The organism is Roseomonas sp. SRI_022 (assembly GCF_057586215.1).
Map to the genome: position 1 here is coordinate 219,780 of NZ_JBYCZL010000004.1, position 54,471 is coordinate 274,250.

Annotated in this window: 54 protein-coding genes and 1 pseudogene (1 of these 55 cut by a window edge); 27 read left to right on the top strand and 28 right to left on the bottom strand. The window is 69.4% G+C overall.

Going from position 1 to position 54,471, the window contains the following annotated elements; all coding sequences use genetic code 11:
- Window positions 1-92: 92 nt before the first annotated feature.
- Window positions 93-917, top strand: coding sequence for an aldo/keto reductase (locus AC2YHJ_RS05800; protein ID WP_487394581.1), 825 nt, complete (start codon window positions 93-95; stop codon window positions 915-917).
- Window positions 918-958: 41 nt separating this feature from the next.
- Here the strand turns inward: AC2YHJ_RS05800 and AC2YHJ_RS05805 are convergent, their stop codons facing one another.
- From AC2YHJ_RS05805 to AC2YHJ_RS05815, 3 genes are read right to left on the bottom strand one after another with little or no spacing between them, the layout of a single operon-like run.
- Window positions 959-2,371 (bottom strand): TRAP transporter large permease, encoded by a 1,413-nt coding sequence (locus AC2YHJ_RS05805; RefSeq protein ID WP_487394582.1) that lies wholly within the window; start codon window positions 2,369-2,371, stop codon window positions 959-961.
- A gap of 4 nt (window positions 2,372-2,375) precedes the next feature.
- A complete protein-coding gene (locus AC2YHJ_RS05810) occupies window positions 2,376-2,924 on the bottom strand; it encodes a TRAP transporter small permease subunit (protein WP_487394584.1) in 549 nt (182 codons plus the stop codon).
- A gap of 28 nt (window positions 2,925-2,952) precedes the next feature.
- On the bottom strand, window positions 2,953-3,969 hold the full coding sequence (locus tag AC2YHJ_RS05815) for a TRAP transporter substrate-binding protein (protein WP_487394586.1): 1,017 nt from the start codon (window positions 3,967-3,969) through the stop codon (window positions 2,953-2,955).
- 271 nt (window positions 3,970-4,240) lie between these two features.
- Here AC2YHJ_RS05815 and AC2YHJ_RS05820 point away from each other — a divergent pair, with 271 nt between their 5' ends.
- From AC2YHJ_RS05820 to AC2YHJ_RS05845, 6 genes are all read left to right on the top strand, one after another.
- A complete protein-coding gene (locus AC2YHJ_RS05820) occupies window positions 4,241-6,256 on the top strand; it encodes a proton-conducting transporter transmembrane domain-containing protein (protein WP_487394587.1) in 2,016 nt (671 codons plus the stop codon).
- Window position 6,257: 1 nt separating this feature from the next.
- Window positions 6,258-7,217 carry a respiratory chain complex I subunit 1 family protein gene (locus AC2YHJ_RS05825; RefSeq protein WP_487394588.1) on the top strand — a complete coding sequence of 320 codons (960 nt, stop codon included), beginning with the start codon at window positions 6,258-6,260 and terminating at the stop codon, window positions 7,215-7,217.
- Window positions 7,214-7,882 (top strand): NADH-quinone oxidoreductase subunit K, encoded by a 669-nt coding sequence (locus tag AC2YHJ_RS05830; RefSeq protein ID WP_487394590.1) that lies wholly within the window; start codon window positions 7,214-7,216, stop codon window positions 7,880-7,882. Before AC2YHJ_RS05825 ends, AC2YHJ_RS05830 begins: the two co-directional genes overlap by 4 nt.
- Window positions 7,882-9,318, top strand: coding sequence for a hydrogenase 4 subunit F (locus AC2YHJ_RS05835; protein ID WP_487394591.1), 1,437 nt, complete (start codon window positions 7,882-7,884; stop codon window positions 9,316-9,318). Before AC2YHJ_RS05830 ends, AC2YHJ_RS05835 begins: the two co-directional genes overlap by 1 nt.
- Window positions 9,315-10,826 (top strand): hydrogenase large subunit, encoded by a 1,512-nt coding sequence (locus AC2YHJ_RS05840; protein WP_487394592.1) that lies wholly within the window; start codon window positions 9,315-9,317, stop codon window positions 10,824-10,826. Before AC2YHJ_RS05835 ends, AC2YHJ_RS05840 begins: the two co-directional genes overlap by 4 nt.
- Window positions 10,827-11,019: 193 nt before the next feature.
- The gene (locus AC2YHJ_RS05845; RefSeq protein WP_487394593.1) at window positions 11,020-11,553 is read left to right on the top strand and encodes an NADH-quinone oxidoreductase subunit B family protein; all 534 of its coding nucleotides are present in this window, start codon (window positions 11,020-11,022) and stop codon (window positions 11,551-11,553) included.
- Window positions 11,554-11,969: 416 nt separating this feature from the next.
- Here the strand turns inward: AC2YHJ_RS05845 and AC2YHJ_RS05850 are convergent, their stop codons facing one another.
- Complete coding sequence (locus tag AC2YHJ_RS05850) at window positions 11,970-12,395, bottom strand: DUF1489 family protein (protein ID WP_487394594.1); 426 nt, start codon at window positions 12,393-12,395, stop codon at window positions 11,970-11,972.
- Between the two features lie 244 nt (window positions 12,396-12,639).
- Between AC2YHJ_RS05850 and opgC the strand changes: the two genes are divergently transcribed.
- Genes opgC through AC2YHJ_RS05870 form a run of 4 tightly spaced genes read left to right on the top strand, consistent with a single transcriptional unit; the run spans window position 12,640 to window position 17,433 of the window.
- On the top strand, window positions 12,640-13,758 hold the full coding sequence (gene opgC / locus AC2YHJ_RS05855; RefSeq protein WP_487394595.1) for an OpgC domain-containing protein: 1,119 nt from the start codon (window positions 12,640-12,642) through the stop codon (window positions 13,756-13,758).
- A complete protein-coding gene (locus AC2YHJ_RS05860; protein ID WP_487394596.1) occupies window positions 13,755-14,408 on the top strand; it encodes a sigma-70 family RNA polymerase sigma factor in 654 nt (217 codons plus the stop codon). Before opgC ends, AC2YHJ_RS05860 begins: the two co-directional genes overlap by 4 nt.
- A complete protein-coding gene (locus AC2YHJ_RS05865) occupies window positions 14,405-15,067 on the top strand; it encodes an NrsF family protein (RefSeq protein WP_487394598.1) in 663 nt (220 codons plus the stop codon). Before AC2YHJ_RS05860 ends, AC2YHJ_RS05865 begins: the two co-directional genes overlap by 4 nt.
- A gap of 44 nt (window positions 15,068-15,111) precedes the next feature.
- On the top strand, window positions 15,112-17,433 hold the full coding sequence (locus tag AC2YHJ_RS05870; RefSeq protein WP_487394599.1) for a methyl-accepting chemotaxis protein: 2,322 nt from the start codon (window positions 15,112-15,114) through the stop codon (window positions 17,431-17,433).
- 629 nt (window positions 17,434-18,062) lie between these two features.
- On the opposite strand, the pseudogene AC2YHJ_RS05875 reads toward AC2YHJ_RS05870, so the two are convergent.
- Window positions 18,063-19,229: pseudogene (locus tag AC2YHJ_RS05875) on the bottom strand (recombinase family protein); the annotation flags it as partial.
- On the opposite strand from AC2YHJ_RS05875, the gene AC2YHJ_RS05880 reads away from it, so the two are divergent.
- Window positions 19,172-19,411: a hypothetical protein gene (locus tag AC2YHJ_RS05880; protein WP_487394601.1), complete on the top strand. Its 240-nt coding sequence runs from the start codon at window positions 19,172-19,174 to the stop codon at window positions 19,409-19,411. The pseudogene AC2YHJ_RS05875 and the gene AC2YHJ_RS05880 sit on opposite strands and share 58 nt — an antisense overlap.
- A gap of 181 nt (window positions 19,412-19,592) precedes the next feature.
- Here the strand turns inward: AC2YHJ_RS05880 and AC2YHJ_RS05885 are convergent, their stop codons facing one another.
- The 5 genes from AC2YHJ_RS05885 to AC2YHJ_RS05905 form a co-directional block, all read right to left on the bottom strand.
- Window positions 19,593-20,744 carry a hypothetical protein gene (locus AC2YHJ_RS05885; protein ID WP_487394603.1) on the bottom strand — a complete coding sequence of 384 codons (1,152 nt, stop codon included), beginning with the start codon at window positions 20,742-20,744 and terminating at the stop codon, window positions 19,593-19,595.
- On the bottom strand, window positions 20,744-22,666 hold the full coding sequence (locus tag AC2YHJ_RS05890; RefSeq protein ID WP_487394604.1) for a tyrosine-type recombinase/integrase: 1,923 nt from the start codon (window positions 22,664-22,666) through the stop codon (window positions 20,744-20,746). Before AC2YHJ_RS05890 ends, AC2YHJ_RS05885 begins: the two co-directional genes overlap by 1 nt.
- 127 nt (window positions 22,667-22,793) lie before the next feature.
- Window positions 22,794-22,991, bottom strand: coding sequence for a MerR family transcriptional regulator (locus AC2YHJ_RS05895; protein ID WP_487394606.1), 198 nt, complete (start codon window positions 22,989-22,991; stop codon window positions 22,794-22,796).
- Between the two features lie 376 nt (window positions 22,992-23,367).
- On the bottom strand, window positions 23,368-24,717 hold the full coding sequence (locus tag AC2YHJ_RS05900; protein ID WP_487394607.1) for a Rossmann-fold NAD(P)-binding domain-containing protein: 1,350 nt from the start codon (window positions 24,715-24,717) through the stop codon (window positions 23,368-23,370).
- Between the two features lie 700 nt (window positions 24,718-25,417).
- On the bottom strand, window positions 25,418-25,753 hold the full coding sequence (locus AC2YHJ_RS05905; RefSeq protein WP_487394608.1) for a hypothetical protein: 336 nt from the start codon (window positions 25,751-25,753) through the stop codon (window positions 25,418-25,420).
- A gap of 526 nt (window positions 25,754-26,279) precedes the next feature.
- On the opposite strand from AC2YHJ_RS05905, the gene AC2YHJ_RS05910 reads away from it, so the two are divergent.
- A complete protein-coding gene (locus AC2YHJ_RS05910) occupies window positions 26,280-26,564 on the top strand; it encodes a hypothetical protein (protein ID WP_487394609.1) in 285 nt (94 codons plus the stop codon).
- Window positions 26,565-27,083: 519 nt separating this feature from the next.
- On the opposite strand, the gene AC2YHJ_RS05915 is transcribed toward AC2YHJ_RS05910, so the two are convergent.
- The 6 genes from AC2YHJ_RS05915 to AC2YHJ_RS05940 are packed head-to-tail and all read right to left on the bottom strand — an operon-like array spanning window position 27,084 to window position 31,467.
- Window positions 27,084-27,644 (bottom strand): hypothetical protein, encoded by a 561-nt coding sequence (locus tag AC2YHJ_RS05915; RefSeq protein WP_487394611.1) that lies wholly within the window; start codon window positions 27,642-27,644, stop codon window positions 27,084-27,086.
- Window positions 27,641-28,666: an SAM-dependent methyltransferase gene (locus AC2YHJ_RS05920; RefSeq protein WP_487394612.1), complete on the bottom strand. Its 1,026-nt coding sequence runs from the start codon at window positions 28,664-28,666 to the stop codon at window positions 27,641-27,643. The genes AC2YHJ_RS05915 and AC2YHJ_RS05920 overlap by 4 nt, the downstream gene beginning before the upstream one ends.
- Window positions 28,663-29,430: a DUF1295 domain-containing protein gene (locus AC2YHJ_RS05925; RefSeq protein WP_487394613.1), complete on the bottom strand. Its 768-nt coding sequence runs from the start codon at window positions 29,428-29,430 to the stop codon at window positions 28,663-28,665. The genes AC2YHJ_RS05920 and AC2YHJ_RS05925 overlap by 4 nt, the downstream gene beginning before the upstream one ends.
- Window positions 29,427-30,263: an alpha/beta hydrolase gene (locus AC2YHJ_RS05930; RefSeq protein ID WP_487394614.1), complete on the bottom strand. Its 837-nt coding sequence runs from the start codon at window positions 30,261-30,263 to the stop codon at window positions 29,427-29,429. Before AC2YHJ_RS05930 ends, AC2YHJ_RS05925 begins: the two co-directional genes overlap by 4 nt.
- A gap of 17 nt (window positions 30,264-30,280) precedes the next feature.
- A complete protein-coding gene (locus AC2YHJ_RS05935; protein ID WP_487394615.1) occupies window positions 30,281-30,898 on the bottom strand; it encodes a ChrR family anti-sigma-E factor in 618 nt (205 codons plus the stop codon).
- Window positions 30,895-31,467: a sigma-70 family RNA polymerase sigma factor gene (locus AC2YHJ_RS05940; protein WP_487394616.1), complete on the bottom strand. Its 573-nt coding sequence runs from the start codon at window positions 31,465-31,467 to the stop codon at window positions 30,895-30,897. The genes AC2YHJ_RS05935 and AC2YHJ_RS05940 overlap by 4 nt, the downstream gene beginning before the upstream one ends.
- A gap of 174 nt (window positions 31,468-31,641) precedes the next feature.
- On the opposite strand from AC2YHJ_RS05940, the gene AC2YHJ_RS05945 reads away from it, so the two are divergent.
- The 6 genes from AC2YHJ_RS05945 (at window position 31,642) to leuC (ending at window position 38,040) form a co-directional block, all read left to right on the top strand.
- On the top strand, window positions 31,642-32,955 hold the full coding sequence (locus tag AC2YHJ_RS05945; RefSeq protein ID WP_487394617.1) for an NAD(P)/FAD-dependent oxidoreductase: 1,314 nt from the start codon (window positions 31,642-31,644) through the stop codon (window positions 32,953-32,955).
- Window positions 32,952-33,734, top strand: coding sequence for a DUF1365 domain-containing protein (locus tag AC2YHJ_RS05950; RefSeq protein ID WP_487394618.1), 783 nt, complete (start codon window positions 32,952-32,954; stop codon window positions 33,732-33,734). The genes AC2YHJ_RS05945 and AC2YHJ_RS05950 overlap by 4 nt, the downstream gene beginning before the upstream one ends.
- The gene (locus AC2YHJ_RS05955) at window positions 33,731-34,966 is read left to right on the top strand and encodes a class I SAM-dependent methyltransferase (protein WP_487394619.1); all 1,236 of its coding nucleotides are present in this window, start codon (window positions 33,731-33,733) and stop codon (window positions 34,964-34,966) included. Before AC2YHJ_RS05950 ends, AC2YHJ_RS05955 begins: the two co-directional genes overlap by 4 nt.
- Window positions 34,963-35,604 carry a DUF6134 family protein gene (locus AC2YHJ_RS05960; protein ID WP_487394620.1) on the top strand — a complete coding sequence of 214 codons (642 nt, stop codon included), beginning with the start codon at window positions 34,963-34,965 and terminating at the stop codon, window positions 35,602-35,604. Before AC2YHJ_RS05955 ends, AC2YHJ_RS05960 begins: the two co-directional genes overlap by 4 nt.
- Window positions 35,605-35,608: 4 nt before the next feature.
- Window positions 35,609-36,016: a DUF2177 family protein gene (locus AC2YHJ_RS05965; protein WP_487394622.1), complete on the top strand. Its 408-nt coding sequence runs from the start codon at window positions 35,609-35,611 to the stop codon at window positions 36,014-36,016.
- Window positions 36,017-36,636: 620 nt separating this feature from the next.
- Entirely contained in the window at window positions 36,637-38,040 is a 1,404-nt protein-coding gene (gene leuC / locus AC2YHJ_RS05970; protein WP_487394623.1) for a 3-isopropylmalate dehydratase large subunit, read from the top strand.
- A gap of 21 nt (window positions 38,041-38,061) precedes the next feature.
- On the opposite strand, the gene AC2YHJ_RS05975 is transcribed toward leuC, so the two are convergent.
- Window positions 38,062-38,493: a hypothetical protein gene (locus AC2YHJ_RS05975; protein ID WP_487394624.1), complete on the bottom strand. Its 432-nt coding sequence runs from the start codon at window positions 38,491-38,493 to the stop codon at window positions 38,062-38,064.
- A gap of 153 nt (window positions 38,494-38,646) precedes the next feature.
- Between AC2YHJ_RS05975 and AC2YHJ_RS05980 the strand changes: the two genes are divergently transcribed.
- Window positions 38,647-38,850 (top strand): dodecin family protein, encoded by a 204-nt coding sequence (locus AC2YHJ_RS05980; protein ID WP_487394625.1) that lies wholly within the window; start codon window positions 38,647-38,649, stop codon window positions 38,848-38,850.
- 85 nt (window positions 38,851-38,935) lie between these two features.
- Here AC2YHJ_RS05980 and AC2YHJ_RS05985 read toward each other — a convergent pair whose 3' ends face one another.
- The 4 genes from AC2YHJ_RS05985 to AC2YHJ_RS06000 form a co-directional block, all read right to left on the bottom strand.
- Window positions 38,936-39,061, bottom strand: coding sequence for a hypothetical protein (locus AC2YHJ_RS05985; protein ID WP_487394627.1), 126 nt, complete (start codon window positions 39,059-39,061; stop codon window positions 38,936-38,938).
- Window positions 39,062-39,147: 86 nt separating this feature from the next.
- On the bottom strand, window positions 39,148-39,696 hold the full coding sequence (locus AC2YHJ_RS05990; protein WP_487394628.1) for a tripartite tricarboxylate transporter substrate-binding protein: 549 nt from the start codon (window positions 39,694-39,696) through the stop codon (window positions 39,148-39,150).
- Window positions 39,659-39,991 carry an Hsp20 family protein gene (locus AC2YHJ_RS05995; RefSeq protein WP_487394659.1) on the bottom strand — a complete coding sequence of 111 codons (333 nt, stop codon included), beginning with the start codon at window positions 39,989-39,991 and terminating at the stop codon, window positions 39,659-39,661. Before AC2YHJ_RS05995 ends, AC2YHJ_RS05990 begins: the two co-directional genes overlap by 38 nt.
- Window positions 39,916-40,110, bottom strand: coding sequence for a hypothetical protein (locus tag AC2YHJ_RS06000; RefSeq protein WP_487394629.1), 195 nt, complete (start codon window positions 40,108-40,110; stop codon window positions 39,916-39,918). Before AC2YHJ_RS06000 ends, AC2YHJ_RS05995 begins: the two co-directional genes overlap by 76 nt.
- Before the next feature lie 314 nt (window positions 40,111-40,424).
- Here AC2YHJ_RS06000 and AC2YHJ_RS06005 point away from each other — a divergent pair, with 314 nt between their 5' ends.
- The 6 genes from AC2YHJ_RS06005 to AC2YHJ_RS06030 all read left to right on the top strand — a co-directional run bounded on the left by AC2YHJ_RS06005 (window position 40,425) and on the right by AC2YHJ_RS06030 (window position 43,817).
- Window positions 40,425-40,844 (top strand): hypothetical protein, encoded by a 420-nt coding sequence (locus tag AC2YHJ_RS06005; RefSeq protein ID WP_487394630.1) that lies wholly within the window; start codon window positions 40,425-40,427, stop codon window positions 40,842-40,844.
- Window positions 40,841-41,233, top strand: coding sequence for a hypothetical protein (locus tag AC2YHJ_RS06010; protein WP_487394631.1), 393 nt, complete (start codon window positions 40,841-40,843; stop codon window positions 41,231-41,233). Before AC2YHJ_RS06005 ends, AC2YHJ_RS06010 begins: the two co-directional genes overlap by 4 nt.
- 385 nt (window positions 41,234-41,618) lie before the next feature.
- Window positions 41,619-42,311, top strand: coding sequence for a hypothetical protein (locus AC2YHJ_RS06015; protein WP_487394632.1), 693 nt, complete (start codon window positions 41,619-41,621; stop codon window positions 42,309-42,311).
- A gap of 104 nt (window positions 42,312-42,415) precedes the next feature.
- Window positions 42,416-42,814, top strand: coding sequence for a DoxX family protein (locus AC2YHJ_RS06020; RefSeq protein ID WP_487394634.1), 399 nt, complete (start codon window positions 42,416-42,418; stop codon window positions 42,812-42,814).
- A 158-nt stretch (window positions 42,815-42,972) separates the two neighbouring features.
- Entirely contained in the window at window positions 42,973-43,200 is a 228-nt protein-coding gene (locus tag AC2YHJ_RS06025) for a hypothetical protein (protein WP_487394635.1), read from the top strand.
- 341 nt (window positions 43,201-43,541) lie between these two features.
- Window positions 43,542-43,817: a CoA transferase gene (locus tag AC2YHJ_RS06030; RefSeq protein WP_487394636.1), complete on the top strand. Its 276-nt coding sequence runs from the start codon at window positions 43,542-43,544 to the stop codon at window positions 43,815-43,817.
- Between the two features lie 134 nt (window positions 43,818-43,951).
- Here the strand turns inward: AC2YHJ_RS06030 and AC2YHJ_RS06035 are convergent, their stop codons facing one another.
- From AC2YHJ_RS06035 to AC2YHJ_RS06050, 4 genes are all read right to left on the bottom strand, one after another.
- Window positions 43,952-46,024, bottom strand: a complete 2,073-nt coding sequence (locus AC2YHJ_RS06035; protein ID WP_487394638.1) for a calcium-binding protein — start codon at window positions 46,022-46,024, stop codon at window positions 43,952-43,954.
- A 148-nt stretch (window positions 46,025-46,172) separates the two neighbouring features.
- Entirely contained in the window at window positions 46,173-46,502 is a 330-nt protein-coding gene (locus AC2YHJ_RS06040) for a tripartite tricarboxylate transporter substrate-binding protein (RefSeq protein WP_487394639.1), read from the bottom strand.
- Between the two features lie 292 nt (window positions 46,503-46,794).
- On the bottom strand, window positions 46,795-46,998 hold the full coding sequence (locus tag AC2YHJ_RS06045; RefSeq protein ID WP_487394641.1) for a hypothetical protein: 204 nt from the start codon (window positions 46,996-46,998) through the stop codon (window positions 46,795-46,797).
- Entirely contained in the window at window positions 46,995-47,750 is a 756-nt protein-coding gene (locus AC2YHJ_RS06050) for a hypothetical protein (RefSeq protein ID WP_487394642.1), read from the bottom strand. The genes AC2YHJ_RS06045 and AC2YHJ_RS06050 overlap by 4 nt, the downstream gene beginning before the upstream one ends.
- A gap of 301 nt (window positions 47,751-48,051) precedes the next feature.
- Here AC2YHJ_RS06050 and AC2YHJ_RS06055 point away from each other — a divergent pair, with 301 nt between their 5' ends.
- Complete coding sequence (locus tag AC2YHJ_RS06055) at window positions 48,052-49,341, top strand: winged helix-turn-helix domain-containing protein (RefSeq protein WP_487394644.1); 1,290 nt, start codon at window positions 48,052-48,054, stop codon at window positions 49,339-49,341.
- Window positions 49,342-50,194: 853 nt separating this feature from the next.
- Here the strand turns inward: AC2YHJ_RS06055 and AC2YHJ_RS06060 are convergent.
- From AC2YHJ_RS06060 to AC2YHJ_RS06070, 3 genes are all read right to left on the bottom strand, one after another.
- Entirely contained in the window at window positions 50,195-51,169 is a 975-nt protein-coding gene (locus AC2YHJ_RS06060) for a Bug family tripartite tricarboxylate transporter substrate binding protein (protein ID WP_487394645.1), read from the bottom strand.
- A gap of 204 nt (window positions 51,170-51,373) precedes the next feature.
- Complete coding sequence (locus AC2YHJ_RS06065) at window positions 51,374-52,630, bottom strand: M20 family metallopeptidase (protein ID WP_487394646.1); 1,257 nt, start codon at window positions 52,628-52,630, stop codon at window positions 51,374-51,376.
- Between the two features lie 102 nt (window positions 52,631-52,732).
- On the bottom strand, window positions 52,733-54,471 hold the 3' portion of the coding sequence (locus tag AC2YHJ_RS06070) for an FAD-dependent oxidoreductase (RefSeq protein WP_487394647.1). 1,141 nt of this gene lie beyond the right edge of the window; the window shows 1,739 of its 2,880 coding nt (coding positions 1,142-2,880); the start codon falls outside the window, past its right edge; the stop codon is at window positions 52,733-52,735.

Consider the following 54,471-nt stretch of genomic DNA (forward strand, 5'->3'; position numbering starts at 1 on the left):
GAATGCTTCGCAATCGCGTCATGACGCGCCGCGCCTCAACAACCCGGCCTCCCCGGGGTAGCCTTCCGCGACACCCCAGGGAGACATCCGCCATGCCGAAGCTGCCCGACGGCACGCCCATCCCGGCCCTCGGCCAGGGCACCTGGCACATAGGGGAGAATGCGCGCGCCCGCGCGCAGGAAGCCGATGCACTGCGTCTTGGTCTCGATCTCGGCATGACGCTGATCGACACCGCCGAGATGTATGCCGAGGGCGGGTCGGAGGAGGTCGTCGGCGACGCCATCGCCGGGCGGCGCGACGGCGTCTTCCTCGTCTCCAAGGTCTATCCGCACAATGCGTCGCGCCGCGGCGCGGTCGCCGCCTGCGAGCGCAGCCTGAAGCGCATGCGGGTCGAGACGATCGATCTGTACCTGCTGCACTGGCGCGGATCGGTGCCGCTGTCCGAGACGGTCGAAGCCTTCGAGGCGCTGAAGCGCGCCGGCAAGATCCGCCATTGGGGCGTGTCCAACTGCGACGTGGACGATCTTGAGGAACTGGGCGCGGCACTGGCGGATTGCGCGACGGACCAGGTGCTCTACAGCCTGGAGCACCGCGGCGTGGAATTCGACCTGCTGCCCTTCTGCGCGCGGCACCGCATGCCGGTGATGGCCTATTCGCCGGTCGGCCAGGGCGGGCGGATGCTGCGGCACAGGGCGCTGGCCGAGGTCGCCGCGCGGCATGGCGCCACGCCCGCGCAGGTCGCGATCGCCTGGACGCTGCGGGATGGGAATGTGATCAGCATCCCCAAGGCGGCCGACCCGGCCCATGTACGGCTGAACGCCGCGGCGCGGGACATCGCGCTGACGGCCGAAGACCTCGCGACGCTGGATGCCGGCTTCGCGCCGCCTGCCCGGAAGCGGTCGCTGGCGATGCTCTGATCCACCGGGGCGAGCGAAACCCACCCCGGGTCAGGCCGGCCCTATCGGAAGACCGGCACCTCCGGCTCCTCGGTGCTGTCGGGCATCGGCACATCGATGCGCACGGTGGACGGGTCCACCCCCGAGCCGCGGTCGATCCAGTAGGTCACGCTCTCGGGCCAGGCGATGACGATGATGACCAGCAGCAATTGCAGCCCGACCCAGGGGATCGCACCCCAGTAGATGTCGCGGCTCAGCACTTCCTTCGGCGCGATGCCGCGCAGGTAGAACAGCGCGAAGCCGAAGGGCGGGTGCATGAAGGACGTCTGCATGTTGATGCACAGCAGCACGCCGAACCAGACGAGGTCGATGTCCAGCTTCGCCGCCGCGGGTGCCAGCAGCGGGATGACGATGAAGGCGATCTCGAAGAAGTCGAGGAAGAACGCCAGGAAGAAGACGAAGACGTTGACGAAGATCAGGAAGCCCGTCTGGCCGCCGGGCAGGTGCGACAGCAGGTATTCGATCCAGTGGCTGCCATCCACGCCCTGGAACACCAGGGAGAACACCGTCGCGCCGATCAGGATGAAGATGACCATGGCGGTGATGCGCATGGTGTTCGACATCGCCTCGCGCAGCAGCTTCCAGCTGTAGCGGCCGTTCATCACCGCCAGCACCACGGCGCCGACCGCGCCCATCGCGCCGGCTTCCGTCGGCGTGGCGAGCCCCATGAAGATGGTGCCGAGCACGAGGAAGATCAGCACGATCGAGGGCACCATGCCCTTCAGCACACGCCACCACAGCGACCAGCCGCGCGGCGCCAGCGCCTCGGGCGGCAGCGGCGGCATCTTGTGCGGGGCAAAGAACGACACGCCCGCGATGAAGGCGAGGAACAGGAAGACCTGCAGGAAGGACGGCCCGATCGCGCCGGCATACATGTCGCCGACCGACTTGCCGAGCTGGTCGCCCAGCACGATCAGCACCAGCGAAGGCGGGATGACCTGCGTGATGGTGCCCGATGCCGCGATCACGCCGGTCGCGATGCGCATGTCGTAGCCGTAGCGCATCATGATGGGCAGGGAGATCATGCCCATCGCGATGACCGATGCCGCCACCGTGCCGGTGATGGCACCCAACACCGCGCCGACCAGGATCACGGCATAGGCGAGCCCGCCGGGCACCTTGCCGAACAGCTGCCCGGTGCCTTCCAGCAGGTCCTCGGCCAGGCCGCATCGTTCCAGGATCGCGCCCATCAGCGTGAAGAACGGGATCGACAGCAGCAGGTCGTTCGACAGGATGCCGAAGACGCGCAGCGGCAGGTTGCCGAGATAGGCGGTGGTGAAGAAGCCCATCTCGATCGACACGAAGCCGAAGAACAGCCCGACCGCGGACAGCGAGAACGCCACCGGGAAGCCCATCAGCAGGAAGACGACCAGGCCGCCGAACATCAGCGGCGGCATGATTTCAAGTGTCAGCACGGTCTTACTGCTCCGGCCGGTGGTATTCGGCGAGGTGCGCCGCGTCGGGCGCGATGCCCGCGAGTGCCGCGATGCGCTTCACCAGTTCGGAAAGCCCCTGCAGCGTCACCAGCAGGAAGCCGAGCGGCAGCACGAGCTTCACCGGCCAGCGGATCAGCCCGCCGGCATTGGGCGACCCTTCCCCGCGCACCCAGGAATCCCAGAAGAACGGCCAGGTCATCCAGGCCAGCAGCGCCATGGCGGGCAGCAGGAAGAAGATGAGGCCGAAGATGTCGATCCACAGCCGCACGCGCGGCCCGACGCTGCCATAGACGAGATCGACGCGGACATGCTCGTTGCGCTCCAGCGTGTAGGAAGCGCCGAGCATGACCACGCCGGCGAAGAGGTACCACTGCACCTCGAGCCAGGCGTTGGAGGACATCGAGAACCCGTAGCGGACCGCCGCATTGCCCGCGCTGATCGCGCAGGATGCGAGGACCATCCAGTCCGCGATGCGGCCGAAGGCGGCGCTGATCGCGTCCACCCCGCGGCTGAAGGCAAGCAGCGGCCTCATGCAAATCCCCCCTGCGGCCCGCGGCGGCTCAGCGCCGCCCCTCGGTCGCATGCATGGCGTAGACGAAGCTGTCGTAGGTGTTCTCCGCCACGCGGAACCACTGCAGCTGCAGGTCGCGGAAGGCGCGCATGTGGTCCCACACCTTCTTGAAGTTCGCGTTGGTCGCGGAGGTCTCGGCGTAGAGTTCGAAGGCCGCGCGGTAGCAGGCCTCCATCACGGGGCGCGGGAACGGCCTGAGCTGGGTGCCCGCCGCGACCAGGCGCCGCAGCGCGAGGGGATTCTGCGTGTCGTACTTCGCGATGGTCTCGATGGTCGCGTCGCGGCAGGCGCTTTCGAGAGCGTCCTTGTAGATCTGCGGCAGCTCGTCGTGCTTCGCCTTGTTGACCATGAAGGACAGGTTGAGCCCGCCCTCCCACCAGCCGGGGAAGTAGTAGAAGGGCGCGACGCGGTTGAAGCCGAGCTTCTCGTCGTCATAGGGCCCGACCCATTCGGCGGCGTCGATCGTGCCGCGTTCCAGCGCGGGATAGATGTCGCCGCCGGCGATCTGTTGCGGCACCACGCCGAGCTTGGTCAGCACATTGCCGGCGAAGCCGCCGATGCGGAACTTCAGGCCGCGCAGGTCCTCGACCGTGCGGACCTCGCGACGGAACCAGCCACCCATCTGCGCGCCGGTATTGCCCGCGGGGATGCTGACGATGTTGTAGCCGGCGAAGAAGTCCTTCAGCACGTCGCGCCCGCCGCCGGCCTGCAGCCAGGCATTGATCTGGCGGAAATTGAAGCCGAAGGGGATCGTGCCATCGAGCGCGAAGGTCGGGTCCTTGCCGACGAAGTAGTACGACGCCGTATGGGTGCACTCGATGTTGCCGCTCTGCACCGCATCCACGGTGGCGAGGCCCGGGACCAGTTCGCCCGCCTGGTGGATCTGGATGCGGAACTTGTTGTCCGTCAGCGCCGCGACGCGGCGGCAGACATGCTCGCCGGCGCCGTAGATTGTGTCGAGCAGGCGCGGGAAGGAGGAAGCGCATCGCCAGCGCACTTCGGGCATCGTCTGCGCAATCGCGGGGGCAGCAAGAGTCGAGCCGGCGCCAACGATTGTGCCGGCCACGATATGACGACGTTCCACTGGCGTACCCTGTTCTTGGTCGTTGCCCAGACGCAATTGCGCGCATGCCCCGGCCGAGGCCGGCGGCCGGTAACACGATCAGGATCAAAGCACAAAGTGACCCTTTCTTCACGCAATGGTTGTCGGCGCGTCACCCTTCCCTCAGGGGCCTCGGGGGGTATCCTCGCCGCGTGACACGCGACTCGGCCGACCCATGCTGAGCCTGCTGCTGCTGGTGATTGCCGGCCTGCTGGCGCTTGCCGCCATCGCGCCCGTCGTGGCGCGGCACGAGGCTGGCGGCCGCGCCGTGCTCGGCGCCTGCACCGCGGCTTCGGTGCTGCTCGCCGTCGGCGGCATCGGCGGCCTGCTCGGCGGAGCCGAGGCGCTGGACCTGCCCTTCGGTCCGCCCTGGGGTTCGGCGCGGGTGGCGCTGGACGGGCTGTCCGCATGGTTCGTGGTGATACTGGGCGTGTCCGGCGGCGCGGCATCGCTCTTCGCCTTCGGCGGCCAGAATGGGCCGCAGGCGCCGCGGCGCCTGGTGCCCTATCCGCTGTTCCTCGCGGGCATGGTGCTGACGCTGATCGCCGCGGATGGCTTCACCCTGCTGCTGGGCTTCGAGGCGATGTCCCTCGCCTCCTGGGTGCTCGTCGCCCACGACCATGAGGATCCGGACAATCGCCGCGCGGCGCGCCTCTATCTCGGCTTCGCTGGGTTCGGCGGGTTGTCGCTTGTCCTCGCCTGCGGCGTGCTGGCGGGCGGCGCGGGGGATGTCGCCTTCGCCGCCTTCCGCGAAGCACCGCCCGAGGGCTGGCGCGCCGCCGCCGTGCTGGCGCTGGTGCTGGCCGGCGCAGGATCGAAGGCGGGGCTCGCGCCGCTGCATGTCTGGCTGCCGCTCGCGCATCCGGCCGCGCCAAGCCATGTCTCGGCGGTGATGTCGGGCGCGATGACCAAGGTCGCGCTCTATGTGATCGCGCGTTTCACCTTCGACCTGATGGGCCCGGCGCAGCCCTTCTGGCTCGGCGCGCCGCTGATCGCGCTCGGTGCGGCATCGGCGGTGATCGGTGCGCTGCGCGCCAATCTCGAGGAGGACACCAAGGTCCTGCTCGCCTGCTCGACCATCGAGAATGTCGGGCTGATCGCGATCGGGCTCGGCCTCGCGCTGGCCTTCCGCGGGGCGGACCTGCCGGCGCTGGCGGCACTCGCCGCGGGGGCGGCGCTGCTGCACGCGATGAACCACGCGGTGTTCAAGACGCTGCTGTTCCTGGTGGCCGGGGCGGTGATGCATGGCGCGCTGTCGCGCCGGATCGACCGGCTGGGCGGGCTGATCCATCGCATGCCAGTCACTGCCTGGGCAGCGCTGGCCGGGGTGGCGGCCGCGGCGTCGCTGCCGCCGCTGTCGGGCTTCGCCTCCGAATGGCTGCTGCTGCAGGCGTTATTGGCCGCCTGGCGGGTGGGCGACATCGCCTTCCAGATGGGGGTGGCCGCCGCCACGGCGCTCGCCGCGCTGGCGGCCGCGCTGGCCGCGGCGGCGATGGTGCGCTTCTGGGGGCTGGTCTTCCTCGGCCGCCCGCGCACGCCGCGCGCCGCGGGGGCGGAGGACGAGCGTGGTGCCGCAAGCATCGCCCTGCTGATCCCGGCCGGACTGACGCTGCTGCTGGGGCTGCTGCCGGGACCGATGCTGGACCTGGCCGAACCGGCGCTGCGCCTGATGGCTGGAACGGGTGCGCCGCGGGCCGGTTGGTTCGCCATCGGCGCGGCGGAAGGTGGGGCGCGCTACTGGCCGGTGCCGGTCGCGCTGCTGCTGGCCGGGGCGGTCGGGCTCGCGGTCTGGGTGGTGCGGCGGCGCGCGCCGCCCGGCGTGGTGCATGGCCCGGCCTGGGATTGCGGCTTCATCGCCGCTCCGCCGCACCTGCCCTTCGGCGACCCGGCCAGCCAGCCGAGTGCCGCCGGCTTCAGCCAGCCGCTGCGGCGCATGCTCGGCGGCGGCCTGCTCGGCGCGCATGAGCATGTCACCATGCCGGCACCCGGCGAGACCGGCGCGGCGGTACTGCGGGCGGGTTTCGCCGACCCGGCGCTGACCGCGCTGGAAGGCCCGCTGCCGCGCTGGCGCGATGCCGCCTCGGCCCAGGCGGAACGGCTGCGCGGGCTGTCGATCCGCCAATGCCTCGGCCTGACCTTCGGCGCCGTGGTGCTGATGCTCGCCATGCTCGTCTGGCTGGAAGCGCGCTGAGATGGCGGTGGTCTGGTCCTTCCTGTCGCAGTTGCTGCACATCGCGCTGCTGCTGGCGGCGGCACCGTTGCTGACCGGCGTGGTGCGCTGGCTGAAGGCGCGGATGATGGGACGGCGCGGCGCGCATCCGCTGCAGCCGCTGCGCGACCTCCTGAAGCTGCTGCGCAAGCGGCCGGTGCTGGCGGAGAACGCTTCGGCCGTGTCGGTCGCCGCACCCTATCTCGCCGCCGGCGCGGCGGTGGCGGCGGCGGCGCTGGTGCCTTCCTTCGCGCGGGGCATGGCGCTCGCGCCACTGTCGGACCTGATCCTTGTGGCAGGGTTGCTCGCGGTTGGGCGCGTCGCGATGGCGCTCGCCGGGATGGATGTCGGCACGCCCTTCGGCGGGCTCGGCGCAGCGCGGGAGATGTCCTTCGCGGCACTCGCCGAACCCGCTTTGGTGGTCGCGGCGCTGACGCTCGCGATCCTGGCCGGCACGACGAACCTCGACGCCATCGCGGGCGCGTTCCGGGAGGGTGGGCTTGGCCTGCGGGTCTCGCTCGGCCTCGCCCTCGTCGCGCTGCTCGCCGTCGCCATCGCCGAGAATGCGCGTATCCCGGTGGACAATCCCGCGACGCATCTCGAACTGACCATGGTGCATGAGGCGATGATCCTCGAAGCCTCCGGCCGGCACCTCGCGCTGTGGGACTATGCGGCGCAGTTGCGGCTGCTGCTGTGGTTCGCGCTGCTGGCGGCGGTGTTCCTGCCGCTCGGCCAGGCGCCGGCCGGCTCGGCGCCGCATCTGTGGGTGGTCGGGCTGCTGGCCTGGGCGGTGAAGATGGGCGGGCTCGCGCTCGGCCTTGCCGCCTTCGAGAGCGCGATCGCCAAGATGCGCGTCTTCCGCGTGCCGGAATTCCTCGGCGCGGCACTGCTGCTCGGGCTGCTCGGCGCGGTGCTGCTGTTTGTCTCGACGGGGCTGACATGAGGTTCGGTCAGCTCACCTACGACCTGTCGCACCTGCTCGGCGGCGCGGTGCTGCTGCTGTCCTTCGTGCTGCTTTATCAGCGGCGCATCGGCGCGGTGATCAACGCCTTCGCGATGCAGGGCACGCTGCTGGCCCTTGCCGCGGCTTGGGCGGCGCATGCGCAGGGCGCGCCGGGGCTTTACCTGACCGCGCTGCTCGCCTTCGGGGTGAAGGGTGTGCTGATCCCGCTCGCCCTGCACCGGCTGGTGCGGGAGATGCGGCTGCATCGCACGGTGGAAACCGCCCTTGGCATCGGCCCGTCGATGATCGCCGGGGTCGCGCTGGTCGGCCTGTCGATCCTGGTGGCGCTGCCGGCGACCGAGGGCGCGCGCGCGCTGGCGCGGGAGAACCTCGCGCTTGCCATGTCCGTCGTGCTGCTCGGCATGCTGATGATGATCACGCGGCGCAACGCCATCAGCCAGGTGATCGGGCTGCTGTCGCTGGAGAACGGGCTGATCCTCGCCGCCGTTGGCGTCGCGGGCATGCCGCTGGTGGTGGAGCTGTCCACCGCCGCGCTGGTGCTGATGGTCGCCGTCGTCGCCGCCGTCTTCGCCTTCCAGATCCGCGAGCGTTTCGACACGCTCGACACCGGCAGCCTGGAAGAACATCGCGGGGAGCGTCGCTGATGCCCCTGCAATGGGCGATCGTCTTCTTCCCCTGGGCGGGTGCCGTGGCGCTGGCGGCGATCCCGAACCTGCGCCACGCGACGATGGCGAACGCCGCCGTCAGCGCCGGGACCTTCCTGCTGGCCGCAGCGCTCGCGGCCCTGCCCTTCGAGCAGCATGGCTGGACCCACACCGACGCCGTGAACCTGCCCTTCCTGCTGGTCACCGGCTTCGTCGGGCTGACCACCGCGGTCTTCTCGGCGGCCACGCTCGACCAGGAAGGCTTCGACCATTGGCGCATCCGCGCCTACCACGCCGCCTACCAGGTCTTCATGGGGGCGCAGCTGCTCGCCCTGCTCGCCGACAATCTCGGCGTGATGTGGGTGGCGATCGAGATCGCGACACTCGCCACCGTCTCCATGGTCGCGGTCCACCGCACGCCGGCGGCCTTCGAGGCAGCATGGAAGTTCTTCATCCTCTGCGGCGTCGGCATCGCGCTCGCGCTGTTCGGCACCATCGTGCTGTACCTGGCCGCACAGCCCCTGCTGACCGAGGAGACGGGCCTGTCCTGGGCCGCGCTGATGCGTGTCGCTTCGCGTTGCGACCCGAACACGCTGAACCTCGCCTTCGCCTTCCTGCTACTGGGCTACGGCACCAAGGCGGGCCTCGTGCCGCTCCATTCCTGGCTGCCGGATGCGCATGCGGAAGGGCCGGTGCCGATCTCCGCCGTGCTGTCGGGGCTGCTGCTGAACGCGGCGATGCTCGCAGTGCTGCGGGCCAAGGCGATCGTCGGCGCGCATCCGGACGCGATCGCGCCGGGGCCGTTCCTGCTGGCGCTCGGCCTTGCCTCCGTGCTGCTCGCCTCGCTGGCGCTGTGGCGGCGGCGCGACGCGCGGCGCTTCTTCGCGTGGTCGAGCATCGAACACATGGGCATCGCCGCCTTCGCCTTCGGCCTGGGCGGGGCGGCGGCGAACCTCGCGGGGCTGCTGCACCTGATCGGCCATTCGCTGGTAAAGAGCGCGGTGTTCTTCGGCGTGGGCCGCGCCGCGCAGGTGAAGGGCAGCCAGAAGATCGCCGATATCGGCGGGCTGGTGGCGACGCATCCGGCACTCGGCTGGGGGCTCGCCATCGCCATCGCGGCGATCGCGGGGATGCCGCCCTTCCTGTTGTTCGCCTCGGAATTCCGGCTGTTCTCGGTGGCGGCGGCGGAGATCCCCTTCCTCGCCATTCCGCTCGCGATCGGCATGATCATCGCGCTCGCCGCGCTGATCACCGTGCTGCAATCGCTGTGCTTCGGCGCGCCGACGCCTGATGCCGCGGACGCACTGGATGGCTGGCGGGAGGCCGCGGCAGCGGCACCGCTCTGGCTGCATCTCGCGATGGCAGCGGCCCTCGGCATCGCCATGCCGGCAGGGCTCGCGGCGATGCTGATGGCTGCGGCAAGGGTGATCGGATGAGCGCCATCGCCATCATCCGCGCTGGCGCTCCGCAAGGCGCGGTGCCGCATGAACGCTTCCTGCTGACCGCCGAAGCCTGGTCGCTGCTACCCGTGGCGCTCGCGGCGGAACCTGGCCTCGCCCTGCTCGCGCTCTGGGCCGAACCGGGCATGGTCCATGCCGCCGTCCTCGACGAAGCCGCGGGCGCCGTGCTGCTCGCCTCCGCCCCCGCCGAGGCCGGCCGCTACGCCGCACTGTCCCCCGCGCGTCCCGGCGCGATCCGCTTCGAACGCATGATCCGCGATCTCTGGGGCCTGGTCGCGGAGGATGCGGTGGACCTCCGCCCCTGGCTCGATCACGGCCGCTGGCAAGTGGCCGGGCCGATGTCCGCCGCGCCGCTCGCCATGCCCGGCGCCGAGCCAGCCCAGCCGGAATTCCTGCCTGTCGAGGGCGAGGGCATCCACCAGATCCCGGTCGGCCCGATCCATGCCGGCGTCATCGAGCCCGGCCATTTCCGCTTCCACATCCAGGGCGAGGTGGTGGTCCGGCTGGAGGCGCGGCTCGGCTACAAGCACAAGGGCACGCTGTCGCTGATGCTGGGCAAGTCGCCGCGCGCGGCGGCCGCCTTCCCCGCGCGGCTGTCGGGCGATTCCACCGTCGCCTTCGGCTGGGCCTTCGCGGCCGCCGCCGAAGCCGCGCTCGGCGTCGCGGTGCCGCCGCGCGCCGTCGCGTTGCGCGCGGTGATGGCCGAGCTGGAACGCATCCACAACCACCTCAACGACTGGGGCTTCGTCTGCAACGACGCCGCCTTCGCCTTCCCTCACGCCCGCTGCGGCTTCCTGCGCGAGGGTGTGCTGCGCGCCTGCGCGGCGGCCTTCGGCCACCGGCTGATGATGGACCGCATCCTGCCCGGTGGCGTCGCACCCGACCTCCTGCCCGGCGGGGCGGAGGCGATCCTCGCTGCGCTGGCGGCGGTGGAAGCGGAGGTGCCCTCGCTGCTGCGCGTCTATGACAGCCATGCCAGCCTGCAGGATCGCGTCGTCGGCACCGGTTTCCTCGATCCCGAATTTGCGCGGTGCTTTGCCGCCGGCGGCTTCGTCGGGCGCGGGTCGGGCCGCGCCTTCGATGCGCGGCTGCGGCCTGGCTACGCGCCCTATGACTGGCTGCTGCCGCCGGTCGCGGCGGAGAGCGGCGGCGATGTCGATGCCCGGGTGCGCGTGCGCGTCGCGGAGTTGCTCACCTCCATCACGCTGGTCCGCCGCCTGCTCGCCGAGCTGCCTTCGGGCGAGACGTTGGTGACGCTTCCAGCCGGCGCAGGCGAAGGCAGCGCGCTGATCGAGGGCTTCCGCGGCGAATGCCTCGCCTGGGTGCGGCTGGATGAGGGCGGGCAGATCCGCGGCGCCTTCCTGCGCGACCCGTCCTGGCTGCAATGGCCGCTGCTGGAAGCGGCGATCGAGGGGAACATCGTCGCCGACTTCCCGCTGTGCAACAAATCGTTCAATTGCTCCTATTCGGGGGTGGATCTGTGATGCGGGCGAGCGCGGAACCGGAAGGGGCCCTGCCCCTCCCGGACCCTCCCCGCCAAAGGCCTAAGGGCCTTTGGAAACCTCAACTTGGTGCCCGGCGCCAGGTCCCGGCATTCCAAATGCCACTCGCATTTGGCGGGGAGGTTTGGAGGGGCAGCGCCCCTCCAATGGAACGCACCGCGCAGGAGTGCGACTGATGCTGTGGCCCCGTCTCGCCCGCGCCCTGGTCGGCCGGCCACTGACCGACCCCGCCCCGGCCATCCCGCAACCGACCGTCGCCGCGCTGGCGGAACGGCTGGCCGCAACCGCGCGCGCGCGGCTCGGCCGCAGCCTCGCGATCCGGGAGGTGGACAGCGGGTCCTGCAATGGCTGCGAGTTGGAGGTGAACGCGCTGCAGAACGTCGCCTACGACCTCGAGCGATTCGGGCTGCGCTTCGTCGCCTCGCCCAAGCATGCCGATGTGCTGCTGGTGACCGGCCCGGCCTGCCGCAACATGGCCGAGGCGATGGAACGCGCGCTCGCCTGCACGCCGGAACCGCGCTGGGTGGTCGCGGCCGGGGACTGCGCGGTGGATGGCGGCGTGTTCAAGGGGTCCTACGCCGTGCATGGCGGCGTCGGCGCGGTGCTGCCGGTCGACCTGCTGATCCCGGGCTGCCCGCCCTCACCCGAGCAGTTGCTCGAAGGGCTGCTGGCGCTGTTGGAAGCAGAGGCGGAGCATCGTCGGCCATAGAGCTGTAGAACAGCCCGCGACCGCGCCCAACCCGCCCGCGGTCACCAATGCAACAGTGCTCGGCGCGCAAGCCAAGCCGGCGGATGCCGGCGCCGGCGCTTGAGGCATGAAAGCGTCAAACGAACGCCGAAGGCGGTCGTTTGAAATAAAATCGGCCCGGCTGGATTGCTCCAGCCGGGCCAAAGACCCTGTCTTGCAACAAGGCCAGTCGAGCAGCGGCCTGCCGGGAATAAGCCGCCGCGACAAACGGAGGTTCGCAGGCCACGCCTCTCAGCCGCGTGGCAGGAACCTTAATAAACTGCAACGCTTCCTGGTTGTATTGGAATCTTGACTACAACCGCACGGGATGCCTTGCGACGCCGCCATTGTGCCAAATTCGCAACGGCCCAGGGCCGGCATCGGCGCAACCGACCGCCTCAGATCAGGCAGAGTTCCGCGAGGTCGCGCCGCAGCCCCGGCGGCAATTGGTCGAGGCCGCGCGCGACCGGCCGGCCGGTCGCGACATCGGCCGGGGCTTCTTCCGGCTTCAGGTAGCGCCAGCCCTGGAAGGGCTTCATCGGCCGTGCCTCGACCGGGACCAGGGTGGGGTCCAGCAACAGGGCGGCGCAGGGGGTGTTGTCGTCCCACTGCTCCTCCCGCAGGCCCAGGATGCGCTGCCGCACCCGGACGAATCCGGCCACCACCCAGTAGATCGACCCGCCATCGGCGATCTCGTCGATCCGCTTGGGGAACATGCGCGTCCAGGCACGCAGCGGCGGGTCGGTGCGCAGCCGCTCCTTCTGCAGCGCCGCCAACGCAGCGACGTCCTTCGGCCCGACCGAGAGCTTGATGAGGTGCAGCACGACCCATCCATGTCGCCTCGGGGGTCGAGTCGGCAAGGGGCGATACGCCCGTCACGTTCGACGGGCGTATCGGCACGCGGGGCTGGTGGGGCGGCCGCGTGCCAAACCAAGGGGATACGACGCGCGACCATGACTCAAGCATCGCTGCCGCCCGTATCGCTTTGCGCCGCGTAACCGGGGGGTCGCGGACGGCGAAGGCAGGGGTGGAAGGCGGCCGCACCGGCCCGCCGGAGAGACACGCCGCATGGCCCGCCCCGCCGCGCACCGACCGCTTGCCCGCCCGGCGCGGGACCTGCGCCTTGATATCCTTCGCGGCTGGCTGCAGGTCTCGATCTTCGGCGCCCATGCGGTGGGCTCGGCCTTCGGCGCCTTCGGCATCCATGCCGCCTGGGGCCTGTCGGACAGTTCCGAGCAGTTCCTGTTCCTCTCGGGCTTCGTCCTCGCCTCGGTCCATACGCTGAAGGCCGATCGCGACGGCGCGGCGGCCGCGGCGCGCGACATCTGGCGCCGGGCGGGGCGGCTGTGGCTGGTCCACCTGCTGCTGTTCCTGATGACCGGGGCGCTGATCCTCTGGGCCGAGATGGGCATCCCCCTGCCCGGCGAGGTGGACCGGCTGGCCTGGCGGATGCTGGCCGACCAGCCGCTGGTCGCGCTGCCGGGGGCGGCGCTGCTGCTCTACATGCCCGTCTACATGGACATCCTGCCGGTCTTCATCCTGTCCATGCTGGCGCTGCCGGGCTTCCTGTGGCTGGCGGGGCGGGTGGGCGCGGCGGCGCTGATCGCCCCTGCCCTGCTGTGGGCCGGGGTGCAGTTCGGGTTGTGGCGCTGGCCGGCCTGGTTGCCGACGGGGCTTGAGCCGCTCGCCTGGCAGTTCGTCTTCATGCTGGGCGCCTGGTTCGGCCGGCGGGCGCTGCTGACCGGCGCGGCGGTGCGACGGCACCCCAGGGCGGTCGCGGCGGCGGCCGCGCTGATCGGCGCGGGCGTCGCGCTCAGCATCGCGATCCGTGTCGATCCGGCGCTCGATATCGGGCTGATCTGGACGCTCGCGGGCAAGACGCATCTCGGGCCGGTCGCGCTGCTGCATGCGCTGGCGCTGGCCTATCTGTTCGCCGTGCTGGTGCCGAAGAATGCGGCCTGGATGCACCATCCCATGGCGCAGGCGCTGGCCGCGGCCGGGCGGCACAGCCTCGAGGTGTTCCGCACCGGGCTGTTCCTGGCCTGGGGCGTGACGGTTGCCTTCCGGCTGGCGCCTGCTGCCTGGTGGCTGGACCCGGCGCTGACGTCGGGAGGCATTGCCATCCTGCTCGGCCAGGCGCTGCTGATGGATCGCCGGCGGATGGTGCCGGTGCTGGTGCCGCGATGAGCGCGACCGCCCATTGCCCCCTGCCGACGCTGCGCTTCATCGCGCAGTCACTCCGTCCTACGCTGTGTCCGCAACGCGAGGGGCGCGCCGTGGCCGGCGACAGCGATGGCCGTTGGGAAGCATGGATGGTCGCCGCGCAGGCGGGCGATGCCCGTGCCTATGACCTGCTGCTGCGCGATTGCCTGCCGCTGCTGCGCGCCGTGGCCCGCCGGCGCATCCGCGACGCGCATGAGGCCGAGGACGCCGTGCAGGACACGCTGCTGACCATCCATCGCATGATCGCCACCTACGACCCCACCCGCCCGCTGCGCCCCTGGATCGTCGCCATCGCCGAGCGCCGCAGCATCGACCGGCTGCGCCGCCGCGGCCGCAGTGTGGGGCGCGAAAGCCCGATCGACGACCATGCCGAAAGCCTGGCCGCGCCGGATGGCGAGACCGGCGAGGACCGCATCGCCGGCCGCCAGCTGCGCGAGGCCGTCGCCCAACTGCCCGAAAGCCAGCGCACCGCCCTGCGGCTCGCGAAGCTCGAGGACCTGCCGCTTGCCGAGGCCGCCCGCCGTTCGGGCCTGTCGGTCGGCGCGCTGAAGGTCGCCACCCATCGCGCGCTGAAGACGCTGCGCCGCCGCCTGGGCGGGGAGGATACGCCGTGAGGACCGATGACCTGATCGGCCAGCTCGCCGCCGAGTTGCGCCCGGTCCGCCGCCTGCCGCCGCCCGCGCTTCGCGCCGCGCTGTGGATCGGGCTTGCCCTGCTGCTGGTGGCGGGCTTCGTGATCTATTTCGGGCCGCGCCATGACCTGATGGAACGGATGTCCCGCCCGCATGAGGTCGCGCAATTCGCCTTCGCGGTGGCGACCGGCGTGCTGGCGGCGATCGCGGCCTTCGAATTGTCCTTGCCCGACCGGTCGGAGCGCTGGGCGCTGCTGCCGCTGCCGACCGCGATCGCCTGGGGCGGCAGCCTCGGCATGGGTTGCCTGGCCGACATGACGCGGATGGGGCCGGAGGCGCTGGCGCTCGGTACCTCCTGGGGCTGCTTCCGCTTCATCGTGTTGATGGGCGTGCCGCTGGCGGCCTCGATGGTGTGGATGCTGCGCTATGCGGGGCCGATCCGGCCGGTGCCGGTGGCGGCACTCGGCGGGCTGGCGGGGGCTGCGCTGTCAGCGGCGGGGCTGTCGCTGTTCCATCATCTTGATGCCGCGCTGATGGTGCTGCTGTGGCATGGCGGCAGCTCGGTGCTGGTGGTCGTCGGCTTCCTGCTGGCCGGCCGGCGCTGGCGGGACCGGGAGGCCGAGCGCTTCACGGCCGCTTAAGGCCGGGCGGCGAGAATGGGGGACCCTTCGTCCATGAGGCCCCCATGCGCGCCTTCCTCAATCTCTCGGTCGGCCTGAAGCTGCTGACCGCAAGCCTGCTTGCCCTTGCCATGCTGGGTGGCGTCGTCGGCACCGTCGCCCTGACCGGGCGCGAATTGTCGGACACGATGGCGCGGCAGGAACGGCTCGGGGAAGCGGCGGCCCTGCTGACCGAGGCGATGAGCACCGCCGCCGAGGCACCGTCGCGCGTGCAGGCGATGCTGGCGGCGAACCAGCTCGCGGAGGTGGAGGCGGCGCGCGACGGTGCGCTGGCCGCGCTCGACGCCACCGCCACGCTGGCGCGCCGCGCCGCCGCCGACGCCGGGGAAGACAGCGTCTCCGCCCTGCTGGCGCGGCTGGTCGAGGCCGCCGCCGCCTACGCCGCGGCGATCCGCGACCAGGCGGAGCAGCGCGCCGGCATCATCGCCGCGCGTGACCAGGCCTTCCTCGCCCGCGCCTCGGAATACGACCAGGCCTTCGAGGGCGCCAACGCGGCGATCGAATTCGACCTGGCCGGAGAGGCGCGGGAGGATGCGCGCACGCGCTTCATCGCCTTCCACCAGGGTGCCAACGACATGCGCGCCTCCACCCTGCGCTACCTGGCGACGGGCGATGCCGGCCAGGCGCAGCGTGCACGGCGCGCGGCGGCGCAGTCGCGCGTGCATCTGCGCGGCGCCGTCTCGACCGCCGGCGCGCAGGCCCGGGTGAAGGAAGAACTGGAACGCATCGGCCGCATCGCCGAGCAGGCGGCCGAAGGCGCGATCGCGACGATCGAGCGCGGCAACGCGCTACGGACCTTCACCACCGAACGCGCGGCCCCGGCGCGCGAGGCGCTGGTCGCCGCCGTCAGCGCCGCCAGTGCACGGCTGCATGCCTTCGACATGGAGGCGGGCGCGGCGGTGGAGGCGGCGCTCGCGCACCAGACTCGGCTGGTGTCCTTCGCGGCGGGCGCGATCGCGCTGGTGCTGCTGCTGTCGGCCTGGGCGCTGGCGCGCACAGTCGGCGCGCCACTGCGTCGCATGGCGGGCACGATTGGCGCCATCGCGTCCGGCGAGACCGCCGTCACCGTCACCGACCGCGGCCGCCGCGACGAGATCGGCCGCATCGCCGACGCGGTGGAGGATCTGCGCGTCACGGTGCGGGAAGCCTTCAGCCGCGGCCAGATGATCGAGCAGATGCCGATCGGCGTATCCGTCGCCGATCCCGCCGACGGCTTCCGCATCACCTATGCCAACAGCTACTCGCAGGAGCTGATCCGGTCCCTGAAGGACCATCTGGCGACCAAGGTCGATACGATGGTCGGCCAGAGCATCGACGTCTTCCACAAGCAGCCCGGGCGCATCCAGGCGCTGCTGGCCGATCCCGCGAACCTGCCGCACCGCGCCCGCGTGGTGATCGGGCCGGAGACGCTCGACCTCAATGTCTCGGCGCTGCGCGACACGGCGGGGCAGTATGTCGGTGCCATGCTCGCCTGGCACCGCGTGACCGAGCAGGCGCGCCTCGCCGACACTTTCGAGGCCGATATCGGCGCGGTGGTGGATTCCGTCGCGACCTCGGCCGGGCAGCTGCAGGACGCCGCGCGCACCCTGACCGATGCTGCGGCGGAAGCAGGGCGCGAGGCGGTCGCCGTCTCCGAGGCCGGCATGCAGGCCAATGCCGATGTCCAGGCGGTCGCCGCCGCCGCCGAGGAGATGGCTGCCTCGGTCGAGGAGATCACGCGGCGCGTCGCCGAGGCCGCCGATGTCGCCCGCCGCGCCGTCGCCGAGGCCAAGGCTACCGATTCCACCGTGCGCGGCCTGGCCGAGGCGGCCTCGCGCATCGGCGACGTCGTCCGGCTGATCGGGGAGATCGCGGGGCAGACCAATCTTCTCGCGCTGAACGCGACGATCGAGGCGGCGCGCGCCGGCGAGGCCGGCAAGGGCTTCGCCGTGGTGGCCTCCGAGGTGAAGAACCTCGCCGGCCAAACCGCCAAGGCGACCGAGGAGATCGGCCGCCAGATCAGCGAGATGCAGCACGCGACCAACCAGGCGGTGGACGCCATCCGCGCCATCGGCACGACGGTCGACCGCACCTCCGACATCGCCACCGCCATCGCCGCCGCGGTCGAGGAACAGGGGGCGACGACGCGCGAGATCGCGCGGTCCGCCGCCCAGGTGGCGGAAGCCACGGGCACGGTCGCGCAGCGCATCGAGGGCATTCGCGCGGCGGCCGACGCGACCGGCGGGTCGGCGGGGGCGGTGTTGCAGGCGTCTGGCGCGCTGTCGGGGGATGCGGCGACGTTGCGGGAACGGGCGGATGGGTTCCTGAAGGCCGTCAGGGCCGCGTGACGCGCCGGAGGGGCGCCGCCCCCTGTGTCCCCTTTTACCGAACTTGAAGCCATAGCTTGGAGGACGCCGGTGGCGACGGCGTCCTCCTGGCGCAAGTCTGCGCCGCCGGCCTGGAGCATCTCGGTCAGGCGCCCCACCAATTGGATTTCCGGCGGGTCATCTGGCCCCTGCCCGGGGCCGATGATGACCTTGTCGACCAGCGCACGGGCCGCTTCCAGCACCTCCGGCTCGGTACGTCCCTCCATCGCGGTACGCAGCACGCTGACCCGCTTGGCATACACCTCGGCAAGGTTGGGATGCAGCGCCGGTGCGGGAGCGGGCTGGTCTTCCAGCGCCGCCAGCAACTGCTGCTTGCGCTCTTCAAGGTCGTCCAGCTTGCGCTGCAAGCCGGGGCCCCGCACGCCGTCCGCGATGGCCTCGACCAGGTTGTCGAGCTTCCGCTGGATGCCCTGCAGTTCGCGCTTCCAGACCTCCGTCTCCGCCGAGGCTTCCACCTGCGCCCGGTTCCATTCCTGGATGAAGGCCTTGCAGAAGGCCGCTACGCGGTCCGGCCGCATCAGCCGGCTGCCGAGAGCCTCGACCACCATCGCCTCGAGCCGGCGCCGCCGCACCGTGCGGGTGTTCGCGCAGCCCTTGCCCCGCCGCGCGCGCTGGCAGCCGAGGTAATCCCTGCCCAGGGCAGCGAACTGGCCACTGCAGGTGGCGCAGACCACCTTCCCGGTCAGCAGGTGCTTCGCTCGCCGCCGCTCCCAGAACGCCGGGACCACCTGCTCGGACGTCGGCGCGGCGTCCTTGGTCAGGCGCGCCTGGGCACGCTCCCAGACCGCCTGGTCGATGATGCGCAGCTCGGCGACCTCGGCCTCCACCACCTCATCCCGGGGATGGAGGCGGCGGACATGGCGGCCATCCAGCGGGTCCCGCATGTGCTGGCTGACGTTCCAACGCAGCCGGCCGACATAGATCGGATTGCGCAACACGCCATCGCCACGCTTCGGCCGCCCGCGGATGGTGGTGTCGTACCAGGGCGTGCCCGCCGGGCCGGGGATACCTTCCGCGTTCAGCGCCGTCGCGATCGCGCGTGGGCTATGGCCTGCGACATAGTCGTCGAAGATCCGGCGGACGACGCCGGCCTTGGCAGGGTCGATCTCGCGCCGGCCCAGCACGGGCTCACCCGTCTCGTCCAGCCGACGCACTTTGCGATAGCCATAGGGCGGCGCGCCGAACGCGAAGCCCTTGCGCGCCCGGCCCTCCTGCCCGCGATGGGTCTTGGCAGCGAGATCCTTGAGATAGAGGGCCCCCATCGTACCCTTGAGGCCGACATGCAGCTCGGAGATCTCGCCCTCGGCCAGGGTGACGATCTTCACGCCGCGGAACACCGCCTGCTTGTGGAAGGCGGCGACGTGTTCGAGGTCGCGGCTGAAACGATCGAGGCTCTCCGCCAGGACAATGTCGACCTTGCCGGCACGGATGGCAGCGAACAGATCCTGGTATCCGGCGCGGGCGGTGGTGGCGCCGGAGATCGCCGCATCCTTGAATGTGGCGACGATGGTCCAGCCTTCGCGCTCTGCCCGCGCCACGCAAAGCCGCAGCTGGTCCTCGATAGAGGCCGCGCTCTGCAGGTCGGAGCTATATCGCGCGTAGAGCGCCACGCGCCGGCAGGTGGCCTCACTCATTTCCTTGTCCTGGACGAGGCCGTGGAGGCTACCATTGGCGGGTACCTCCAACGGGCGGTGTGACGATGACCGGCGAACCGGCAGTGACCAATGCTGAAGAGATACTGGCGCTTCTGCAGGCATTCCGTGACGATCTCAGCGAATGCCGAGCCGAATTGAGGGCACTCAACGCGGCATTGGGCCGGATTATTCGCGCGACCGCAGACGCTGACGCGAAGCTGGCCCGGATGGAGAGCGACATGTCCCGCATCAGGCAGCATGTCGATCTGCTGCCGGACCACGTCATCGCCGCCGGACGACGCTGACAATCACCGGGGCCGAACTTGTGAAAGGGCGCCACGTGTTCCGGATCGCGCGAGATGGGGCATAGGCCCTCCGCCAGGACGGCATCCGCCCCCCGGGACCCGACGGTCTTCAGCATCGCCTGCTTGGCGGGGTGCTGGACGGTGGCCTCCCGGAACCTCGCGTGCAGACCAACGCGCAGGCTCATGCGTTGTTCTCCTCGCTCGGGATGGTGCCCTTGCGGCGACCCCCACGGCCAGCCCGCTTCGGTGGGGCTTGATCCCGCCAGCCGAACGCCGAGGCCGCAAGGGACCAGGTTGCCTGCCGCTGGCGCTCGAGGTTGGCGCCATGCCGCGCCAGTGCTTGCGCCGCGGTGGCCATCGCATAGTGATCGATCGACGTCTCGGGGCTGTGGCCGAGCATGGTGGCTGCATCCAGCGCCGCCTCGGGCGCCACGTCCGAAGCGAAGGACCGGAGGCATTTGCGGAACCAGTGCGGTCCGCGCGCGCGGCCGAACCAGTCCTTCGTCCGGCGGGCGACGATCTTGCCCAGGTCGCGCTCCGACAGCAGCTCCCCGCGTGTGCCAGTCCACAGTTTCGGCGAGTACGAGGCGCCGGGCAGGCTCGGGCGCGTCGTGGCCAGGTAGTGGTCGAACACCGGAACCAACTCCGGGTTCATGTCGTAGGCCAATGGTAGCCCGGTCTTGGTGTCGCGCTCGCCGAAGTCGAGTTGATACCCACCCTCCGTCCGCCGGATATGGGTGCCGAGCTCCATGGCGCCGACCGAGCGGATACGGGGGCCGTGGGCGGCCAGCAGGCCGAGCAGTGCCGCGTCGCGGATGGCAGTCCGGCCCTGCGCGTAACCCTTGCCGGCGCGGCCGTCTTCCAGCAGGGCGAGGGCGCGGGCGAGCAGGACGCGCGGATCCTCCACCGTCGTCTTGCGCGGGGCGGGCCGCAGCGCCTTGCGCAGCGACCGCCCACGCGGGCGTACGATGAAGGTCATGTCCCGCCCGGGTTCCATCAGCAGCATCCCCGCATACAGCACGGTCAGCCGGCCATGGAGCGTGGTGTCCCGATTGCCGCGGGATCGTTGGTCGGCAACCCAGCCGTTCAGGCGGCCCTTGGTCACCCGCTCCGCCGGCGACACGGCCGGGTCAAGCTGGCCGCTGCGCTGGAGGTAGGACAGCCAGACGCCGTAGGCCTCGCGGATGACCTTGACCGCCGCCGGGGACAGCCGCTCACCGGCCCGACCTGTCTCGTCGAACAGGCTCTCGACCGGCGCAAAGGCCTGCTCCCAGGCCAGCCGGTCAACCAGCGGCCAGGCCTCATAGGGGATCGAGACGGCGCGCTGGCGCATCACGGCGCGCCCCCACGCTTGGCGCGGCGGCGACGCCCACCGCCAATGGCGAGCGGCCCCATCGAGCGCGCGAAGGCGGCATCTGCCACCAGCTTCGTCTGGCGACGCTTGGTCGCGATCAGCGTGTTGAAGCGGGCAACGGCCTCCTTCGGCGCCCACGCCTTGTAGTAGATCATCGCCGTCTCGGTCCCGGTATGGCCGAGGATCAGCCGCAGATCCTCGAGCGCGTGCGGGTTGTCTGCGAGGATGAGGGCCCCGGCGAAGGCGCGGAACTGATGCGGCGTCATCCGCACACCGACCAGGGTGTGGATCTCGCGGGTGATCGCCTTGCCGAGGCCATCCTTCGTCCGCGGTGTTGCGCCGCGCACCTTGGATGGAAAGAGCCAGTCCGTGTCTGCATGGGGCAGCAGCGGGCGGAACCCGCGCACGTAGTCCTCGAGAAGTGCGGCGGCGTCGTTCTGCAGGGCCCACTCGATTGGGACACCGTTCTTCGTGGCTTCGGCGGGAATGACGACGTGGGTGAAGCGATCGCCGTGGCTGCGGTTGTTCTGTAGGTGAAGGCCGAGCTGCAGCTTGTCGAGGTTCCCGAGGCGGATGGGGCACTGCAACTCGATCTCGATGGCCGCAGCCAATCCGGCGATCCGCGCGGCCTCGCCCGGGCGCGGCCGCCGTTCCAGGCCCTCCGCGTCGATCCAGCCGTCCCGCAGGCGCGCCGCCAGGCGCATCATCTGACGCGGCAAATGCAGGACCTGCGCGCGGCGCGTCGGATCCTCCAGTCCGCGCAGCAGGCGCATGTTCTTCTCGGTCATCGTCTTGCGCTTGGGCGGCTTGGCCTTGCGCAGCACGGGCAGCAGCTTCGCCATGCGCTTCGCCGGGAGACAGACGTGGTACTTGGCGATGACACGCAGCGTGTCGCTCAGCACCCCCGTCTGGTCGGTGACGCGCCGGCCCGCACGCTTCCAATGCCAGTCCAGGATCGTCTTGGCCGTTGCCTTGGCGGTCAACACCGACAGCGAGGTGATGCTCGCGATCGGCACGCCGCTGTGCGCCGCGGCGGCGAGGAGCATGCGCACCGCGTCCATGCGGGTCCTGACGGAGGCCGGACGCAACGACAGGCGCGGGCCGTCGTCATCGTCATCGTCGGGGCCGTAGAGGTCATCGCCATCGCGAGACGCGAGCCGCTCCTGGAAGGCATCGACGTCCGCCTGCAGCGAGGCGGGATAGGCGCTGAAATCGAAGCTGTACTGGCGCGTCTCGGCCGCCGGCGCCGCCAGCGTCGCGGCCGGCCAGCCGGACACGGTCTCCGTTGCCAGGTTCCAGGCCTTCGCGACCCGGCGCACCGTCGCACGGGCGGTGCCGCGGATATCGCTGGCGAGCATGTGCGCGAGGTAGTCGGCGAGCACCGCGCCATCCACCGCCTGCGGCCCGATGCCGCGATCCGAGCAGAAGCGGATGAAGGCGCGCAGGCGGATCCAGCCCTTGTCGTCCGCCATCGCCGCCAGCAGCAGCGCCCAGGCCGGCATCAGCGCCCCGGCGGCACCGCGGCGCTCCGCCATCAGGCCGAGACGCTTAAGGACATGGCCGATCCAGCCGCGATAGGCTTTGAAGGTCGCCTCGCTCACACCGCAGGCGGCCGGCGTCGTGCCGGCGAGGATGCGGCGTACGTTCTCCGGGGTGAACGGGATGGCGGCGAGATCCTGGCCGGCGGCGCGGCCGAGGATGGTGACCGCGGTGCGCAGATCGCGGCGGCGGGCCGGGCTGACGTCCGACCAGGCATCGATCAGGCCTGGGGCGGCCGGAACGCCGAGGCGCTCCTTGCGGCGGTTCGCGCGGACCGCCTTGCGACCAGCAACCGCCAGGGCGGTCAGCGGGGTCGGCGTGGCATCGTCGGACGCAGGGGGCTTCAACATCATCATGTTCATCGAGGGGCTCCAATTTCCGGACCAGGAAGGGGCAGGCAGTTCTTCGAGGCGGTCGCACCATCATGCAAGAAATGAGCGTGCGGCCCTCTCGAAGGGGGCAGCGCAAGCCATTGGAAACGCGGGAGCTTCACGGCAGCCGCGCTCCGAGCAATCGCTCGACGTCGGCGACCGCGTAGTGGCGACGGCCGCGGATGCGCGTGGCGGGGATCAGGACCCCCGCCGTCTCCCAGTTCCACAGGCTGCGGATGTCGATGCCGAAGATCCGTGCAACCTGGCGCGCGCTGAGCAAGGCGGGCTCGCAGTCTTCGTCCAGATCCTTGGTCACGGGCACTGGCCCCGCGACGTCGGGCGCTTAGCGGCAGGCGGCCTATCCGAGACGCAGGAACGCGCCTTGGCCCACTCTGTCCGCGCCGCGACGCGGCCCAGCGCTGCGGCCAGTGTCAGCCACGGATCAGGTTCGCTGTCGGCGTTGGATTTAAAGCTATCCGCCTCGCCTTGACCTGCAGCGCCGTGCTCAACGACGTCAGTGGCGGTCGGGCTCTGCAGGCCGTCATCGAGGTTGAAGGGATCGCCCATGGCGACCCGGAGACCTAACGATGAGAGGTCAGGGGTGCATCAAGGGGCTGTTCCCGAAAACCACGTCGGGTGACGCCGCAGTCTGTCAAACCATTGGGCAACCGCCAGTTCCGGCCGCCGGGCAGCTACGGAACGGGTTTCCCGTAGAGGTCGGTGAGCCGGCCCTGCTGGCGTTCGCCGAGGCTGGCGAGCCTCTCGCGGAGCACTTCCGCCAATACGCGCAGCTGCGAGTGCCGTTTCGGCTGACCCTGCTCGTCGCGTCCCCAGGTGGGGACCAGTGCCGATACATGGATGCCGTGCGGACCCAGCTCGTGAGCCCACGTGCTGACGAGCATCACCATGGCAGCCGACATGGCCGCAGACAGGTAAGCGTCGGGACCGCCCGCTGCCGCGACGGCTCGCGGGTCGTTCATGACCACCAACACCTTGCCGCCGGGCTGCACGCGCGGACGAAGCACCGTCAGCGCCTCATGCAGGCGCATCGGCATCCGCGCCGCGCCACTGTCTCGCGCCATTACGGTGCCATCGTCCTGCGTCCGGCTCGTCCTGTCGGCGTCGGACGCCTTCTTGAGACACACTATGATCGCAAGATCCAGTTGGTCCTGCGCGCTCGCTTCCTGCGCGTCCAACGCGGCGCCGTCATCCGGGATGGCACGAACCGTGACCGCGGTATCTGAACCTCGCATCTGCGCGGCCAGCTCGTCGGCCAACTCATGGCCGTCGCTCAAGATCATGGCCGATCCGACGACTACCGGCAGCGTCTGCGGAGCCGTGCTCGCGACCTGCGCGGGCCGGTCGGGCTTGCGCAGATACTCGGCAACGGCCTTGCGCACCGTGCCGGCGCTGTAGTTGCAGGGCGAGGCGGTGAGAATGGCCTCCGCCAGCGCACCAAATCCCCAGACATTGCGCGACTGTGTGGGCTGCTGCTGCCTATGCAGCCACCAGATCCGTTCCAGCTGGTCCAGAGCGATCTCGAACACCTTCGGCCTGCGCGGTGCGCCTTTCGGCAGCTTTGGCGTGCGCGCCGCCGATGCAGCGAGGCCTGCAGCCAATCGATCGAGCGCGAGCAGCGTCGTCTCGAACCGTTCGCTGAGCGCCTTCTTGCTGAAGTCGATGAGCGAGGACTGATACGGGGCCTCCCGCTCGCCCGGCGCAGGTGCTGCCAGCGCATCGAGAACCGTCAGGATGTCGAGCTTGCGGAGGTGGGTCGCAGCAGATGCGGATGCAGCCGCGGCGGCCTGGCGCGTCCTGATGGCCTGGGATCCTTTGTCGCCGGCAGTGATGCCGTCCCGCAAGCGTCGGACCATGGCACTAATGGATTCCAAGGCGGAGCCCGCCGCTGCGACACCGAGATGACGCGCAGCCATTTCGCCAAAATGCGGCAGTGTGTTGGTCTGCGGATCCGAGGCCGACGCGGCAGAGGCCGGGCGCGAATTGATGCGAATTCGTTTCGACGCGCCGCCGGCAGACTTCACCGTTGTTCCTCGCACCTCAGCCTCTTCATTCTGTCAGGTGATGAGTGCTTCTGTCAGGTGGTTCCGGCGCAGCCAGTCCCTGTCTCTCTTCACCCCTCAGCCTGTTCTGGTGGTGAGGCCCCGAGCCGTTTGGGCCAAGCGGGAACATCCCGGCCGGCTGGCCGAGTGTTCCCGCTTCCCTCGGCGTTTGTTCCGGCGGAGCCGGCCCGTCGCCTGCGGGCCCGTGCCGCTCAGGAGGCGGCGGCGCGGAAGGCTTGCTTCTTCACGAGGACTGCCTGCGTCCCCGGGTGGCCTTGGGCATCAAGCCTGCGCGGCGCCCTTCCGGTATATGCCACCATCCCCACAGTACCGGGCTGCTTCGCACGCTGCCGTCTCTCGCCGACCATGCGGGCAGGGTCCGGTCCGCGACCGCCGAGGCAGCCGCAGACCGTGGGCCAGCCGTCGCATCGACGCGCCGTCCGATGCCACCGCAACCTGCTCCCGAAAGTCGACGATCAATCCCGCGCGTGTCCGCTGATCGAGCATTTCCGGGGCTTGCAGCCCAACCATAGACTTTCATGGCTGCCCGATGGTCGGGGCTCACCTGAACAAGCCACCTCGGTGACAGGTCTGTCACAGACACTGTCACAGACATTGTCACAGACCGCAGATGCCCAAACGAAAGAAGCCCCGCCCGGTGTGCCGGGCGGGGCTCCTGTAGTCAGGTGGCGCAAGCGCGCTCCTTTTCCTCCTCACGATCGTCGGCATCGGCGACGGCCTGAAAGACATGGCGCGCGGCGGCATCGAGCCTCGCATGCGCGGTCTCCAACTCAGCCAACGCCGCCGTCAGCAGCGCGTTGGCCTGCTGCCAGCGGGCGAGCACGACGTCTCGCGCCGTTCCTTTATGGATGAGCAGATGCAACTGCTCGGATGCACCAAAGCGGACGAGGATGCCGACCCGCGCCATCGATGCGGCCAGGTCGGCATGGATGAAGGAGAGTTCGATGGCATCCGGACGCGCGTTTGCGGGTCCGGAGGCATGATTGCCTTCGGTCATGATGGTCTCCAGCTTGAAGGGATTGTTGACGCGTCAATGATGTATCAATGACGGACGGTGATGCGGGATGATTTCTCGCATCAGTTAATATTGTCATATTTCTCAATATTTCAACATAATTTATCAATATCGGAACTAATATTATATTACTATATGATATTGTTTGGTATTTCCGCAAATTGTTCTTTTTGTAGGCTTGGGGCGGAGCATCTCGACAGATGCGTAGCTACGCCAGGCAGCCGTGGGGGCACGAATTGCGGACCAGGCACGGCGGGTCGCCCCCGGTTGCTGCCAACCGCAACTCGCCCGCGGCTCATCGTTTCCAACGGCCGCCAGTATGACGAGCCACCAACTGAAAAAGCTGTGTCCGAAAATCGGGCTCGCCGACGCGTGAAACGTCCAAACGGAAGCTTTGCCTGGGTCCCATCCCAAACTTCCCTACCTGCTGAAGCCTTGGGACGGGGCTGCAAGCAATCGCGCAGCTCGGTATCCAAGCGGTTTCCGCGCATTCAGAGGTTCACCCGATATGGACAATGCAAGCTCAGATGATCCCTATGCCGTCTCCCAGCGCATGGGACGGCTGATTGCGCGCCTCATCGCGCGCGGCTTTACGCGGGAGCAGATCTACGACGGCCTCCTATTCGGCTTCATCGCCTGGTGCCAAGATCTCGAAGACAACGGCAACGCAGGCCCCGTGCATCCGTCGGCGGAGACCAAGCAGGACGCGCTCCGGCAAGTCGCCGCCCACTTCCTGCATACCGCGGAACTCTTTGATACGGCGGATGAGGAGCAAGAGCTGACGCTGCACTGAAGGTGTCCGCCCCCCGGCGCCAGGGCGTTTGCTGTGTCCCTCTTCGCCTCGGGGTCGCCTGCTGTCCCGCGCCATCCACGATATCGCGCTGATACTCGTCCGCGAGCGCGCCCTTCGCTAGGTTAGCTACAGTTTCGTTCTCGGTTTCCACCGCTGCTCCATTCGTATCTCTCACAACCTGTCTCTCCTGAACGGTGCACCGCGCTGAGGCGCGGGTTTGGCCAGGGTTTGGGGGCGAGCCTTGACGGTTCGGGAACGCAACCACCGGCAAATTCCGGCCGCGGAGAGCGGAGAGTCTCCGAACCTTGAGGGGAGACCGATCTTACTCTCAAGCTCAGACGGTTGAATTTTCGTGATATTTTTCGAGACGCGCCGCCGAAATTCAGTAATGCTTTGCCCCAGGAATCTTGCATTGCAGCGAATTGTTGACCGGACCGCAGGCTTCGTAGCAAAGGTGTAGCGCCGTCACCACGCTGTGCTGGGCGTCCATGGACGCCGAGGCTCGCGTCGCCACGCACTTCAACCTGGCGATCTGTGCGCACCGTCGTCCGCCAGGAGGCACGCCATCCTAAGCACAATGAACGCGAGAAGCGCCCCGACGCTCAAGCTGTTCAGGGACACCAAGGCTATCTGGCTGCCCGCTTCGAGCTCCGATATCGGAGTCCAGGGCCATTGAAGCAGCAGTTGCTGAACCACCAGCCCGGCGCCCACGAGAAATAGTGTGACTCGCTTCTCGCGCCAGCACAGCGTGGCCAGCACCATGCAAGGAAACAGAAACGCGCCCACACCAGTGCCGGTGCCGAGCAGCGCCGCCGTCCATACGGTATTCGCGATGCCTACGCCGGGAAGCGCCGCGCGGGCCGCAGCCGAACTGCGGCGGGAGAGCCAGGGCAAGGCGAAAAAGAATGGGCTCGCCGCCATAGTCGCGAGCGCCGCCGGCCCCGCTTCCGGTACCAGGCACCAGACATAGAGCGGATAGAAGGGCCCGTTCGATCCCGCCAAAAGCGCGACGGTGTTCGCCAGCCGTGTCGCCGGATCGGGATGATCGACGTAGGCGCCCAGGCGCGCGGAGAGGCTCACATTGGCCGCAGCCGGTAGTGGCTGACGCCCCATTCCGTGCCGCCCTTTGCCCCGAACAATCCAGCCGTGGCGAGGAAGAACAACCGCCAGCGCCGGCGCCACAGCATCCAGTCCTGTCCATAGGTCTCCCGCAGGACCGCCTCGATCGTCGCGGCATTCGCATCGAAGCGCGCGATCCAATCCAGGGCCGTGCGCTCGTAATGCGTGCCGGACCAGCGCCATTCGGCCTCGACCGCGAAGGGCTCGGCGACATGGCGGATCAGGTTGTGGCTCGGCATGATGCCGCCGGTGAAGAAATGCTGCGCGATCCAGTCCGCCCGATCGGTGTGGTCGAAGCGATACGGCGTCGCCTCGTGACTGAAGACGTGCAGGAAGAGCCGGCCGTCGGGCCGCAGCCAGCCATGGATGTTGGCAAGGAGCTGCTGCCAATTCGACATGTGCTCGAACATCTCGACCGAGACCACGCGGTCGAAGCGATTCTCCGTCGCGAAGCGGTTCATGTCGGCGGTGATGACCTCGACGTTCAGCAATCCGCGCCGCGCCGCCTGGTGCTCGATGTACTCACGCTGCGGGGCGGAGTTGGAGACCGCCGTGATGCGCGATGCCGGGAAGCGCTCGGCCATCCAGAGCGTCAGGGAGCCCCAGCCGCAGCCCAGTTCGAGGATGTCCTGACCGTCGGCGAGGTCGGCATGCGCCACGGTCTCGGCGAGCGCGAGCTCCTCGGCCTGCGCGAGCGTGGTCTCGGCATCGGGATAGAGGCAGCAGGAGTATTTGAGGCGCGGCCCCAGGACCTGCTCGAAGAAGCCCGGCGGCACCTCATAGTGCTGCGCGTTCGCGTCGACCGGAAACAAGGCGATCGGATGGGTGCGCATCAACTCGGCAAAGGCGCGCTCGGTGCCCTCGGGTGCGTTGCGCAGGCGGCGCGCGGTGCGCCCGACCAGCGCGGAGATGCCGGCGCGAACCACGCCATCCGGCAAAGGCATGCGTTCCGCGGCAGAGACTGCGGCGGCGACGAGGCTCATGACGACCATCCCTTCGGCAATGGCAGGAACGCGCTGACGCGCTGCTGATAGGAGCGATAGGCATCGCCGCGGCTGCGCAGCATCTGCGCCTCGAGGGGCGGGATGCCCGAGACGTGAACCAGCAGCCAGTACATGAAGGCCGGCCCGATCAGCGCCAGCCAGGCCCAGCCGGCCCCGATGGCCAGCAGCGGATAGGCCCACCAGTGCAGCCACTCGAAGACGTAGTTCGGGTGGCGCGAATAGGCCCAGAGCCCGGCGTCGCACACACGGCCGCGATGGCGCGGGTCGGAACGGAAGGCCTGCAGCTGCTGGTCGGCCAGGCCTTCGCCCGCGAAGGCGAGCAGCGCGACGGCCACCGCTGCGACGTCCAGCCAACCCAAGGCCCGCGGTGAGGCCGCGGCGATCTGCATCGGTACGAGCAGCAAGGCTGCGGCCACCGCCTGAATCTGCAGGAAGCCGAACATGCGGGGCTCGAAGGCGTCGCCCCATGCCTTCCGGAAATGCGCGTAGCGCGAATCCTCCGGCGCGCCGCGGGAACGCGCGATGATGTGACTGCCGAGCCGGATCGCCCAGGTGCCGGCCAGTGCGGCCACGAGGTATCGGCGTGGCCCGATGCCGCCCAGGATCGCGACGCCGATGCCCGCCGCCCCCAGGCCGAAGGTCCAGAAGGCGTCGACCCACCCGGCATTGCGAAGCCGGCGCTGCACCCACCAGGCCACGGCCATGACGGCGCAGAGAAACAGCGTGGCGACGAGCAGGATCATGCCGTCGCCTCCGCGACGAAGCGCATCACGTCCTGCCGCACGGGGGCCAGGAAGCGCAGCGCCGGGGCGAAGGCGCCGAGGATCTCCCGGTGACCGATGCCCGGATAGGTCACCGCCTGCACGTCGTTGCCCGTGGCACGCAGCCGCGCGGCGAGCCGCGCGGTGTTGCGCGGCAGCACCGTCGAATCCTGCTCCCCGGTCGCCAGCAGCATGCGCGGCGCGCCCGGATGGACGAAGTTCACCGGCTGGGAGGCCGGCCAGTCACGCTCCGGCCCGAAGATCTCCTGCAATGTCGGGTCGCGAAGAGGCAGGAAGTCATAGGGCCCGGCCAGGCCGATCACGCCGCGCAGCGCGCCGTCCGGCCGCAATCCCCGGCTCGCCAGATAGGCGCCGTCGAGCGCCAGCAGCGTCGCCATCTGCGCCCCGGCCGAATGGCCCATCAGGACGATTCGCCGGCCATCGCCGCCATGGGCCGCGGCGTTGTCCCGCGCCCAGGCCAGAGCCCGCGCCGCGTCGTGCATGAAGGCCGGGAAGCGCACATCCGGCCAGACGCGGTAGTCGGGCACCATGCACACCACGCCGTCGCCGGCGAGCGCGGTGCCGAGGAAGCGGTACATGCCACGCTCGCCGCTGTCCCAGGATCCGCCATAGAGGAACAGCACCACCGGCGCGTCCCTCGCACCCTCGGGCGCATAGACGTCGATGCCGCCCCGCGCGCCCTCGGCATAGGCGAGGCCGGTGGCCTCGCGGACATCCGCGCGTGGCGCCAGCGCGTTCAGCACCGTCACGGGAGAACATCCCGCGACCGCCAGCGCACCCAGGGCGGCGAGCATCGGCCTGCGCTCCACGCTCAGATGCCGAACACCGGCTGCACGATGCGCGCCACCCAGGAATGCGCGCGCAGCCGCCCGGTCGTGGCGATCAGGCAGACGCATTCCCGCCCGACGTCGAGTGCGGTCGGCTGGTGCTCGAGCGCCTCGTCGCCCTCGGCCACGTCGCCGGCGTGGTATTCGCCGGTCTCGTCGCCGAAAGCGCCCTGAAGCACGCAGGCGATCTCCTCACCGGTATGGCCATGGCCCGGAAGGGCGATGCCGGGTGCCACGCGGATCAGGTCGAGCCGCGCATCCTGCCGGTCGCGCCGGATCAGCGGCATCAGCCGGATGCCGGGGCCGAGCCACCACCAGCGGCCGGTCGCGAAATCCTCCACCGTGACGGGCACGCGCGCGGATGGCGCGGCGCGCGCCGGCTCGCCGAGCCGCCCGACGATGCGCGACAGCGAATCCGCCGCCATCGTCGCCGGCGGCGCATCCTCGAGCATCGCCCCGCCGAGGGCGGTGGCCAGGCGCACCGCGCCGCGGCACTCGCCGCACAGCGCCAGGTGTGTCCGGATGACGATGCTGTGCGGTGCAGGCAGGCTGCCGGCGGCATAGGCCACGAGCATCGCCTCGGAAGGGTGGCGGCGGATCATCGCAGGTCGTCCAGCAGGGACCGCAGCCGCGCCATGGCGAGGCGCAGTCGCGATTTCACCGTGCCGAGCGGAATGCCGAGCGTGCGCTCGATCTCCGCATGCGGCCGGTCGTCGAAGAAGGAAAGGCGGATCACCTCGGCCTGCTCGGCCGGAAGGGTTGCCAGCGCCTCGCGCAGCCGCGCGGCGTGCTGGTCGGATTCGATGATCCGGTCGGCCGGCGGGGGCGGATCGGGCTCCTCGGCCATGAGCTCGAGCCGCGGCGCGAGGCGGTCCCGTCGCACCGCGTCGATGCGCAGGTTCCGCGCGATGGTGAAGATCCAGGCCGAGACGCTGCCGAGCGCCGGATCGAACTGGTCGGCCCGACGCCAGGCGGTCAGCAGCGTCTCCTGCGCCAGTTCCTCCGCCCGCGCATCCGGCAGGCCGAGGCGCAGGAGATACCCCTTCACCCGCGGGGCATAGAACCCGAACAGCGCGGCAAAGGCCTCCCGATCGCCACGCGCGGCGATGGCCGTGAGCAGCGCGGCGCCGTCCGGGGGCGACGTCGCTCCCATCGCCGGGCCCTCCGTCATCGGAACAGGCCCCGGGCGGCGCGGACCCCGACCATGATGTTGCAACAGGTCAATCATCACTCCCTGGAACGAAGGCGGACGGCATTCGGATCACATCGATCTTCGGGTGATCCAACATCAGCCTCCAAGCGTTTCCATTGGCAACAGGCACGCAGCGGGAACCGGGATCGACCCATGACACGGGACAGGCGCAAACGGGTGGCGGTGATCGGCACCGGGATTTCCGGCCTGTCGGCGGCATGGCTGCTGTCCCGGGCCCACGACGTCACCGTGTATGAACGCGCCGCCCGCCCTGGCGGCCACAGCCGCACGGTCGATGTCGGCGGCATTCCCGTCGACATGGGCTTCATCGTGTTCAACGAGGCGACCTATCCGAACCTCGTCGCGCTGTTCCGCCACATCGGCGTCGAGACCCAGGCCTCCGACATGTCCTTCGCCGTCTCCCTCGACGGCGGCCGACTGGAATATGCGGGCACCGACCTGCGCGGGCTGCTGGCGCAGCCGGCCAATGCGCTGCGGCCCCGCTTCTGGTCCATGCTGCGCGATCTTCTGCGCTTCTACCGCAGCGCGCCGCGTGACGCGGCGGCGCTGGAGCGGGATCTCACCAGCCTCGATGCCTACCTGGCGCGGGAAGGCTACGGCCCCGGCTTCGTGCAGGACCATCTCCTGCCCATGGCGGCGGCGATCTGGTCCACGCCGGCCGCGGAGGTCGGTGCCTATCCGGCCACCGCCTTCATCCGCTTCTGCGAGAACCACGGCCTGCTGACGCTGCGCGACAGGCCGGTCTGGCGCACGGTCACGGGCGGCAGCCGCGCCTATGTGCAGCGCCTCACCGCGCCCTTCGCAGACCGCATCCGCCTCGGCTGCGGCGTTGCCGCGATCCGCCGGGAGGAGGACGCCGTGCTGGTGCGTGCCGTCGACGGCAGCACGGAGCGGTTCGACGAGGTGGTGATCGCGACCCATGCGCCGCAGGCCCTCGCGCTGCTCGAGGATCCATCCGGCAGCGAGGCCGCCCTGCTCGGCGCGTTGCGCACGGCGCCCAACCGCGCGGTGCTGCATCGCGACCCCCGCTTCATGCCGCGCCGGCGCGCCGCCTGGGCAAGCTGGAGCTACCTGGGCCGTGCCGACGGCGCGCTGTGCGTGACCTATTGGATGGACCGCCTGCAGAGCCTGCCGACAGCGGCCGGCCCGCTGTTCGTGACGCTGAACCCGCCGGAGGAGCCTGCGGAGATCCTGCATGAGGAATCCTTCGCCCATCCGCAGTTCGACGCCGCCGCGATCCGCGCGCAACGCGGGCTCTGGACGCTGCAGGGCACCCGCCGCACCTGGTATTGCGGCGCCTGGTTCGGTGCGGGCTTCCATGAGGACGGGCTGCAGGCCGGTCTCGCCGTCGCGGAGCAGCTGGGCGGCGTACGCCGCCCGTGGTCGGTGCCAGCCGGATCCTCGCGCATCCACGCGCCCGTGCCGATGGGCCACGCCATCGCATGACGCACTCCGCGCTCTACGCCGGCGCCGTCATGCATGCCCGGCTGCGGCCGGTGCGGCACCGGCTGCGCTATCGGATGCTGAACATCCTGCTCGACCTCGATGAGCTGCCGGCGCTCGGCCGGCGCCTGAGGCTGTTCGGGCACAACGGACGGGGGCTGTTCTCCTTCCACGAGGCGGACCACGGCGACGGCAGCGCGACCCCGCTGCGCGCGCAGGTCGAGGCCCTGCTGCGCCAGGCCGGCATCGACCCCGCGGGCGGGCGCATCCGCGTGCTGTGCATGCCGCGCGTGCTCGGCATGGTGTTCAATCCGCTGACCGTCTACTTCTGCCACGCGGCCAGCGGCGCGCTGCAGGCCATGCTTTACGAGGTGAATAACACCTTCGGGCAGCGCCATTCCTATCTGATCCCGGTGACGCATCCGGTCGACGGCGCGCTGCGGCAGCGCTGCGACAAGCGCTTCCACGTCTCCCCCTTCATGGAGATGGGCCTGACCTACAGCTTTCGCCTGACGCTGCCGGGCAAGACGATGAGCCTTGGCGTCGATGCGCATGATGCCGCGGGGCCGCTGCTCGTCGCCGCCTTCACAGGGCGACGAAAGGACCTCACCGATGCGGGACTGCTCGCGGCCTTCGTGGCCCATCCGCTGCTCGCCGCACGCGTGCTCGGCGGCATTCACTGGGAGGCGCTGAAGCTGTGGCGGAAGGGCCTGCGGCTTCGGCCGCGACCGGCGATGCCCGCTGCGCCCGTGACCATTTCCAGCCAGGAACACAGCCGATGAGCCAGGCCTTGCCCATCCCGCGCCGCAGCGCGCCGATCGCCAGCCTCGCGGGGCTGCGCGCCATGCCGTTGCGCCGCGTGATGGCCGGGCTCGAACGCGGCAGCCTCGAGGTGACGACGCCAGACGGGTTGCGCATCGCTCATCGCGCGCCGCTGCCGGGGCCGGAGGCGAGCATCGTGCTGCATCGCTGGCGTGCGCTGCGCCGCCTCGCGCTCGGCGGCGACATCGCCTTCGCCGAGGCCTATGGCGACGGCGACTGGTCGAGCCCCGACCTCGCGACCGTGGTGGAACTGGCGGCGGCCAATGGCCCCGAGCTGGAGCGAAGGGCCGCCGGCATGCTGCTGTCGCGGATGTCCAACCGCCTCGCGCATCTGCGCCGCGCCAATACGCGCACGGGCAGCGCCCGCAACATCATCGCCCACTACGACCTCGGCAACGACTTCTTCTCCGCCTGGCTTGATGCGGGGATGTCCTATTCCGCGGGCCTCTACGCCGCGCCAGGAACGACGCTCGACGAGGCGCAGGCGGCCAAGCAGGACCGGGCCATCGCGCTGATGAACCTGCGCGCCGGCGACAGTGTGCTCGAGATCGGCATCGGCTGGGGCGGCCTCGCGGCGCGCATCCTGGCCGCGCATGATGGGGCCTTCACCGGCATCACGCTGTCCCCCTCGCAGCTTGCCTGGGCGCAGGATCTGCTTGCACGCGAAGGGCTCACGCAGCGGGCCGCGCTGCGGCTGCAGGACTACCGCGACGTGACCGGGCGCTTCGACCGAATCGTCTCGATCGAGATGCTGGAGGCCGTGGGCGAGGCCTATTGGCCGACCTTCTTCCGGACGCTGCGCGACCGCCTCGCGCCCAGTGGCGTTGCCGTGCTGCAGGTGATCACCATCGCCGAGGAGCGCTATGCGACCTATCGTCGCAGCGCCGATTTCATCCAGCGCCACATCTTCCCCGGCGGCATGCTGCCCACGCCGCGCATCATCGGCGAACAGGCGGCGGTGGCGGGGCTGCGGCTCGATCACCAGGAACGCTTCGGCGCGAGCTACGTCCGCACGCTGGCCGACTGGCACCTTCGGTTCCAGCAGGCCCAGCGGGTGGTGGAGCGATGCGGCCTCGATGAGCGGTTCCGGCGGCTGTGGCGCTACTACCTCGCCTATTGCGAGGGAGGGTTCCGCGCGGGCGCGATCGATGTCGGCTTCTATCGGCTGCGGCGCGCAGAGGATACAGCATGATGTCGCGCCGCGCGGTGCTGGCGAGCGCCGCCGCGCTGCCGACGGCTCCTGCCCTCGCGGCCCTGCCGATTCCCCCCGCCCGGAGGCTCGGCTTCCGGGTGATCCGGCAGGGCAGCGCGATCGGCCAGCATGTCCTGACCTTCGAGGGCGAGGGCGCCCGCGTGGTCGTGCGCATCGCGGTGGACCTCGCCGTGGGCTTCGGCCCGATCGCGTTCTATCGCTACCGCCACCGGGCCATCGAGACGTGGGACGGCGGGGAGGTCGTCGCCTGTGAGGCCGAGACCAACGACGATGGCAGCGTCAGCACCATCGCGATGCGACGCCAGGGCAACGTTCTGGCGGTGGAGAGCAATCGGGCCGGCCGTTACGTGGCGCCGCCCGGTGCGGTGCCCGCGACGCATTGGAATCGGCACATGCTGGACGGTCCCTTCATCAACACCCAGACCGGGCTGGTGATGCGCCCGACGGTGACACCGCACGGCGCCGGGCCGCTTCCCTGGGCGCCACAGCGGCGCGGCACGCGCTTCGTGCTCAGCGGCGATGTCGACCTGGAGACTTGGTACGATGAGACGCCCGCCTGGCTTGGCCTGCGCTTCCGGGGCGAAGACGGATCCGCCATCCACTACGAGAGCACCTGATCCGATGTACCGGCTTCTGCGCGTCTACCTTGCCAGTGCCTTGGTGATGCTGGTGAGCGATTCCGTCTGGCTGACTCTGGCGGGCGAGCCGCTGTACCGTGCCCGGATCGGCCACCTCATGCGGGAAGACGGGTTCCTGTTGGCGCCGGCGATCGCCTTCTACCTGCTCTACCTGCTCGGCATCCTGCTCCTCGCCCAGCGGCCGGCGGAGCGCTGGCAGGGCGCGGCATGGCGGGGGGCTGTCTTCGGCCTGTGCGCCTATGGCACCTATGATCTCACCAACCAGGCGACGTTGCGCGATTGGCCGGCAGTCGTAACGGTCGTCGATCTAGCCTGGGGCACAATGCTAACCTCAGCTGTCGCGGCGGCCGGCCTCGTGCTCGGACGCACGTGCCGACCTTCTCGAAGATAGCGCTCAGCGCAACGATGTATCGCGCGCCCTCGCCCGCCCAGATTGCGCAGCCCGCAGCGTGCTTTGCGGCATGGGACGACAGGGACGTTCAAATTGACGCAGTCAGGGGTCATCCAGAAGTCAGCCTAGCCGATCTACAACCGCCACCGATCTCATCTCTCCTCGCCGCAAATACTAGGGACGTGAAATGCGCCGCTGCTGCTGGCACCATTGGCGCACCGTCGTGACGAGGCGATGTGCCTGGGCGTGTACATAACTTCGAAGATTGAAATCCGATAGCGAGTCAGCGCTATCGGTGCTTCATAAGCTCCTGCTGTCGTTCCCAGATTTCCGAGAATGGCTGAAGCAGTGCGGGTAGCCCCTGGGTGGAGCGTCTCCTTCCAGCCATCAGTTCCTCCATCACTGCAGGAGCGAGCAACGTCAACCGCATTAGGTTACCAAGGTATCCCCGCTCGATATTCTCCGCCGCCGCCATCTCACTGATCAACGAGTACCGTCCCTCGTCCAGCAGCCGCTGATACCTGAGCGCCCGATGTCGCGGCCTCAGCCTTCATCGACGCCGGCGCCAGACCGTCTGCTAGGGTTGAGCCCTGCTTCCTTAGCTCAAGGGACCGACGGACTTGCCCCAGGCGCGCACCTTGCTCGACAAGCTATGGGACGCACACGTCGTGGCGCACCTCGACGGTGCCGACTTGCTTTACATGGACCTGCACCTCCTCGACGATCTGCACAGCCCGCAGGCCTTCGCAGCCCTGCGCCACGCGGGGCGTGCGGTGCGCCGACCGAATGCTACCTTCGCCGTACCCGACCATGCGGTTCCCACTTCGCGACGCGGCGGCCGCGTGCCCGACGCGGCGGCCCGGCTGCTCGTCGAAACGCTCGAGGCCGACGCTCGCGCGCACGGCATTCCCCACATCCCGCTCGGCGACCCGCGCCAGGGCATTGTCCACGTGGTCGGGCCGGAACTCGGACTCTCTCTCCCGGGAATGACGATCGCCAGCGGCGACTCACATGCCTCAACGCACGGCGCGCTGTGTGCGCTGGCCCTTGGCGTTGGCGCTAGCGAGGTCGAGCAGGTACTGGCCACCCAAACTCTGCTGCTGGCCAAGCCGCGGGCGATGGCGATCGAAATTACCGGTGTCCTGCCCCCCGGCACCTCTACCAAGGACCTCGCGCTCGCTGTGATCGGAGTGCTCGGTGCCGGGGGTGCTACCGGTCACGCGGTCGAGTTCCGCGGCCCGACCGTGCGGGCCCTTGCCATTTCAGGGCGGATGACGCTGTGCAACTTGGCGGTCGAGGCGGGCGCGCGGACCGCGCTCGTCGCACCCGACGAGGTGACTTTCAGCTACCTACGGGGCCGTGAGCGCGCGCCCGCGGGTGCGGCCCTCGACCTCGCGGTAGCCGCCTGGCGCACCCTGCGTTCTGATCCGGACGCGACATTCGACCGGGTAGTTGCGCTGGATGCCTCCCGCCTCGCCCCGATGGTCACCTGGGGCACCAGCCCGGACACCGTCATCCCTATCACGGGCAAAGTGCCCAACCCGTCGGACCTGCCCGACGCGGCCGCGCGCACCCAGCACCGGCGGATGCTGGAGTACATGGGCCTGGTGCCGGGCCAGCGAATGACCGACTTAGCGGTGGACGTCGTGTTCGTCGGGTCCTGTGCGAACGGTCGGGTCGAGGACATCTGGGAGGCCGCGGTGGTGGCCAAGGGACGCCGGGTGGCGCCAGGCGTGCGGGCGTTGGTCGTGCCAGGATCCGGAACGGTCAAGCGGCAGGCGGAGCAGGAGGGGCTCGACCGCATCCTGACGGAGGCCGGCTTTGAGTGGCGCGAACCCGGGTGCTCGATGTGCATCGCCATGAACACAGACCGGGTGGCGCGAGGGCAGCGTTGCGCAAGCACGTCGAACCGGAACTTTGAGGGGCGACAGGGGTTAGGCGCACGCACACACCTCGTCTCCCCCGGAACAGCAGCGGCAGCCGCGGTGACCGGGCGGCTAACCGACGTACGAGAGCTCACGTGATAGCGGCATTGAAAGGGGCACTCAGGCAGGGGCCGCGACGTTCAGGCGCATTCCTCGGCCGGACTCGTCTGCCCCGAGGACCGGCTGGCAATCCCATTCCAGGGCGAAGGGCTCCAGCAGCCGCGGCAGCGTGACCTCGGCGGGCGCGTGCCCATCGAGGATCGACTCCACGATGCCCGACGCGAGCAGCGTCACCCGCAGCAGGCTGCCCAAATATCCCCGCTCGATCCGCTCCGCCGTCGCCATCTCCGTGATCGACGCATAGCGACCCTCGTTGAGTAGCTTCTGATACCTGAACGCCCTGGCCAGCGCCTTTACCAGTGCCGGGTCGGCACGCGTCGGGATGGCAGCATCGCCACCCTCACTCGCCACCGGCGTCATGACCGTCTTCCGCCCCGGCCGCCGGCGGATCTTCAGCGGCACGCGGACCGTGATGCTGGTGGCGGGGCTCATTGCGCCCGGAGCTTCAAGGAAGTCCAATGACTAAGCATGGTCTGTCTGCGCCCCGGTTTCGGCCGCTGCGCGCTCACAGTTTGTCGGCGCTGTCCCCTATGGTGTTCATGCCGGCTCGGATAGCGCAGAGCGGCGCAACCAAAGGAGGCAACCATGGCAGTCGCAAGCGTGTCGAAGATCACGGCGGCATCCTCCCAAAGCTTTGATGCAGCTGTTCGTGAAGGTCTGGAACGCGCCAGCAAGACCCTGCGCGGCATCACCGGCCTGCATGTCCTCGAGCAAAAGGCGAGCGTGACGAACGGCAAGATCTCCGAGTTCCGTGTCACCATGGAAGTCACCTTCATTCTCGAAGGCTGATGGGTTGAGCAGTGGGCGACGGGGAACCCTTGCGAAGTGATTTTCGGGTCCCCGTGGCCCACCGCCAGGCTCAGCAAGTTGTTGCTCATGCTGCGGCCTCCAGCGCTTCGGGCGGGATAGCGGTCAGGTCCCGGACCAAGCCCGCCAGCCCCTCGACGCGGAGCCGGATGTCGGCGCCGGCGGGCCCGACCACCACGCGCTCCACCAGCACCCGAACGCTCCTTGCCCGCTCTGCAGGGAACAACTCCTCCCACAGTGGATCAAGCCGATGCAATGCGTCGCGGACCTCGCGCTCCGTCAGGTTCGGCGCCTCCTTACGGGCCGCCAGCCACGTGCTGACCACCGATCTCGGGCTGACGCAGCAGGGCGCGGAATTGGCTGATCACGGCGCCCTCGATCTGCGCCGCCGAGCCGCGTCACCACCGCATCCGGCGTGCCGGCCGGCGCATAGAGCGCGAACCAGCCGGGCGCCACAATGTCGAAGCCGCTCTCGCGCAGCGTGGGAATATCGGGCGCGGTCACCGAGCTTTCGGCATCGGTGCTGGCGAGGATGCGCACCCGCCCGTCGCGCGCATGTTCGCGGAACTCACCGAAGGAGGCGACGAACATGCCGAGCCGCCCGGTCTGTAGGTCGGGGATTGCCGCCGGCGTGCCGCGATAGGCGACATGCTCCAGCGCTACGCCGCCCTGCCGGCCGAATTCCAGCCCAGCGAAATGCGCGCCCGTGCCGATGCCGGGCGAGCCGAAGCTGCGCCGTGCCGGATCAGCCTGGAACCAGGCGATGAGCTCCGCCGGGGTGCGCGCGGGATTATCGGGACCAACGGCGATGACCTGGCCGAAGCGCATCACCTGCGCGACGTGGCCGCATCGCCTCGGGAATCTCGCGCACGAGGTCGATCGACAGCAGCCCGTCGGCGAAGGTGGCAGCCTGGACCTTCACGTAGTCCGCGATCTGGAACCGACGTTCGAAGGCGCGGGCGCCAATGCCGCGGTGCAGGAATTCCCGCTGCCGGTTATCGGGCTCGCGGCGCTCTCCGCTGATGAACAGGAGATTGCGCTCGGATGTTACTGACAGTTCATCTGCTGCAAACCCTGCGACAGCCAGGGTGACCCGGTACGAGTCGTCGCCTGTGCGCTCGATGTCGTAGGGGGGTAGTTCTCCAACTGGTCGGCCCGCGTGGCGTTCTGTAGCAGATCAAACACCCGGTCGAAGCCTACGGTCGAGCGAAACAGCGGGCCAAAATCATAGTTCTGCCTCATCGCCATATCCTCCTTACGAAGCAACATGGATCGTCAATGGCACCAAGGCCGGTGCCGGACGCCGGGTCCACTCAGGGCCCCCGACGGCGATTGGTTTTGGGTGCCGGCCCGCTGCCGTTCAAGCCCCCGTCAATCGGGTCAAACCGGAAATTCTGCTGTCAGAGGGAGCGCGACGGACCAGGCGGTGGAGTCGGGCTCCTGCCTGCGTCGCGGCAGCGCGCCGCCTTCAACGCCCGCGTCTCGAGCCGTATCCGGCCCGCACCCCGGGGTGCTGAATTTGACCTCGAACACCGGCGCGGCGTCATACTCAAAGCATGTTCACCACCGACCAACGGTCGTTGTACCGCTACTATGTCAGCCAGTCCGTGCTGAAGGGCGGCGCGACGGAGCGGCCGGACATCCCGCGGGTGCCGGCCGACGAGATCGAGGCAGCGGTGGTCGCCCAGGTTCGGGCGCTGCTGCGCCAGCCCGAGATGGTGGTCGGGACCTGGCGGGCGGCACGCGCGACGGCGTCGGACGTCACCGAGCAGGAGGTGCTTCTGGCACTGGAGCGGATCGAGCCGCTGTGGGACGAGCTCTTCCCCGCCGAGCGGGCGCGCATTGTGCGGCTGCTGGTCGACCGGGTCGACGTCCGGACCGAGGGCGCCGCGGTGCGGCTGCGCCTCGACGGGCTCAGCAGCCTGGTGCGTGACCTCGCCGCCCAACCGCCCGAAGCCAGGAGGGCTGCGGCGTGAGCGAGGCGGCGCAGACCCTCACGGTGGTCATCCCGCTCCGGGTGAAGCCGCGCGGCGGGCGGAAGGCGATGGTCACGCCGGGCGTGCTGGCACTGGAGCGCCGGCAGGACATCACGCTCATCAAGGCCGTGGCGCGGGCGTTCCGGTGGCGGCGGATGCTGGAGACGGGCCGCTTCTCCACCATCAACGAACTGGCGGCGGCCGAGAAGATCAACTCGTCCTATGTCTCGAGGGTGCTGCGGCTGACGCTACTGGCACCGGACATCGTTGAGGCGATCCTGGACGGACGGCGGCCGGGGGAGATGACGCTGCCGCAGTTGATGGAGACCTCCCCAGCGTGTTGGATGGACCAAGGTTTAGCGCTTTGCGTCGGTCGTGGCGCGGAATGAACGAGACTGCAGCCGAGCATGGCGAGGGAGAGGGTCTTCTTCGCGGGGCTCGAGGCGGGCGTCAGGGTCCCCGGTTCTCCGTGCTGCCTCCCTCCCCGCGCGCAGCGGTGCAGCGGACTGCCGGTTGGCGGCCGCGACCCACGGCAACGTCAGGCAGGGTCGCTCGCAAGGCATCGGGCTGGATCCCGCGCGCGGCAACAGCGCGACAGGCAATGCGCCCGTAAGACCACACCTGGGAGCAGCAGCGCCGCCTAGGCGCCAGGAAGGAAATATCAGGCCCGCGCAACGCTGCCGCGACAAAGGGGCGGACCAAGCAAAACATTACGCTATCGCGGTGCGTGCAGGAGTAGGCTGACCGGGGACTCACGATTTCGCGGAGGCTCCTATGCGCAGCATTTCCAGGCTGCTAGCCGCAGGGTTGGCCCTAACCCTCGCCGCACTGACCCCGGCCGCGGCGAACGAACCGTACGCGAGTCTCGATCTGCTCTGGGTGCGGCCGGCGAGCGAAGCCGGCGCACCACCCCCCTGCGCGCGGTTGCTGGTGCTGAACCTGCCGCGCGACTGGATGATCGCCGACGCCGCCGCGGCCGTCTTCGTCGCTCGGGATGACGAGGCCACCATCCCACCGATCGTCAGGGCCCTGATCCCAGAACTCGCCGCTGTGCTGGAAGTGCCGTTCCGGCCGATTGAAGGATGCCAGGCGCCGCCCGCAGAACCGGTGGCGGAGGTTCTGGGGGCGGTCCGCGCGCTTCGGATGGACGTCAGCGCCGGGCCGATCGTCGCCATCGGCATCGGTGAAGCCGGACCCGCCGTGCTGGCGGCGACGTGGGAGGAAGTGGCGAGCCGATACCTCGGCCCGGACGGCCCGCGCCTGGCCGCGGCCATCGCGCTCGGCGGCGGCGGGCCGTCAGTCTACGCCATCGGTACCCCGCCGGAGGGCCAGGCATGGGAGCTGCGCGCGCGGCTAATGTGCGAGGCATTGGCTCGGGCGACCAGCGACGTGCGGCTCAGCGCCTGCCTCATCGGGCTTGCGATCGACCGGGCGGCGGCGCAGTCCGCTCGCCGGCTGCGGCGGTAAGGGCGCGCCGCGGCGCGCCCGTGCGGCGCAACACCTGCGTCGCCCCTTCGGATGGGAGAGAGACGATGTTGCCAATGCTACAGCCACTTCCCGGCACTCAGTACATGCTCAGCATCACCCGCATCATGGTAGGGCTCTGCTACTTGCAGCACGGGATGCAGAAGCATTTTCAGTTCCCGCCGACGCGCAACCCTTCCCCCGACTTCCTTTCCTTGATCTGGTTCGCCGGCACCATCGAGGTCGTCTGCGGCACGTTGCTGGTCCTCGGAGTGTTCGCGCGGCCGGCGGCGTTCATCGCTGCCGGTGAGGTTGCCTTTGCTTTCTGGATCGCGCATTGGCCGCGTGGCTTCTATCCCGCTGTGAACGGCGGCACGCTCGTCGTCGTGTACTGCTTCACCTTCCTCTATTTCGTCTTCGCTGGCCCCGGCCCCATCAGCCTTGACCAACTGATCTTCGGGCGCAGGGAAAACGTGACGCCGAGGCTCGCCCCGCACGCGGAGTGACGCGAAGGGCGATTCGGGCGGTGTTGGCGTCGGACTTGGCGATGGCCCCGTTGATGGTGAGTCGGAGATCGGGGCCATGCACTGGATGTCGCTGCTCTGCTGCCGCGAGATGATCGCGTTCCGTCTCGCGCCGGTAGGACGTTACGCTCAACAAGGCGATGGCACGTGCCTTCCGGTGGCGGCGGATGCTGGCAACAGGGCGCTTTGCGACGATCAACGAACTCGCCGCGGCCGAGAAGATCAACTCCTCCTACGTCCCGCGCGTGCTGCGGCTGACACTGCTGGCGCCGGACATCGTGGAGGCAATCCTGGATGGGCGGCAGCCGGAGGGGATGACTCTGCCTGGGCTGATAGGGCCGTTTCCTCTGCAATGGAGCCGCCAATAGGAGGGCAAGGTCGGGTTCGCGCCCATTTCTGCCATTCAACCGCATATTCCGAGTCCACCCAAAGCGGACACACGCGCGCCACGGTGCATGCGACTGTCCTCCTTGGTGGGAGGCTGCGATGGCGAAGATCGAGCGCTGGCGGCGGCACTACAATACGATCAGACCGCACAGCGGCTGGGATATCGGCCTGCGGCGCCGGAAGCGGCGTTGCCGTGGCCGTCTGGCCCTGCCTACGCTCCACCCCGGCAGGGCCATACGGCCAGGCCAGATCACATTGGCCAGCTCTCTCTTAGCCCGTGGATCCCCGATAGGGGGCGGGTCAGCCGCTCAACGAGGGCACGTTGCTGCCGATGATCGCGACGCTCATGCGCGGGGTGAAACGAGCCGAATGGCTTGATCGTCTGCAGCGCATCGGCGTGCCCTGCGCGCCGGTGAATTCGATCCCCGAGGTGCTGGACGAGCTTCAGGTGAAAGCGATGGGCATGGTGCAGCCGGTGCCGGGTGAGGATTTCTCCCTTGTCGCAATGCCGCTATCCTTCGTCGGGCAGCGGCCGCGCATGCAGGGCGGCGCACCGCGGCTCGGGGCCGACAACGCCGCAGTTTTCGGCTCGCGCTGACGACGTCGCCGCCTCCAGGACCCTTTGAGACTGCGCCGATTGGCGCATTCTGAAGTCCGGCACCGGCCCGCGCCCTCAACTCAGCCACCCGCGTCAGTGTCCTGGAGCGGGCGGCCAGGTAGAGGTGCGCCCTCTCAAAGCAGGATCTGCTCATCCGTCAAAGCGAAGAACGTCCCAAGGGCGCCCAGCACTTCATAGTCGGCGTCGAGGTCGTCATCGGTGTTCAACTGGATCCTGCCGGCGTTCAGTCCGCTGCCGCGCGTGTAGCGGATCTGGCCCGCGGCAGTGAAATCCGTGACCAGCGTGAAGGCTTGGTCGCCGGGATCGTCGCTCCAGTCGATCAGGCTGAAGCTGATCAGGTCGCCAGCGATGCCGCCGACGATCACATCCGCCGCTGCCCCAAGCCCGAGCTCGGCCAGCGACGCGAAGACGTAGACATCCAGCTCCCCACCTTCGTCCAGTGTGTCGTTGGCCCGCAGCAGATCGGCGCCAAGACCACCTTGGAGCACGTCGTTGCCGGCCCCGCCCAACAGCGTGTCGGCGCCGGTACCCCCGAGCAGGCTGTCGTCGCCGGCATTGCCGAGGATCGAATCGTTGCCGCCGGCGCCGCGCACCGTCTCATTGGTCTCGCCGCCGACGAAGGTGTCGGCCCCGGCGCTGAGCACCGTGTCGAAGGGCGCGGTCACGCGCAGCACCCGCGAGCCCGGCGCGGTCTGCGCGAGCGCCACCGGGGTGTCGAAGACGATACCCCCGAACTCCTGCGTGCCATCCGCCGCCGTGACGCGCAGCCGAATTTCGAGGGCCGAGGCCTGGCGCAGTTCGACGCCGATGCCGTCGCCGAACTCATCGCTGCCGATCCAGGTCAGCCCAGGGATGTCGGAGAAGTCAAGTCGATCGCCGCGCAACGCACCTTCGATCAGCTCCCTCAGCGAAGGATCGTCGTTCAGCAGGTCCACCAGCGAGACGTAGCGAAAGGTGTCGAAGCCTGTGCCGCCAACCAGCGTATCGACACCGCCACCACCCACAAGCGTGTCGTTTCCTTCGCCACCATCGAGGCGGTCCGCATCCGCCCCGCCATCGAGGCTGTCGTTGCCGCCCTCCCCGGCCAGCAAATCCCTGCCGGCGCCGGCACCCACGCTGTCGTTGCCTTCGTCGCCGGCGATGGTGTCCCGGCCGCCACGCGTGACGATCAGGTCGGCATCGTCGGTGCCGATGCGGCGCATGTTGGTCACGCGCTGAAAGACGCGCCAGCCATCCACGACCGGTTCGATCGCGCTGACAGAATCGAGGGTGATGACCCCATCGGCGAGAGCATCCCCGTCGAAGTCGAATTCCAGTACGAGGTCGCTTGCGAGCGAACCTGCCGCGGGGATCATGCGCATCTCACCGGGGCGCCCACCGAACTCTGCCGTACCGATGAATCGCAGGTTCGTCAGTGCGGAAAGGACGATGCGGTCGCCGACGCCGAAGTCGCCAATGCGCTCATCGCCGAAATCAAGGTGGCTGCGCCAGGTGAAGCGGTCGGCGCCGGTGCCGCCGGTCAGCTCATCCGACCCGCCGCCACCAACCAACACGTCGTTCCCGGCGTCGCCGAGCAGGTCGTCGTTGCCTGCGTCGCCGAGCAGGCTGTCCGCCCCGTCACCACCCTGGATGATGTCAGCGCGGCTGGTGCCGAGGAGCGTGTTGTCGCCGCCGTCGCCCTCCAGGAACTCTCCCTTCAACACCTGGACGATGCCCGGCGCGGTGACGTCCAGGACGCCCAGGCCGCCGCCAGTGACGGCCAGGTTCACCGTGGCGGCGATGTCCCCGACGCCGTCACCATCACGATCCACCAGGATGGTCCAAAGCGTCGCGCGCGTCGCGTCGCGCACCAGCATGAACTCATTGCCTGCCCCGCTGAAACCGGTGGCGGCATAGGTAAGGCCGCTCGACGAGAGGTCGATGGTGTCCTGCGACGCGAAGCCGATGATGGTATCGCCTGCGAGGTCGAGTGCCGCGGCGTAGCGGAAGCGGTCGGCCCCTGCTCCGCCATTCAGGCGATCGGCGCCGCGGCCGCCTTCGAGCGTGTCGTTGCCCTCCTCGCCGGCCAGGATGTCCTGGCCGATGCCGCCGATCAGCAGATCGCCGCCCTCGCCGCCCTGCAGAATGTCGGCGTCCGACGTGCCGACCAGCGTATCGCCGCCGGCGCCTCCGACCCGGATCACCATGACGAACACCTCCCGCGCGCCGACAAGGCCGCCGGGGCGCGGCTGGTATCGTCGCGACAGAAACCCTCATCCGAAACGATGCAACCGTCCAGGCGCCGCACTCAACCCGGCGTGACCTGCCGCACGGGCAGGCATAACGAGCGGCCGGCTATTCCTTCTCGATCCCCGCCATCTGCACGACGCGGCCCCAACGCTCGCGATCCTCGGCGAGCATGCGGTCCATCTCCTCCGGCGTACCGCCGGGCGGTTCCGAGCCCCAGGACAGCAGCCGTTCCTGGATGGCAGGGGACTTCACGATGCGGTCGATCTCGGTCGCGAGGCGGCGGCGGATCTCGATCGGTGTGCCGGCGGGCGCGCGGTAGCCCATCCAGGCATTAGCCTCGTAGCCGGGCAGCCCAGCCTCCTCCATCGTCGGGACCTCCGGCAGAGGCAGAAGGCGGCGCTGATGGGGCCGTTTCCGATGAAGCGGGAGCTGCATGCGTCTCAATGAATCGGCATCTGGATTCAAGTCCTGAACGACTGCTTTGCGCCCATCTCGGACGCTTAGGCAGTTGGTCGGACCTCCTCAAAGCGGACACAGCGACCACCGTGCGTTGGAGTTTCCAGGCTGCCAGGTGATGCGGTGGAGTTCTGACCGCAGCCGACCCCAATCTTCGAACTCCACGCCTGCCCTTGATGGCCTTCGCGACACGACTGCGCCCCCGCAACGAGGACGCAGCCACAGTGCTCGACCGGCACTGAGCAGAGTTCAGGCCCCAAGCCTCGGATTCCTAGGCGGAGTACCAGAACAACCCACCAAAGGGATCATGCGGCTCGTGAGGCGCCGTCGCCCCGCTGAGCGGCAGCACTTGCGCGCCGATAAGCATCCACAACAGGCCGACGGCCACGAAGGTTCCCAACCCCGCCAACGACACGAGGGCCGGCACGACGGCGTTGGACTGGCGGGGTTGGCGGAAATAGGTGGTGCTGCTCACGGCGCTTTCTCCGTCAGGATGGGCGAATGACCGGACTGGGATGGCTCCGTTGAAGCCAGGGTCGTTCGACAACCGCTGGCCAGATCCCCATGGGCGTCACGCATTGCTGCACCAAGGCCGCCCACCACTTGGCTCAGGGCCTGGCAGAGCAGTCCGAAGCGAGCGAGAGCCTGCTGATCCACCTGCTGCACCTCACCGCGGGCAAAGCGGGACGGGCCGTCGGCGAGGGCGGCCGCTGCAGCGAAGCGCGCTGCGTGCGAGCCGACATGCTGTGCGGCGATGTCTTCGCGGACCGCATCGAGCGCGACGGCGGCGCCCGGCCCGTAGCCAATGGCAACCACCATGCCGGCACCGGCGTCCCGTGTGACCGCGATCAGGGCACCAAGCAGCTCCGAAATCGGGTCGGCAGGCATGTGGCGGGCGGAATCTTCGGATCCATCGATCGCGCAGCTGCGGCCAGGACCAGACACCATCTCCAGCACGGCCGTCCGTTCATCGAGGAGGGCGGCGATGAGCGGGTCGCGCAGACCTCCTGGCACGGGTGTCGTGGTCAGAAGCACGACCGCCGCGTCACCGGACCGCCAGCCCATAGGCAAGTTCAGCAGGGCGACGCTGCCGCAGGCCGGGCGGTCGGGAGCGGCCGCGGACCTGATCCAAAGCGGCTGGAAGGTCGTGTATTCACCCGCGCCAGCAGGCACGGCGCTGTAGAGGGCGAGCGCCGCCAGCGCGGCGAATGCCGGACGTCGGATCATCACAGGCCTCCTGTTGTGATCGGCGGGTTCAGGGCAGCCAGAGGGAAACGATTGGGGGCGCTGGTCGCCGGCAAGGTCGCGAAACCTTGCGGGCCGGGTGCAACGTCGGGTCAACGACACGCGAGACATCGGCATCGGACTCTCGCTATGGTTTCACAGTCCCGAATAAACGCTCGCAGCCGCAGCAATGTCCTGATGGCGTTATGAAGTCCGTGTTAAATCGAGGTGACACCGATCTGAAACCTGGGCGGCACAGCCGCTGGAGATGACCTGATCCCCTTGCGCACAGGAGCCGGAGCGCATGGACGGTGCACGAAACTCGGCGACGACCGAGAGCTTCGGGCGGTTCACGCTCAACTCATCGCGTTGCGCGGTGGTCGGGCCGGATCAGCGCGAGGTCACCCTCCGGCCAAAGACATTTGCCGTCCTGAGCGAGTTGCTGGCCCACCGCGGACAGATCGTGACGCGTGAATCGCTGATCGCCGCCGTCTGGCCGAATGTCACCGTCGGGGACGAAAGCCTCACCCAGTGCATTCGGGAATTGCGCGCCGCGTTCGGCGCCGACGGCTTCGGCATGGTCAGGACGCTGCCGCGCCGCGGATACATGCTCGACCTGCACGGGGAGGGAGCCGTCCCGCCCGATAGCGAAGCCGGAGATGCTGAGGCCGCGCCAAGCGCGGGAGCGGCTGACCCGGCCCGCCGCTGGCGGCAGATGGCAATGCCCGCGGCCGCGATCACGATCGTGCTGGGCCTGAGTGTCTGGCAGATCACGAGGCCGCCCCATCCCGTACCGCGCGCAGAGGCCCGACACCTCACGGAACGGGCGAACCATTGGTACCGGAGCGAGGCGAGCCCGGCCGCCTGGCGCGGACAGCGCGACCTTTACCAGCGCGCGACGGCGATCGACCCGGACCTTGTCGGAGCATGGGTGGGTCTGGCCTTCACCAATGCAAACCTTGTCCACTACCGGCATAGCGTCGATCCGCCACGGGACTTTCGCGCAGCCGAGGCAGCCGCCGTCCGCGCGTTCCAACTCGCGCCAAGCAGCTCGGAAGCCAATGCAGCCATCGGTGCGGTGGACCGCCTGCGCCCCGAGCGATTAGATCAATCCCTCGCCGCCTATCAGCGTGCGTTGGATATGACACCAGGTGACTTCTCGGCCCGCGCCCAGCTCGGTTGGATGATGGTGCAGCTTGGCCGGGCCGAGGACGGCGAAATCCTACTTCGTGCCGCGCTCGTGCTGGCACCACCGGCACATCCCTTCCGCCCCTCCTGGTACTACTACCTGGGGATGATCGATCTCATGCTCGGCCGCGGGGATCATGGTCTGAATTGGCTCCAGCAGGCCCGGGACGCTGGCGGCAGCGCCTACCTTGATGCCGCGAGGTTTGACCTCACGATGGCCGCTGCCTTGGCCAAAGCTGGCCGGACTGCCGAGGCGGCGGAACAGGTGCGGCAAATTCTTGCGCGCCAGCCGGACCTGACACTGGATTCCATCCGAAATCGCCCGCCTTGGGGCTCTCCCAATCCGATCTTCAAAGCCCAACTCGAGAACGTCTTTGAAGGATTGGCCCTGGCTGGATTGCACTAGGCCAGAGCGTCGGCTTCCCTTCTGAAGCAGGTGGAGAGGGAGATCCTTTGGAACGTGACGTCGCCCATGACTACATCTTGGATACCGAAGGACGGGCCACGGTGCGCCGCGTATTTGCCCGCTCGCGCCGCCACTGAGTCGTGGCAATCGGCACAACGAGGTAGGTGCTGCAAGAATGAGGTGACAGCACTCGAATGGCGCTCGGCTTTCAAGCGACAGGTATCCCACGATTGCCGCTGAAAACCTGCCGGTCAGCAATCAGCCAAAGTCGGCCTTCGATGGAAAGCGCCCGCGAGCCTGAGATGGGGGCGTGCGAAGGCGCGCCCGCAGGCGGCCATCGGTGGCGCCTGGACCCGGCCCAGGTGTGTACCGAGCGAAGCGCGTTGAAAAACTCGAATGGACAGCAGGTGCAACATCAAACATGCGGACCTGGGAAGCATGCTGAAACCGGCCAATTACCTTGATTGGCGAGGTCCGTACTGAATTCGCCAAGTCAGCAGGTCCGGAGACAACGGTTCCCCAGAGAGCGACTTTCGGCTTTCGCTGGCGCAGGCTGGTCAACAGGTCTGCTCTGGAAGCCCCAGGAAAGGGGCCACTCAGCGCGATGGTCTACCAAACGGAGCGCGCTATTCGCATGGGAGCTGGCGGAGGGAGTGCTACCGGGTTCGCGTCGTCTCTGGGCGGTGGGGCATCATCATCGTGGAATGCTGCCGCAGCAAAAGCCGCTGGGCACAAGCCTTCTCAGGGCCTGGCTAGCCTGCCTTTCGAGAGGGACGCGCCGGCCCCAGGACGAAACCTGGAAGGGTGACATCACGTCCTCATGATGCCGCCCTGGCCGAAGGCCAGGCACGGCTTACTCCGGCTGCAGTCCCGTCGTCCGGACGAGGTCCCGCCAGACAGTGCGTTGCGTCCGCATCAGTGCGGCGAACTCCGCTGGCGAGGTCGGGTAAGGAATGTTCCCGTTGGCCGCCAAACGCTCCACGAGGATCGGATTCCGCAGCCCTTCGTTGATCGCCGCGTTCATCCGCGCCACGATTGAGTCCGATATGCCGCGCGGTCCCATCACGGCCGAGAAGCTCGGAAGGTCATAATCCGGCACGCCCTGCTCCTGCACGGTGGGCAGTTCCGGGGCCAGCGGCCAGCGCGTCGGGCTCGTCACCGCCAGTGCCCGCACCTGCCCGGCGCGCACCGCCGGGATGATGCCGGAGAAGCTGTCGAAGACGATCTGGATGTTCCCCGCGATCAGGTCCGCCAGCGCCGGCGCCGCGCCGCGATAGGGCACGTGCGTCAGCTCCACACCCGTCCGCTGCATGAACAGCACGCCGAGCATGTGGTTCGCGCCGCCTGCTCCGGCGGAACCAAAGTTGAGCTGGCCCGGCCGCGCCCGCGCATAGGCGATCAGTTCCTGGATGTTCCGGACCGGCAGGCGCGGATTGACGCCGACCAGGGCCGTGCCGATGGAGAAGGTGGCGATGGCGGTGAAATCGTCCACGCCCTCGTAGCCGGGCGTGCGGAACAGCAGCGGCGCTCCCAGGTGCGAGGACGGGCTCGCCATCATGATGGTGTAGCCGTCCGGGGCGCTCTGGGCGACATGGGCGGTGCCGAGCGTACCGCCCGCGCCGCCGCGGTTGTCTACCACCACGGGAACGCCGAGCCCCTCCTGCAGTGCCTGCGCCTGCAGGCGGCCCGAGATGTCGCTGGCGCCCCCCGGCGGATAGGGCACGACGAGGCGGATCTGCCGCTCGGGCCAGGAGCCCTGTGCGGTAGCCTTGCGCGGGGCGGCCATGGCGGCCGGGACGGCCGCGAGAATTCGACGGCGAGAAATCATGAGAGATATCTCCGGCTCCGGGCGACGCGGTCAGAGTGCGGCCGCCCTCCTGATGATGCCCACAAGCAAGAATGACTCCAATCCCGGGCGCCGGCCGCTTCCAGGCGAGCCGTCCCCCGCCTGCCCCATCGGGGCCGCTGCGCCGGAGCCCGGTTCATCGGCCATCGCCTCCCGGCGGCAGGCGCTTCCGCCGCGTGGGCGGCCCTAGCCGCACCAGTTCCGGATCAGCCGCGCGCCCACGTCCACCGCACGCACGTAGTCGGCCGCATCGACCCATTCGTCCCGGCTACCATTTTGCGTGAGGTCGCCGCAGAGAGGGCCGAGGCCAACGCAGGGGATGCCGTGCTGGACCATCGGGTTGCGGATATCAGAGGAGGTGTGCAGCGGATTGACGTGGGGCGGTTCCCCCGTGACGGCCTGCACGGCACGGGAGGTCTCGATCCACAGCGGATCGCTCTCCGACACCTCGGACCCCGTCACGCCGGAGATCCAGTCGAGCCGCGGCGGATGGTCGCACAACCAGGAATCCGCCGCGGGCGCTTCCGCCACGGCCGCCTCCACCTCCGCCTGAACGGCGGCGAGGCTCTCGCCCGGCGGAAAGGACAGCGCGACGAGGATCGAGCACTCCACAGGAACGCGTCCGGCCTTGGTGCCGCCCTCGATGCGCGAGATGAGAAGATTGGTGGAACGCCCGATCGCGGCCTCCAGCGAAGGATGGCGCACGCGCTCGCCGCGGCGCGCATCTAGGGCCCGGAGCGCTGTCATGACCGGAATCACCCGCTCGATCGGGTTCACCGCGGTGTGCGCGAAGGCGGCGTGGCCGGGCTCCTGCGTGTCCGGCAGGCGGCCGGCGACCGTCACGCGGAAGATCGCCTGCCCGCTCGCCAGCGTTTTCACCTCCCGCATGCCGACCCCGGATTCCGCGGGATGGAGGTAGACCGCCGCATCCGCGCGGTGGCCGTGATGCATGACCGCGTGAACCCCGCGCGCATGGCGCTTGCTCGGCGTGCTCGCCAGGATCACGTCGCCCCGGAGCGGGCCTGCGGCGGCCGCGCGTCGCACCGCCTCCACCATGATCGCGACGCCCGCCAGGTCATCCGCCACGCCCCAGCCATAGAGGCGCCCGTCCGCGATGGTTCCCGCGAAGGGGTCCCGGCGCCAGCCATGGTCGTCGCCGAAAGCCTCGCCGTCGGGATGGGCGAAGAGGATGAGGCTGCGGCCGCCGCCAGTGCCGTGCAAGCGCGCGATCACCGCCTCCCGCTCCTCCGTCGCGATGGCAGATTCGCTAGCGAACTCCTCGCGCAGCGGGACCTCGGCGGGACGGTAGCGCAGGCGCTCCACGGTGCAGCCGGCTGCGCGGAATCCCACGGCGAGGCGGTTTTGCACCGCCGCCTCCCCGTCCCGCGTCAGAGCGATGAGGTCGCGCAGCAGAGCGATGGCGGCCTCCGCCTCTTGGGTCATTGCCGTCACCTTACTGCCGCGCTCCCTCGTGCGGGAGGAAGGTCGGCGGCGACTGACGGTCCTGTCAATGCCGCACGCCCCGGGCGCGGAAGAAGATCGCCGTCAGGCGAGCGCGAAGGCGGCAGGCGTGCCCTCGCGCCCCATCGCGACCTCCGCCGCCATGCGCCCGACGATCGGCCCGAGGGTCCAGCCATTGCTCGTCACCGCATGGAACAGCCCCGGCACGCCCGGTGTAGCGCTCACGATCGGGGCGCGGTCGAGCAGGATATTCGGCGCCGACCAGGCGCGCAGGACGTGCAGTCCCGCCAGCGCCGGTAGCGCCGCACCCGCGATGTGCAGGTTGCCCTCCACCGACCAGCGCAGGAGCCGCGCGGCGCCGTCCGCGCCCAGCCGCCCGGGCCAGCCTCCGCCGATCAGCAGATGCCCCCCATCCCCCTGCTTCAGGGATAGATGCCGCCGGGCCCATTGCACGAGGGGGCGCAGCAGCGGCGGCCCAGCCTCGGTGACGACCACCTGCTGCACGATCAGCCGCATCGGCAGCCGCGCGCCGGCCAGCGCCGCGACACGCATGGCATGCGGTCCCGCGGCGTTCACCACGCGCCCGGCCCGGAAGGCCCCGGACGGCGTCGTGATACGGAAGCCGGCGCGCAGCGGCTCGATCGCGGTCACGTCCAGTCCCGGCATCACATGCGCCCCCGCCGCACGGGTCAGGCGCAGAAGGGCAGCGGTGCCGCGCAACGGGTCCATCTGCCCTTCCTGCGGGCACCAGGCCGCGCCGAGGAAGCGACGATCCAGCGCGGGCGCTATCCGGGCGACTTCCTCCGCCCCGATCATCACGGCCTTGATGCCGCGCGCGCTCTCAAACTCCGTCTTGCGGCCGAGCCATTCGAAAGTGTCCGCGTCGTCGGCCAGGATGAGCCCGCCCTCCGTACGGATCCCTAGATCCTCGCCGGCCTCGCGCGCGATCTCGCGCCACAGGGCCACCGAGGGCGGGCCGAACTCGAGCGCCGAGGCGAGCGGCCCCGGATCGCCCGTCCCGTCGAAATCATAGGCCAGGAGCTGGATATGCAGCGATCCGGCGTTGGTGGTGCTCGCGCCGAGGCCGGGCTCGCCGCGATCCGCCAGGGTCACGGCGGTGCCGTTGCGGGCGAGGTGCAGCGCGCAAGACAGGCCCACCACGCCGCCACCGACGACCAGCACGTCGCAATCCGCGGGCGCGGGCGCGCGGGGCGCGGTGCTCCAGCCGGGCAAGGGCGGGTCGGGAATGCCGTGATGATGGCCCTGGGACGGCGCCTCCCGCATCAAGGCGGTGGCCGGAACCGGGCGGACGGGCGCGCGCGGCGCCGCAAACCCGGCCTCGTCCGTCGCCGCGCCGAGGATCGCGTGCACGGTAGTGGCACAAAAGCGCCCGCCGCAGCGGCCCATGCCGGCACGGGTGGCGCGCCTGGCGGCCACGGCGCTGCCATGCCCGCGTAGTGCTCCTGCCGTCACCTCCTCGCAGCGGCAGGCGATGGTGTCGTCCGGCGGAGGCGCCAGGGATGGGGCGGAGAAGACCTGCCAGAGATCGCGCTGGAAGCCCAGCGCCCGCTCCAGCGCGCGGCGATCCGCGCGGCCCGGAACGGAGCGCCCCAGGTCCCGGGCCGCCGCCAGTCCCGCCATCTGCCCACGCGCCAGCGCGACCCGCGCGCCGCCCAGCGCCGCCCCATCCCCGACCGCGAAGACGCCGCGAAGGCTGGTGCGCCCCTCATCGTCCGTCACCGTCTCCAGCGCGCCGCCGGTCCCAACGCGGTGCTCGGCGCCCAGGGCACGGGCAAGCCCCGTCTCGGCCTGAAAGCCATGGT

Excerpts from the sequence above, each read along its gene's own strand:
- AC2YHJ_RS05800 (WP_487394581.1), top strand. The coding sequence starts at position 93 with ATGCCGAAGCTGCCCGACGGCACGCCCATCCCGGCCCTCGGCCAGGGC.
- AC2YHJ_RS05810 (WP_487394584.1), bottom strand. The coding sequence starts at position 2,924 with ATGAGGCCGCTGCTTGCCTTCAGCCGCGGGGTGGACGCGATCAGCGCC.
- AC2YHJ_RS05815 (WP_487394586.1), bottom strand. The coding sequence starts at position 3,969 with ATGCCCGAAGTGCGCTGGCGATGCGCTTCCTCCTTCCCGCGCCTGCTC.
- AC2YHJ_RS05820 (WP_487394587.1), top strand. The coding sequence starts at position 4,241 with ATGCTGAGCCTGCTGCTGCTGGTGATTGCCGGCCTGCTGGCGCTTGCC.
- AC2YHJ_RS05825 (WP_487394588.1), top strand. The coding sequence starts at position 6,258 with ATGGCGGTGGTCTGGTCCTTCCTGTCGCAGTTGCTGCACATCGCGCTG.
- AC2YHJ_RS05830 (WP_487394590.1), top strand. The coding sequence starts at position 7,214 with ATGAGGTTCGGTCAGCTCACCTACGACCTGTCGCACCTGCTCGGCGGC.
- AC2YHJ_RS05835 (WP_487394591.1), top strand. The coding sequence starts at position 7,882 with ATGCCCCTGCAATGGGCGATCGTCTTCTTCCCCTGGGCGGGTGCCGTG.
- AC2YHJ_RS05840 (WP_487394592.1), top strand. The coding sequence starts at position 9,315 with ATGAGCGCCATCGCCATCATCCGCGCTGGCGCTCCGCAAGGCGCGGTG.
- AC2YHJ_RS05845 (WP_487394593.1), top strand. The coding sequence starts at position 11,020 with ATGCTGTGGCCCCGTCTCGCCCGCGCCCTGGTCGGCCGGCCACTGACC.
- opgC (WP_487394595.1), top strand. The coding sequence starts at position 12,640 with ATGGCCCGCCCCGCCGCGCACCGACCGCTTGCCCGCCCGGCGCGGGAC.
- AC2YHJ_RS05860 (WP_487394596.1), top strand. The coding sequence starts at position 13,755 with ATGAGCGCGACCGCCCATTGCCCCCTGCCGACGCTGCGCTTCATCGCG.
- AC2YHJ_RS05870 (WP_487394599.1), top strand. The coding sequence starts at position 15,112 with ATGCGCGCCTTCCTCAATCTCTCGGTCGGCCTGAAGCTGCTGACCGCA.
- AC2YHJ_RS05880 (WP_487394601.1), top strand. The coding sequence starts at position 19,172 with ATGACCGGCGAACCGGCAGTGACCAATGCTGAAGAGATACTGGCGCTT.
- AC2YHJ_RS05885 (WP_487394603.1), bottom strand. The coding sequence starts at position 20,744 with ATGCGCCAGCGCGCCGTCTCGATCCCCTATGAGGCCTGGCCGCTGGTT.
- AC2YHJ_RS05890 (WP_487394604.1), bottom strand. The coding sequence starts at position 22,666 with ATGAACATGATGATGTTGAAGCCCCCTGCGTCCGACGATGCCACGCCG.
- AC2YHJ_RS05905 (WP_487394608.1), bottom strand. The coding sequence starts at position 25,753 with ATGACCGAAGGCAATCATGCCTCCGGACCCGCAAACGCGCGTCCGGAT.
- AC2YHJ_RS05910 (WP_487394609.1), top strand. The coding sequence starts at position 26,280 with ATGGACAATGCAAGCTCAGATGATCCCTATGCCGTCTCCCAGCGCATG.
- AC2YHJ_RS05920 (WP_487394612.1), bottom strand. The coding sequence starts at position 28,666 with ATGAGCCTCGTCGCCGCCGCAGTCTCTGCCGCGGAACGCATGCCTTTG.
- AC2YHJ_RS05925 (WP_487394613.1), bottom strand. The coding sequence starts at position 29,430 with ATGATCCTGCTCGTCGCCACGCTGTTTCTCTGCGCCGTCATGGCCGTG.
- AC2YHJ_RS05930 (WP_487394614.1), bottom strand. The coding sequence starts at position 30,263 with ATGCTCGCCGCCCTGGGTGCGCTGGCGGTCGCGGGATGTTCTCCCGTG.
- AC2YHJ_RS05935 (WP_487394615.1), bottom strand. The coding sequence starts at position 30,898 with ATGATCCGCCGCCACCCTTCCGAGGCGATGCTCGTGGCCTATGCCGCC.
- AC2YHJ_RS05940 (WP_487394616.1), bottom strand. The coding sequence starts at position 31,467 with ATGACGGAGGGCCCGGCGATGGGAGCGACGTCGCCCCCGGACGGCGCC.
- AC2YHJ_RS05945 (WP_487394617.1), top strand. The coding sequence starts at position 31,642 with ATGACACGGGACAGGCGCAAACGGGTGGCGGTGATCGGCACCGGGATT.
- AC2YHJ_RS05950 (WP_487394618.1), top strand. The coding sequence starts at position 32,952 with ATGACGCACTCCGCGCTCTACGCCGGCGCCGTCATGCATGCCCGGCTG.
- AC2YHJ_RS05955 (WP_487394619.1), top strand. The coding sequence starts at position 33,731 with ATGAGCCAGGCCTTGCCCATCCCGCGCCGCAGCGCGCCGATCGCCAGC.
- AC2YHJ_RS05960 (WP_487394620.1), top strand. The coding sequence starts at position 34,963 with ATGATGTCGCGCCGCGCGGTGCTGGCGAGCGCCGCCGCGCTGCCGACG.
- AC2YHJ_RS05965 (WP_487394622.1), top strand. The coding sequence starts at position 35,609 with ATGTACCGGCTTCTGCGCGTCTACCTTGCCAGTGCCTTGGTGATGCTG.
- AC2YHJ_RS05975 (WP_487394624.1), bottom strand. The coding sequence starts at position 38,493 with ATGAGCCCCGCCACCAGCATCACGGTCCGCGTGCCGCTGAAGATCCGC.
- AC2YHJ_RS05980 (WP_487394625.1), top strand. The coding sequence starts at position 38,647 with ATGGCAGTCGCAAGCGTGTCGAAGATCACGGCGGCATCCTCCCAAAGC.
- AC2YHJ_RS05990 (WP_487394628.1), bottom strand. The coding sequence starts at position 39,696 with ATGCGCTTCGGCCAGGTCATCGCCGTTGGTCCCGATAATCCCGCGCGC.
- AC2YHJ_RS06000 (WP_487394629.1), bottom strand. The coding sequence starts at position 40,110 with ATGAGGCAGAACTATGATTTTGGCCCGCTGTTTCGCTCGACCGTAGGC.
- AC2YHJ_RS06005 (WP_487394630.1), top strand. The coding sequence starts at position 40,425 with ATGTTCACCACCGACCAACGGTCGTTGTACCGCTACTATGTCAGCCAG.
- AC2YHJ_RS06015 (WP_487394632.1), top strand. The coding sequence starts at position 41,619 with ATGCGCAGCATTTCCAGGCTGCTAGCCGCAGGGTTGGCCCTAACCCTC.
- AC2YHJ_RS06020 (WP_487394634.1), top strand. The coding sequence starts at position 42,416 with ATGCTCAGCATCACCCGCATCATGGTAGGGCTCTGCTACTTGCAGCAC.
- AC2YHJ_RS06025 (WP_487394635.1), top strand. The coding sequence starts at position 42,973 with ATGGCACGTGCCTTCCGGTGGCGGCGGATGCTGGCAACAGGGCGCTTT.
- AC2YHJ_RS06035 (WP_487394638.1), bottom strand. The coding sequence starts at position 46,024 with ATGGTGATCCGGGTCGGAGGCGCCGGCGGCGATACGCTGGTCGGCACG.
- AC2YHJ_RS06040 (WP_487394639.1), bottom strand. The coding sequence starts at position 46,502 with ATGCAGCTCCCGCTTCATCGGAAACGGCCCCATCAGCGCCGCCTTCTG.
- AC2YHJ_RS06050 (WP_487394642.1), bottom strand. The coding sequence starts at position 47,750 with ATGATCCGACGTCCGGCATTCGCCGCGCTGGCGGCGCTCGCCCTCTAC.
- AC2YHJ_RS06055 (WP_487394644.1), top strand. The coding sequence starts at position 48,052 with ATGGACGGTGCACGAAACTCGGCGACGACCGAGAGCTTCGGGCGGTTC.
- AC2YHJ_RS06060 (WP_487394645.1), bottom strand. The coding sequence starts at position 51,169 with ATGATTTCTCGCCGTCGAATTCTCGCGGCCGTCCCGGCCGCCATGGCC.
- AC2YHJ_RS06065 (WP_487394646.1), bottom strand. The coding sequence starts at position 52,630 with ATGACCCAAGAGGCGGAGGCCGCCATCGCTCTGCTGCGCGACCTCATC.